This window comes from Aurantimonas sp. (genome assembly GCF_964217435.1).
GTDB lineage: Bacteria > Pseudomonadota > Alphaproteobacteria > Rhizobiales > Rhizobiaceae > Aurantimonas > Aurantimonas coralicida.
In genome coordinates, this window is the sequence record NZ_CAXPJM010000010.1 from 1 (window position 1) to 57,527 (window position 57,527).

47 protein-coding genes, 1 tRNA gene, 1 pseudogene and 1 riboswitch (1 of these 50 running past the window's edge) are annotated in these 57,527 nt (G+C 65.6%); of the genes and pseudogenes, 18 read left to right on the plus strand and 31 right to left on the minus strand.

Annotation, left to right across the window (positions count from 1 at the left end; all coding sequences use genetic code 11):
* The first annotated feature begins 126 nt into the window (after positions 1-126).
* Together ACEQX1_RS04870 and ACEQX1_RS04875 are read left to right on the plus strand one after the other, a co-directional pair.
* Positions 127-738 carry a hypothetical protein gene (locus ACEQX1_RS04870; protein WP_370196565.1) on the plus strand — a complete coding sequence of 204 codons (612 nt, stop codon included), beginning with the start codon at positions 127-129 and terminating at the stop codon, positions 736-738.
* 800 nt (positions 739-1,538) lie between these two features.
* A complete protein-coding gene (locus ACEQX1_RS04875; protein WP_188076497.1) occupies positions 1,539-1,826 on the plus strand; it encodes a hypothetical protein in 288 nt (95 codons plus the stop codon).
* 16 nt (positions 1,827-1,842) lie between these two features.
* Here the strand turns inward: ACEQX1_RS04875 and ACEQX1_RS04880 are convergent, their stop codons facing one another.
* The gene (locus ACEQX1_RS04880; RefSeq protein WP_370196566.1) at positions 1,843-2,679 is read right to left on the minus strand and encodes an ImmA/IrrE family metallo-endopeptidase; all 837 of its coding nucleotides are present in this window, start codon (positions 2,677-2,679) and stop codon (positions 1,843-1,845) included.
* Positions 2,680-2,715: 36 nt separating this feature from the next.
* On the minus strand, positions 2,716-3,036 hold the full coding sequence (locus ACEQX1_RS04885; protein WP_040325318.1) for a helix-turn-helix domain-containing protein: 321 nt from the start codon (positions 3,034-3,036) through the stop codon (positions 2,716-2,718).
* Positions 3,037-3,244: 208 nt separating this feature from the next.
* On the opposite strand from ACEQX1_RS04885, the gene ACEQX1_RS04890 reads away from it, so the two are divergent.
* Genes ACEQX1_RS04890 through ACEQX1_RS04910 form a run of 5 tightly spaced genes read left to right on the plus strand, consistent with a single transcriptional unit; the run spans position 3,245 to position 8,920 of the window.
* Positions 3,245-4,375: a hypothetical protein gene (locus ACEQX1_RS04890; protein WP_370196567.1), complete on the plus strand. Its 1,131-nt coding sequence runs from the start codon at positions 3,245-3,247 to the stop codon at positions 4,373-4,375.
* A 2-nt stretch (positions 4,376-4,377) separates the two neighbouring features.
* The gene (locus ACEQX1_RS04895) at positions 4,378-6,618 is read left to right on the plus strand and encodes a ThiF family adenylyltransferase (protein WP_372521422.1); all 2,241 of its coding nucleotides are present in this window, start codon (positions 4,378-4,380) and stop codon (positions 6,616-6,618) included.
* On the plus strand, positions 6,611-7,786 hold the full coding sequence (locus tag ACEQX1_RS04900) for a patatin-like phospholipase family protein (RefSeq protein WP_370196569.1): 1,176 nt from the start codon (positions 6,611-6,613) through the stop codon (positions 7,784-7,786). The genes ACEQX1_RS04895 and ACEQX1_RS04900 overlap by 8 nt, the downstream gene beginning before the upstream one ends.
* Positions 7,786-8,697 (plus strand): hypothetical protein, encoded by a 912-nt coding sequence (locus ACEQX1_RS04905; protein WP_370196570.1) that lies wholly within the window; start codon positions 7,786-7,788, stop codon positions 8,695-8,697. Before ACEQX1_RS04900 ends, ACEQX1_RS04905 begins: the two co-directional genes overlap by 1 nt.
* A 22-nt stretch (positions 8,698-8,719) precedes the next feature.
* Positions 8,720-8,920: a hypothetical protein gene (locus ACEQX1_RS04910; RefSeq protein WP_370196571.1), complete on the plus strand. Its 201-nt coding sequence runs from the start codon at positions 8,720-8,722 to the stop codon at positions 8,918-8,920.
* 414 nt (positions 8,921-9,334) lie between these two features.
* Here the strand turns inward: ACEQX1_RS04910 and ACEQX1_RS04915 are convergent, their stop codons facing one another.
* Both ACEQX1_RS04915 and ACEQX1_RS04920 read right to left on the minus strand, forming a co-directional pair.
* A complete protein-coding gene (locus tag ACEQX1_RS04915) occupies positions 9,335-10,282 on the minus strand; it encodes a helix-turn-helix domain-containing protein (protein ID WP_370196572.1) in 948 nt (315 codons plus the stop codon).
* Between the two features lie 477 nt (positions 10,283-10,759).
* Positions 10,760-11,815: pseudogene (locus tag ACEQX1_RS04920) on the minus strand (IS66 family transposase); the annotation flags it as partial.
* A 534-nt stretch (positions 11,816-12,349) separates the two neighbouring features.
* Here ACEQX1_RS04920 and ACEQX1_RS04925 point away from each other — a divergent pair.
* Positions 12,350-12,883 (plus strand): hypothetical protein, encoded by a 534-nt coding sequence (locus ACEQX1_RS04925; protein WP_188076490.1) that lies wholly within the window; start codon positions 12,350-12,352, stop codon positions 12,881-12,883.
* An 841-nt stretch (positions 12,884-13,724) separates the two neighbouring features.
* Here ACEQX1_RS04925 and ACEQX1_RS04930 read toward each other — a convergent pair.
* From ACEQX1_RS04930 to ACEQX1_RS04945, 4 genes are all read right to left on the minus strand, one after another.
* The gene (locus tag ACEQX1_RS04930; RefSeq protein WP_188076489.1) at positions 13,725-15,248 is read right to left on the minus strand and encodes a DUF6538 domain-containing protein; all 1,524 of its coding nucleotides are present in this window, start codon (positions 15,246-15,248) and stop codon (positions 13,725-13,727) included.
* An 85-nt stretch (positions 15,249-15,333) separates the two neighbouring features.
* A tRNA-Ser gene (locus tag ACEQX1_RS04935) sits at positions 15,334-15,423 on the minus strand.
* Positions 15,424-15,865: 442 nt separating this feature from the next.
* The gene (locus ACEQX1_RS04940) at positions 15,866-16,945 is read right to left on the minus strand and encodes a hypothetical protein (protein WP_370196177.1); all 1,080 of its coding nucleotides are present in this window, start codon (positions 16,943-16,945) and stop codon (positions 15,866-15,868) included.
* Positions 16,942-18,165: a glycosyltransferase family 4 protein gene (locus tag ACEQX1_RS04945; RefSeq protein ID WP_370196573.1), complete on the minus strand. Its 1,224-nt coding sequence runs from the start codon at positions 18,163-18,165 to the stop codon at positions 16,942-16,944. Before ACEQX1_RS04945 ends, ACEQX1_RS04940 begins: the two co-directional genes overlap by 4 nt.
* 311 nt (positions 18,166-18,476) lie before the next feature.
* Between ACEQX1_RS04945 and ACEQX1_RS04950 the strand changes: the two genes are divergently transcribed.
* From ACEQX1_RS04950 to ACEQX1_RS04960, 3 genes are read left to right on the plus strand one after another with little or no spacing between them, the layout of a single operon-like run.
* Positions 18,477-20,420 carry an ABC transporter substrate-binding protein gene (locus tag ACEQX1_RS04950; protein ID WP_370196175.1) on the plus strand — a complete coding sequence of 648 codons (1,944 nt, stop codon included), beginning with the start codon at positions 18,477-18,479 and terminating at the stop codon, positions 20,418-20,420.
* The gene (locus ACEQX1_RS04955) at positions 20,417-21,415 is read left to right on the plus strand and encodes an ABC transporter permease (protein WP_024351820.1); all 999 of its coding nucleotides are present in this window, start codon (positions 20,417-20,419) and stop codon (positions 21,413-21,415) included. The genes ACEQX1_RS04950 and ACEQX1_RS04955 overlap by 4 nt, the downstream gene beginning before the upstream one ends.
* Complete coding sequence (locus ACEQX1_RS04960; protein WP_370196174.1) at positions 21,412-22,572, plus strand: ABC transporter permease; 1,161 nt, start codon at positions 21,412-21,414, stop codon at positions 22,570-22,572. Before ACEQX1_RS04955 ends, ACEQX1_RS04960 begins: the two co-directional genes overlap by 4 nt.
* Before the next feature lie 33 nt (positions 22,573-22,605).
* Here ACEQX1_RS04960 and ACEQX1_RS04965 read toward each other — a convergent pair whose 3' ends face one another.
* From ACEQX1_RS04965 to ACEQX1_RS05000, 8 genes are all read right to left on the minus strand, one after another.
* Positions 22,606-23,844 carry an adenylate/guanylate cyclase domain-containing protein gene (locus ACEQX1_RS04965; RefSeq protein ID WP_370196173.1) on the minus strand — a complete coding sequence of 413 codons (1,239 nt, stop codon included), beginning with the start codon at positions 23,842-23,844 and terminating at the stop codon, positions 22,606-22,608.
* Positions 23,822-24,700, minus strand: coding sequence for an MBL fold metallo-hydrolase (locus ACEQX1_RS04970; protein ID WP_370196172.1), 879 nt, complete (start codon positions 24,698-24,700; stop codon positions 23,822-23,824). Before ACEQX1_RS04970 ends, ACEQX1_RS04965 begins: the two co-directional genes overlap by 23 nt.
* On the minus strand, positions 24,697-25,152 hold the full coding sequence (locus tag ACEQX1_RS04975; RefSeq protein WP_029703611.1) for a cyclic nucleotide-binding domain-containing protein: 456 nt from the start codon (positions 25,150-25,152) through the stop codon (positions 24,697-24,699). The genes ACEQX1_RS04970 and ACEQX1_RS04975 overlap by 4 nt, the downstream gene beginning before the upstream one ends.
* A 34-nt stretch (positions 25,153-25,186) precedes the next feature.
* The gene (locus ACEQX1_RS04980; protein WP_370196170.1) at positions 25,187-27,928 is read right to left on the minus strand and encodes an ABC transporter transmembrane domain-containing protein; all 2,742 of its coding nucleotides are present in this window, start codon (positions 27,926-27,928) and stop codon (positions 25,187-25,189) included.
* Between the two features lies 1 nt (position 27,929).
* A complete protein-coding gene (locus ACEQX1_RS04985; RefSeq protein ID WP_370196597.1) occupies positions 27,930-29,780 on the minus strand; it encodes a dipeptide ABC transporter ATP-binding protein in 1,851 nt (616 codons plus the stop codon).
* A 237-nt stretch (positions 29,781-30,017) separates the two neighbouring features.
* Entirely contained in the window at positions 30,018-31,160 is a 1,143-nt protein-coding gene (locus ACEQX1_RS04990) for a glycosyltransferase family protein (RefSeq protein WP_370196169.1), read from the minus strand.
* Positions 31,160-32,320: a glycosyltransferase family 4 protein gene (locus tag ACEQX1_RS04995; protein ID WP_370196168.1), complete on the minus strand. Its 1,161-nt coding sequence runs from the start codon at positions 32,318-32,320 to the stop codon at positions 31,160-31,162. The genes ACEQX1_RS04990 and ACEQX1_RS04995 overlap by 1 nt, the downstream gene beginning before the upstream one ends.
* A complete protein-coding gene (locus ACEQX1_RS05000; RefSeq protein WP_370196167.1) occupies positions 32,317-33,582 on the minus strand; it encodes a glycosyltransferase family protein in 1,266 nt (421 codons plus the stop codon). Before ACEQX1_RS05000 ends, ACEQX1_RS04995 begins: the two co-directional genes overlap by 4 nt.
* Positions 33,583-33,761: 179 nt before the next feature.
* On the opposite strand from ACEQX1_RS05000, the gene ACEQX1_RS05005 reads away from it, so the two are divergent.
* A complete protein-coding gene (locus ACEQX1_RS05005) occupies positions 33,762-35,117 on the plus strand; it encodes an adenylate/guanylate cyclase domain-containing protein (protein WP_370196166.1) in 1,356 nt (451 codons plus the stop codon).
* A gap of 4 nt (positions 35,118-35,121) precedes the next feature.
* On the opposite strand, the gene ACEQX1_RS05010 is transcribed toward ACEQX1_RS05005, so the two are convergent.
* The 11 genes from ACEQX1_RS05010 to ACEQX1_RS05060 form a co-directional block, all read right to left on the minus strand.
* Positions 35,122-35,967, minus strand: coding sequence for an N-acetyltransferase family protein (locus ACEQX1_RS05010; RefSeq protein ID WP_370196574.1), 846 nt, complete (start codon positions 35,965-35,967; stop codon positions 35,122-35,124).
* A complete protein-coding gene (locus ACEQX1_RS05015) occupies positions 35,964-36,746 on the minus strand; it encodes a polysaccharide deacetylase family protein (RefSeq protein ID WP_370195375.1) in 783 nt (260 codons plus the stop codon). The genes ACEQX1_RS05010 and ACEQX1_RS05015 overlap by 4 nt, the downstream gene beginning before the upstream one ends.
* Positions 36,747-36,821: 75 nt before the next feature.
* On the minus strand, positions 36,822-36,998 hold the full coding sequence (locus ACEQX1_RS05020; protein WP_370195374.1) for a hypothetical protein: 177 nt from the start codon (positions 36,996-36,998) through the stop codon (positions 36,822-36,824).
* Positions 36,999-37,106: 108 nt separating this feature from the next.
* A complete protein-coding gene (gene thiC, locus ACEQX1_RS05025) occupies positions 37,107-38,915 on the minus strand; it encodes a phosphomethylpyrimidine synthase ThiC (RefSeq protein WP_370195373.1) in 1,809 nt (602 codons plus the stop codon).
* 121 nt (positions 38,916-39,036) lie between these two features.
* A riboswitch (TPP riboswitch) is annotated at positions 39,037-39,164 on the minus strand.
* Between the two features lie 314 nt (positions 39,165-39,478).
* Positions 39,479-39,868, minus strand: coding sequence for a septal ring lytic transglycosylase RlpA family protein (locus ACEQX1_RS05030; protein ID WP_050767383.1), 390 nt, complete (start codon positions 39,866-39,868; stop codon positions 39,479-39,481).
* A 221-nt stretch (positions 39,869-40,089) separates the two neighbouring features.
* Positions 40,090-41,547 carry an alkaline phosphatase D family protein gene (locus tag ACEQX1_RS05035; protein WP_370195372.1) on the minus strand — a complete coding sequence of 486 codons (1,458 nt, stop codon included), beginning with the start codon at positions 41,545-41,547 and terminating at the stop codon, positions 40,090-40,092.
* Positions 41,548-41,724: 177 nt separating this feature from the next.
* Positions 41,725-42,567, minus strand: coding sequence for a cell wall hydrolase (locus tag ACEQX1_RS05040; RefSeq protein WP_370195371.1), 843 nt, complete (start codon positions 42,565-42,567; stop codon positions 41,725-41,727).
* A gap of 112 nt (positions 42,568-42,679) precedes the next feature.
* Complete coding sequence (locus ACEQX1_RS05045; protein WP_009207956.1) at positions 42,680-43,459, minus strand: succinate dehydrogenase iron-sulfur subunit; 780 nt, start codon at positions 43,457-43,459, stop codon at positions 42,680-42,682.
* 162 nt (positions 43,460-43,621) lie between these two features.
* Positions 43,622-44,902, minus strand: a complete 1,281-nt coding sequence (locus tag ACEQX1_RS05050) for a TRAP transporter large permease (RefSeq protein ID WP_024351837.1) — start codon at positions 44,900-44,902, stop codon at positions 43,622-43,624.
* A 94-nt stretch (positions 44,903-44,996) separates the two neighbouring features.
* Entirely contained in the window at positions 44,997-45,578 is a 582-nt protein-coding gene (locus ACEQX1_RS05055; RefSeq protein WP_024351838.1) for a TRAP transporter small permease, read from the minus strand.
* 72 nt (positions 45,579-45,650) lie between these two features.
* On the minus strand, positions 45,651-46,628 hold the full coding sequence (locus ACEQX1_RS05060) for a sialic acid TRAP transporter substrate-binding protein SiaP (protein ID WP_187391655.1): 978 nt from the start codon (positions 46,626-46,628) through the stop codon (positions 45,651-45,653).
* 184 nt (positions 46,629-46,812) lie between these two features.
* Between ACEQX1_RS05060 and ACEQX1_RS05065 the strand changes: the two genes are divergently transcribed.
* Complete coding sequence (locus ACEQX1_RS05065; protein WP_277025664.1) at positions 46,813-48,327, plus strand: UxaA family hydrolase; 1,515 nt, start codon at positions 46,813-46,815, stop codon at positions 48,325-48,327.
* Between the two features lie 93 nt (positions 48,328-48,420).
* Here ACEQX1_RS05065 and ACEQX1_RS05070 read toward each other — a convergent pair whose 3' ends face one another.
* From ACEQX1_RS05070 to ACEQX1_RS05085, 4 genes are all read right to left on the minus strand, one after another.
* Complete coding sequence (locus tag ACEQX1_RS05070) at positions 48,421-50,052, minus strand: serine hydrolase (RefSeq protein ID WP_370196196.1); 1,632 nt, start codon at positions 50,050-50,052, stop codon at positions 48,421-48,423.
* A gap of 105 nt (positions 50,053-50,157) precedes the next feature.
* Complete coding sequence (locus ACEQX1_RS05075; RefSeq protein ID WP_009207950.1) at positions 50,158-51,063, minus strand: sugar kinase; 906 nt, start codon at positions 51,061-51,063, stop codon at positions 50,158-50,160.
* Entirely contained in the window at positions 51,060-52,274 is a 1,215-nt protein-coding gene (uxuA, locus tag ACEQX1_RS05080; RefSeq protein ID WP_370196575.1) for a mannonate dehydratase, read from the minus strand. The genes ACEQX1_RS05075 and uxuA overlap by 4 nt, the downstream gene beginning before the upstream one ends.
* 70 nt (positions 52,275-52,344) lie before the next feature.
* Positions 52,345-53,049 carry a GntR family transcriptional regulator gene (locus ACEQX1_RS05085; protein ID WP_029703623.1) on the minus strand — a complete coding sequence of 235 codons (705 nt, stop codon included), beginning with the start codon at positions 53,047-53,049 and terminating at the stop codon, positions 52,345-52,347.
* A 79-nt stretch (positions 53,050-53,128) separates the two neighbouring features.
* Between ACEQX1_RS05085 and uxaC the strand changes: the two genes are divergently transcribed.
* The 5 genes from uxaC to ACEQX1_RS05110 all read left to right on the plus strand — a co-directional run.
* A complete protein-coding gene (gene uxaC / locus ACEQX1_RS05090) occupies positions 53,129-54,535 on the plus strand; it encodes a glucuronate isomerase (RefSeq protein ID WP_370196194.1) in 1,407 nt (468 codons plus the stop codon).
* A gap of 38 nt (positions 54,536-54,573) precedes the next feature.
* Positions 54,574-55,563, plus strand: a complete 990-nt coding sequence (locus tag ACEQX1_RS05095; RefSeq protein ID WP_277025673.1) for a TRAP transporter substrate-binding protein — start codon at positions 54,574-54,576, stop codon at positions 55,561-55,563.
* Between the two features lie 136 nt (positions 55,564-55,699).
* Positions 55,700-56,215: a TRAP transporter small permease gene (locus tag ACEQX1_RS05100; protein WP_024351846.1), complete on the plus strand. Its 516-nt coding sequence runs from the start codon at positions 55,700-55,702 to the stop codon at positions 56,213-56,215.
* Between the two features lie 8 nt (positions 56,216-56,223).
* Positions 56,224-57,504: a TRAP transporter large permease gene (locus tag ACEQX1_RS05105; RefSeq protein ID WP_187391648.1), complete on the plus strand. Its 1,281-nt coding sequence runs from the start codon at positions 56,224-56,226 to the stop codon at positions 57,502-57,504.
* Between the two features lie 2 nt (positions 57,505-57,506).
* Positions 57,507-57,527 carry the 5' end (the start) of a mannitol dehydrogenase family protein gene (locus tag ACEQX1_RS05110; RefSeq protein ID WP_370196193.1) on the plus strand. 1,461 nt of this gene lie beyond the right edge of the window, so the window shows 21 of its 1,482 coding nt (coding positions 1-21); its start codon is at positions 57,507-57,509; its stop codon lies beyond the right edge, outside the window.

A 57,527-nucleotide genomic window follows, 5' to 3' on the forward strand; every position in this document is an offset into this window, starting at 1 on the left:
GCGCCGGCCTCCTGCTCCTTCAGCATTCCAATGATCTGTTCCTCTGTGAACCGTGATGGTCGCATCGTCCGTCTCCGTGATCGACGGACTCTACCCAAATCTGGAGGAAGTTCAGGGTCTCAGGTCATGCTGAATGCATTCATCGTGTCCATGACCGCCGACGCAGCGTTTCGCAACATCATGCTGGCTGGGGGAAGCGCAGACAAGGCTGTCTACAATGCTGCACTCGACTTGCGTCGCAGCGAGGCTTTCGTAGCAAACTTTCGAGCTTGTCTTCTTTCATTGCGCCCGAGCGGGGCATTCGCATTCGAAAAGCTCGAATCGTTCCCGCGACCGACCCGCCTGCTGCGCTACAAGCTAAAGAAGATCGACCATCCAATCCTGAGATTGCCACTCTTTTCTGAATCCAGTAGCGGCTTGGTACTGTCCGACGAGCAATGGGCAGCCATAGAACCCCACGTGCAGAAGGCGCGCTTTCTGCACCATAAGCATAGTATGGCGACGCGGAACGATGTGGATTCCGGTGCGTGGGTCATTCGCAACGAGGTGAGTTGGGATCGACTTTCGAGCGACCTCAACCGCTCGCCGAGCAATACGGCCCAACGTTTCACTGCTTTTCTCGCGAGCCCATCCTTCCAGCAGGCTACGTTAGCCCTCCTTCGGCTGGACGGATTACATAAGGACGGCGAGCAGCTCGACGTGCCGATGTTCGTCCGGACACCACGATCGAAGCGCTAGCTTAGAGGCGTGCGGTGACGTAGCCCGACAAATAGTTTGCGTTTGGCCCGATCCACAAGGTCCGGAAACGCGAACTTCCGCCGCGATTTGCGACACATAGATCGCTTCCCGCGACACAACAGGATGATTTTCGCATAGCCTGCTTCCGGATAACCGGCGTCACCACGCTCTGAGGATCTGATTCATCCGCCTTCACCTTTCAGTTAGTGGAAGGTCTAATCTCACTGTCATGACGCTGATCGCCGCCTGATATTCGTCGCTCTGCTCGCCGCGTTCGCGGCGGGTTCGGCTGCACATGCCGCAGGTTCGGCGAAGATGACCGCCGACATGATCGCTGTCGACGTTGCATCCATGGACACGGCGGGCTGCGAAACCTGAGATGATTCTGAAGCCGGCGATATGGGCATCGCATGCGATTTCCTTTGCGGCTCGGGTAGTTTCGCGGCTATTCTCGGACCGCAGGCGGATCGGCTCGTTCAGCCGACCGGCGGGTTCATCGACCCCGTGGTAGCCGATAACCGTTGCGGACTGACGGGTCCTCCTGCGAAGCAGCCCCCTCGAACTCTCATCTGATCGGACGTCCGGCACGCTCTCGCCTCCGGCCGTCTTTCCATGCTTTCCGGTGCGTTGGCGCCGGAGCAGGGCTGTAGCCGATGCCGGTCTTATCCGGCGTTCCGGCAGGCGACCACCCGATCAGTGAGTGTTGAACAATGGCCCTACCTCCGGACCGAGCACTTCGTGCGCTTCGATGTCTGCTACTCCGAGCCGAGCGGACTTTCTTCACCAAACCCGACGCCGAGATGGACAACTGGGACAATGACTTCCTCGACCTGGTCGAGGAAGCGAATCTCAGCTTCCAAGGAACGGCGGATGGCGAGATCGCCTTCGGCGCGCTCAAGGGCTTCCTCGACGTCCGCTATGGCGCACGCGACGGATCCGCCTGTGCAGAGTTCTCGTGGGAGGGACAAGACGAGAATGACCCCGCCTGCGGTCGCGGATGGGCAGCACTCGGCACCGCCGGACGCCTCGTCGGGCACTTCTACATCCACAACGGCGACGATTCAGGGTTCGTTTGCGAACGTGGGTGAATTCTTCAACAGCCTGCTAGGACGATCGGAAACGATCGACCATGTCCTCTACCGCATCGACGGTGAGCGAAATGTTTGACCGCTGTGGGCAATGGAGCAGCGTATACGTCGTGTCGTATGCGCTGGCACTTACCGTGCACTCCACGCAAGCTTCAGGGAGCCACACGCCGGCTCGATGGCTTACGGAATGCTTCCCCCCAGGCGCCAACTTCATAGCCGTCAGTGTCCCCGACGGGACCGCTACAGGGACGACATTTTTCGTTTTGAAGTAAAGGCCTGATCGGAATGCCGCGTCGGTAGACCTGGACGTCAAAATGTAGCCGTCACGGGACGTCACCAGGCATGACCGTGAAGAAGTGTATTCCATCCACCGGTGGCAACATGCGAGTAGCGATACTCCGTATAGCTGCGCGACCTTCGCCAGATCGTTCCAGTCCGGCTGACTATTTGCATCGATCCGCTCTCGGAAATGGTCGAGCGGCATCAGGAGGGTTGCTGCGAAAAGATTGGCCTGCCGCTCGACTTCCCGATACTCAGCACCCTGACCAAACATGTCTTCGGTGGAGCACTCGATCCCATCGGGGAAATCGAGGCGATGCAGGAGGTAATGTCCGAATTCGTGGGCGATCGTGAAGCGCTGCCTGCCCTCGGTCGTCGTGTCGTTGTAGAAAATTCCCCAGCCCGACCGACCGCGGGGCGCAGGCTTCAACATCCCCTCGAAACCTTCGATGTCACCGCCCCTGACCGCAGTGACTGCGTCATCCGGAAACCGTTGCGCTGAATATTCCCGAGCCAGCTTCTCGACGTCTATAGGATAGCAGTCGGCGTCGAATGCCCTGAGAACTTTGGTCAAGTCGAAAGCCCATCGTTCCGGCGTCATGGCATCTCGTCAGTCGTCCCAGAGGTCGATCATCTTCCTGATTTTGGACTTCGCATCGTTGTCCAGCGACCGGTACTTCCTGAAGAATGCGCGATCAGTGGCATCTTCCTCCGAGACCGATGATTCGTCCACCGCCATCAGGAACTCGACAGTCGTGTCCAGCGCTTCCGCTATCCGCGCCAGCTTCTCGGCCGATGGCTTTGTCTCCGGGCGATTCTCGATTTCCCAAATATAGCTCCGGCTCGACCCGCTCGCTTCTGCCAGCGCTTCCAAGGTCATCTTCTTCGCCTTCCGTAACCGCCGAACACGTTCGTTCAGAGCTTCCGGCATCGCACACCCCCAGAATCAGACGTTGACCGTCCATTGCACTAAGTTCGGTATATCGGAAATTATGGGGTTGCACAGCGATAGTCGATAGTCCATATCACGTTCGGTGAGCCGAATTTTATTTTATGGTTAACCGACTCTTGTCGTTATGAGGGCACCTCACTCAAGAGCAACGGCAAACCGGTCACGACGAGATACAGGGAAGAGATCGATGCCAGCCTACTTCACCGTCTACCCCCTCGGGAACGCCGATACGAACCTGACCCGTTTTGCGAACAACGACCTCATGGTCGTTGACTACGCCAACCGGCGAGATCCGAACGATCGCTACGATAAGCGGATCGATCTGGCCGAAGCCCTCAAGGGTGAACTCGAGGACGCGGATCGCGATAGTTTCCGCGTCGCCGTCTTCACCCACTTGGATGAGGATCACGTCGACGGCGCCGGCGACTTCTTCTGGTTCGAGCATACCAGCGCCAAACAGTCCTCGGACCGGGTCAAGATGGACGAGCTGTGGGTTCCGGCAGCTGCACTGACGGAGAAGAAGCTCCAGGACGATGCGCGTAGCATCTGGAAGGAGGCGCGATACCGCCTGAAGAATGGTGAGGGCATCAAGGTCTTCTCACGTCCTCAGGCACTTGCCGGTCTTCTCGCTGAATGGGGACTCACGGTCGAGGACCGGGAGGACTGTTTCGTCGATGCCGGCCAGACGGTGCCGGGCTTCGATCTCGATGGCGGCGAGCAAGCCGAGTTTTTCGTTCACAGTCCTTTCGCCTGGCGTCAGGACGACGGTCTCGTAGACCGGAACCAGAACGCAATCGTCATGCAGATGACTCTCCGGGATGGAGGGGAAGACAGCCACATCCTCCTCGGTGCCGACATCGAGCACGAAACCCTGTCGGAGATTGTCAGGACGTCACGGAAGTACGGGAACTCTGACCGTCTGGAATGGGACGTCCTCAAGCTGTTCCATCACTGCTCTTACCTCGCCCTGTCCAGCGAGAAAGGCGACGATGTCACCGAACCGGTCGAGGACGTGAAGTGGCTCTTCGAAGAGCTTGCTCGTCAGAAGGAGATCATCATTTCCCCGAGTTGGCCGATTCCCGCAAAGGGCAGCGCCGAGGACGATGACAAGCAGCCACCGCATCGCCAGGCCGCGAATTACTACAAGCGGATCATCAAGGACTCCGATGGCCAGTTCATCGTGACGATGGAATCGCCCACCACCGCGAAGCCGAAGCCGACCAAGCTGAAGGTGACGTCGACGGGCGTCTCTGTTGTCCTGGCTGGCGCTCCGACGTCCTCAGGGGCTGCCACTTCTGAATCGTCTCGGGCGGGCTGAATATGTGGCGCCCAAAGAGCAGTGAAGAGGTCGACCGCACGTCGCTTGAGGCACCATTGGCAATCGCGTTCGCAAAGTACGTCGAGGAAACTTGCGCCGACTTCGCTCAGCTGCGGGAATGTCGGCGCTATGCGAAGTCAGGCCGCGAGATTGTCTCTCTCGATTTGAAGATCGGCGTCCCGCAGCGTCCCATTTACCCGATCCTTCCAACCGAGGCGATATCGGTCGCCTTTTTCCCTGACAACGAGGGCGCGCCATGGGTCTTCGTTGCCCGGGAGGATTTCCCCGACACGCCCCATCAGAACCTGATGCCTGAAGGCCAGCCGAGCGCGCTCTGCATCGACGATCGGCCGTGGCAGGATGCCCGGGCCAATTACACCCCATCAGAACTCATGGGACGTATTGTCATGTGGTTCGACAAGGCTTGTCAGGGAGAACTGCACGGCACCGATCAGCCTTACGATCCGGTGTTCCTCTATGACAGCGCTCACGAAGTGATCGTGACTTCGCAGGCCGAGCAGACAATGGCTGACGGCGAGCGGCTGGATATCTGGACGACCGATGACAGCCGAAAATACCTAATCGTGGTGCCATTCGATCGAGAACGTGCCGCATCGGTGTCTACGGCCGGCCTGCAGGTTGTCTATGCCGAGGTCAGGCCCGACAAGATGTCGAGGATCAGACGAGCGCCGCAGAACCTTCGCCGGCTCGTTGAAATGCTCAAAGAACGAGATCTGGACCTCCTGCCCGCACTCCAGTCGGCCGTGGAGGATTGGTTGGCCCTTGCTCGAGAAGACAGGGACAAGGCCTGGAGCTTCTGTATTCTTCTGCATATGCCCCAGATCCACCCCCGTACAGGGGAGATTGGCAGCACCAACCTCTCGGCCTTCATGTGCAGCAGCAGTGGTGGTGAAATTGGCCAGGCGCTTGGAATTCTGGATGCCAATGACAGCGATCAAGCGGGCGAGGTTAAGTATGTGCGTCTCTTCGCGGCGAAGCCGCAGGCGGAGGGGCTGGATACGATCGGAGTCTCGGTGGCTCCCGTTCACCTTCAGCTGAATGCGGCAAGAGCTAAGCTCATGTCGGGGCGAGAGGAAACGGCTATTCGCCGCGTTGCGATGATCGGAGCCGGATCGCTTGGCTCCAGCCTTGCCGAGATGCTCGTCCGCGAGGGACAGTTCCAATGGACGATCATCGATGACGATTTCTTTCTCCCGCACAATGTCAGCAGGCACACGCTGCTTGCTAACGATCTCGGCCGTTCCAAAGTCAACCGACTTGCCAGCCGTCTTCATTCGATCCGTGGCGATGCCGATCTGATCCCAATCCACGAGAACGTCCTTCGGGGCGGACCTGACGGGAAGGCGGCCGGGGCGCTGGACAGTGCGGACTTGATCGTTGACGCCTCCGCTTCCGTGACGGTTTCGCGCTGGCTCGCGGACCGCCCTAGCACACCGCGGGTCCTCAGTACCTTCTTCACGCCGGCGGGACGATCGGCAGTTCTGATGTGTGAATCTGCGGATAGGAAAGTGACACTCAGGGATGTCGAGGCCGTGTATCTGCGCGAAGTGCTCACCAATCCGCTTCTCCACGACCACCACCAGTCTGGGCAGCAAATGCGCTTTACCGGCGCATGCCGTGCCCTGACCAACCGGATTCCTACATCCTCTGTCGCCGTGCTGAGTGGCTTGATCGCAGGATCTGTGCCGGACGCCTCGAGCGCCGAAGACCCCGTTCTGAAAATCTGGACGATGCGGGACAACGGTGCGATCGACTGCCTTCCAGTTCCTGTCGCTACCATTCGTGCAGAAGCCGCAGACTGGACCGTCTTGTTCGTTCACTCCCTACTCGATGAACTCGTGGAAAAGCGGAAGATCGCGTTGCCGAACGAGACCGGCGGATCGCTGATGGGCATGATCGATTACGAGGCGCGCATCATTTCGGTCGTACATGCGCTACCAGCGCCGAAAGACAGCGTGGGAACGCCGACGAGTTTCGAGCGGGGCAAGCGAAATCTTCGTCGGCGGATTGACGACGCCCAGACTCGCTCCGGGGGGCAGGTCCGATACGTCGGCGAGTGGCATTCACATCCGGCCGGGCACTCGGCAGCGCCGAGTTCGGTGGACATGAAGCAGATCGAGGATTTGTCGGTCGCGCTGGAGATCGACGGTCTGCCTGCCGTCTCCCTGATCATTGGAGAGACTGATATCGGCTTCCTCATTCGAGAAGCTCATCATGGATGATGCGGCGAGGAGCGTCTCACCGAGGATCGGTCTTGCCCTTTCAGGCGGTGGTATCCGTGCCGCCGTCTTTCATCTCGGGGTTCTTCGGCAGCTAGCCGAAGGCAATCTCCTGGAAGACGTGACCCAGATATCGACGGTGTCTGGAGGAAGTCTCGTGACCGGCGCGATCTTCGCGCATGCAGGCGGGCGATGGCCCTCATCCGCCGATTTCCTGGGTAAGGTCTATCCTTCGATCCGAGAGATGCTAACGACGACAGACCTGTTCAGCCTCAAGGCCTTAGGTGTCAGAGGCGTTCTGCGCGAGAATTTCCGACTCGTTTCCGGAAGAGCCGGGATTCTCTCGCGCCTGCTCCACCAACGCTGGCGGATTCGGATGAAGTTCTCGGATCTGCCGAAATCGCCTCTCTGGCACATCAATACGACCTGTATCGAAACGGGCAAGAACTGGCGGTTCAGCCAAGAGGCGATGGGCGACTGGCAGTTTGGTCGTCGTTATTCCCCGGAGGTGGCGGTCGCCGACGCTATCGCCGCTTCCGCGGCCGTGCCGTACGTGATTGGCGCGATGCCGCTGACGATTTCCCCGCAGGGTTGGTGGCAGACGGATCCGGCGACGAAAGAGCCAATCCAGAAGGTCAAGCCAAGATTTCAAAAAGTCCATCTCTGGGACGGCGGCGCCTACGAAAACATGGCTCTCGAAGCGCTCTATAAGCCCGCTGGAGGACTGCAAAACTTCGATGCTCTGATCTGCAGCGACGCGTCCGGGCCTCTCGGCGAGCCGGAAACGGTTGCCACGTCGCTGCTCGCGGGACGGTTGGCCTCGCCCCGCCTTTTTGACATTGCGAGCGACCAAATCCGGGCGCTGCGCTCTCGCGTGCTGATGAAGTCCATCGAGAGCAACGAAATCGAGGGCTATCTACTCCGGATCGGCGTCCCGGCGCGCAAATTCGGCCTCAGGTTGCCCGAGACGGACGACTACCTCACCGACGCTGCCTGCGATTCGTGCCTCACCTATCCCACGACGCTGACGCAGATCGAGACTGACGATTTCGATCGCATAGCGCGACATGGGTCCGAAGCGGTGCATCTGACGATAGGCACCCATTCGACAAACCCATACCTGAAATCGAGAGCAGCGCGGCGGCCTGGGCGGGACGGTGGGGAGACGTAATGACCATTCAAATCGATATTCACGACGTTGGTCACGGCGCGTGTGCTGTCATCACCTGTGCCGACGGCTACCGGATCATGATCGATTGCGGAAGCGACGACAGATGGTCTCCATCCGACCATCATCCGTGGAATTCCATCGGCGCACTCGCCATCACCAATCTTGATGAAGATCATGTTGCCGACTTCGGCAACGTGGTCAGGGCTGTCGAGCCAGGACTGATCACCGCAAATCCGTGGGTGGATTCGCTCACGCTTCAGGGCATAAAGCTCAGATGCGGCGGCATGGGTCGCGGGATCACGGCGTTCAACCAGATGCTTGCGTGCCGGCGACCAGGCACATGGGCGCATCTCGATCTTTATCGCGGCCGCCCCTCTTTCATTGATTGGTCTGTTGGGTGGAATAGTCCCGCCGCTTTTCCCAACAGCACAAACAATCTCAGTCTATTAAATGTCTTCACTCACGGCCGATTCCGCATTGTTTTCGGCGGCGATCTGGAAACGGCCGGCTGGAGGAACCTCCTGGCGTACTCGGCCATCGCGACGGAATTGAAGAATTCGAGCATTCTGGTCGCCGCGCACCACGGTCGAGAGAACGGGCAGAGCGACGAGGCAATGAGAATCATGGCGCCCGACGCGGTCGTTTTCTCGGACTCGGCGATCCAACACGGTACTCAGGAGAGCGCAGATGATTGGTACCGCTCCAGAGTCCCTGGGATTCAAGCTCTCCAGCCTTTCGGGCTGCCGCCTGATCGACGTCATGTTTTCACCACCCGTCGTGACGGGAGCATGCGAATCATAGCGGACGAAGACGGTAGCTACAGCCTCACGACCAAGTCGGCCCAATTCCGCAGGCTACCGGATGTAATCGATGTCGATCCGCGGCGATACCTGATGGCAAAATCTGGCTAGCAATTCACAAAGGGAGATACGAATGCTCGGCATCGTCAATTTTATATCGAACCTGCCTTACCGCTACAGGGCACTTAACGAGGCTGACGACGAGATCAGCTTCATCGAGCGATTCGTCGTTTGGTCGACGCCTTATGCCTGCTTTATGACAGGGGTTCTGCTACCGATTGGTTTGATCGGATCCGCCGTGATTCGGCCGGATATTCAGGTTCGTCAGTATTGAAGATCGTCACCGAAATTTCGCCTCCTTCTTTGCGGTCTGCGGTCCAGCAGGATTGGTAGGTCTAGTGACGTTGGCTGCGCTACTGTTCATCATGTTGGTCCGATTTCCAGATCAGCATGATTATTAAGGATTTCTTCGCCGAAGTGTAGCTCAAATTATCTGGAAGAAATTTGACTACTAGGGAACAGGAAAAGCGCTGGCGACATACCTTTCCCCTGCGCCGCAAATCTCATCATACAGCGCGATTAAAGGCGCGAACAACATGAGGGACGCTGTCGCCGAGCTACACCAACTGCGGGAATGCAATTGCCGGCTGGCGGGGTAACTCGCGTCTGAACTCAGGAACACACGCGTGTGACAGGCTTCGTCGACGGCCGGCATCCGCGCAAGACCTTGGCCCAGCGTAGAGGTCGCTCACCACTCGAAGACAATTCGACCAACCCTGTAGCCGAGGGCTACGGGTTGACGACGGTCTCCTCGCATCTGAAGGGGATCGGCCCAGCAGGCAGGCGGATCCCACTCGCCTTGATTGCGGACAAGAAAGCCGTCGTCGATCATGACCTCCTTGCGGGTCGCGCTGACGCCGGAACGGTCAATTATGAATACAGCGTTCTCCTGGTGACCGACGAAGGACCGAGCAACCACCGCGAATAGCCCGTTGGACACCGTGTGCCTAAGATTTAATTCTTCTGGAATAGCGAACAACGTTTTGGACAGTGATAGGGCTCCGGTCGCCGTGCGATCCAGGAGTGGAAGCGCCCACGGGCGACCGTTGCAATGCATCCAAGGCAGGTCTGGGTTCCATTCGGGTTCGCCTACCGGCCGGAAGATTTGCATGGGCGGCGGCGCGCTCCCTGCAAATTCCTCGATGCTCACAGCGACCTCCGATTGGCGATCGAACATCAGTTCCGCTAGATTGGCGTTGAACGCGGCTCCGTAAGTCACGATCCGGTCGACGGTAATCGAACGCGTCCCGTTCTCGTGCGCAGCGTATGTTGGAAAGCTCCAGCCGAACTTTCGAGCGGCCGCATTTGCATTTCGGAAGCCAGCGAAAGCTCTCGCACGCCGTAGTTTAATTGCTGTTTCGTCGCTGCTCTGCCAACCAGAGCGTTTGGTGAAGCCTTTGGTAGCGGCCAACGTGGCGGCTATGACTAGAGCATTCCGCTCAAGGGCGCTCTCAGCTTGGCCGAACTCCACGAAATTTCTCGACACAGCGAAATTTTGTCTCACCTGATCGAGGATGCTCGCTGATATTGTTCGAGTCCCGGCCTCGGCGGCACGGTAGGTGGACAATGGAATGCTGAACTTAGTGCAAGCCTCTTTTGAGGAGAGATGCCCGCTCGCAAGTCGCGCGGCGCGCAAGCGCAGACTTGTCTTCTCTGAATCTCGAAGTGGCAAGATGGCCCAACAACCTTTCTCGATGGACCGATCGCGCGGTAACGCGACACCTCATTAGTCCACCGACGCAGACGATGACTTGCTGCAGGTATCCCAATCGTAAATTCGGTCGATATGCGTTGCGTGCCTGCTGAGACACGCTACGCATATCGAGCGGCGTTACGGGCTAGTTCTTTCTTAGGTAAGCCGCACGCTTGGTCGCATCCGTCAGCGTGGTGGAAATTGAGGTGCAACGGAAGCGGCGCCGTGCAAACTGTCAAACGGCTGCGATGGAAATCCGTATGGTTTCTGGCTTGCTGCCTGTGGCCATAAGTTCGACCATAGGCTCGGTCTGCATGTAACGATTCTGCGTCTGCCATTCGTCGTTGGCGTTCAGGAAGACGGCGCCGATCAGGCAGTTAGTCAGTAATTGCCCACCCCCGCGATTTCCGGCCTCAGCCGTCAGACGCTGACGGTTTTGAGGATGGTCTGGAAAGTGTTGGTGCCGGCGCGCAGCCTTGCGGTATCGACGACCGTGCGAATGTCGGCTTCGCCCTCGGTCGCCCACATTGCGCGGTAGCCATTGGTCACTTTGCGCTGGATAACAGCGGGTCTGAGCGTCCGTTCGCAGCCGTTGTTGGTGGGCTCCACCAGTCCGGGATAGGCGGCGAAGGTCAGGAGCTGATCGCGGGCGCGCCGGAATTTCTTCTGAAGATCACGAGCCAGATCGCATGTGGTTCGCGCCGATAGAATGGCAGCAAGACTTCGCTCCAGGGTCCGGCGCTTGGTGGCGATCATCGAGGCCGCAAAGCTTTCGATCCCATCGGCCAGGGCAAAGGCTCGTTTGAGCCAGAGCCGAAGTCGCGACGGCAGCATGTCGTCACTCGTCTGGTCGGCATAGGCGACATCCCGGGCCAGATGGGCGAGGCAGGTTTGCTGCACTGCGCCATGCCCCTGCTGGGCCGAATAGCGATCGGAGCACCAGACTTCTGGTCGATGCCCTTGCATCAGCTCGCGCACGACGACGGCGCCCCGGGTCGCAGCGGCGCGATGCACCACAGCTTCGTTCGATCGGAACACCCATTGATAGGCGTTCGAGCCCTCGATGCGCACACCTGTTTCGTCGGAGGCAACGACCTTCGCCCGGCGCAGGGCAGCGATGGCCGTGTCGCGCTCGGGCACGAAGGCTGTCTGTGACCGCCGCAGCATGTTCATCCGGCCGCCTTGGCTGATCGTGAGCCCAATGAGATCGGTAAGCGCCCTCTGCAGCCGTTCATAGGACAAAGCCTGGAAGGTCTTGAGATAGGTCGCCACGGCATGAATGCGCGGTCCGAAGGGCGTGCCGTTCGCCGCGTCCGGCACCTTTGCTGCGACCAGCACCCCACAGGACGGGCATCGCACAGAAAGGCGCCGGTGGCGCTCGACCAAAGGATGGATCTCGGGAAGCTCGATCGTCTCGTATTCGCTTGCCGTCTCGGCGGGCAAGTCGTCAGAGAGTTTCGCCTGGCAACAGGGGCACTGGGAGCACGAAAGCGCAGATAGGCCGATATATTCGATGAGCTGAAATTCGGCTTATGTAGCTGGCCGCGCCTGTGATCTGCGCGGTTGCGCCCAGAGCTATGAAAGACCTTTGTGATGACGGTTGAGAACGGCGGCGTATCGGTGGCGGTTGCTGAAGCCTGTCCGAACCTCCGGAGGAGTGATACGCCTGTGACGACTGATACCACCGTTTCCGCATTTCGACATCGCGAGGCGATCGAGGATCCCCTGACTTCGGTTCTGCGCGAGGGCGCCTGCCGGTTGCTCGCATAAGCGATCGAGGCGGACGTCGAAGTATTCCTGACTGGGGTGCAGGAGGCGCGGCTTTCTAACGGCCGAGCTCGTTTTTAGCGTCCACCGTGGGCTACAGCATCCGGCACTTGTTTCGTGCCCTAGTTGTCAGCTCTGCCTTGGGTCCGGCCCGTTGCCCCCCAGTCGCGCCCTTCCCGACGACAAAAGCACGCATCGGCTGTAAACTTTCCACGGTGGCGATTCGGCAGCGGATTATCGACGATGACCTTTTTCAGTGAACTTCTTTACGGTGTACGGGATACGAGCCTGATAGAGGCATCGAGCGTAAAGGATTTCTTCCTTCAGGTATTTCCTGAGCACGGGTATCCTCTAGATGATGAATTCTCAATTCTTCTCGAAGAATCCGATGAACTTTTTGATCGCGCCAAGCTCACGGTCCGCGAAAACTCGACCGGCTACCAAGTTGTGGATCCCAGCGGAATGTCGCTGTCGGCCTCCTTTTTGACTCCGGATGCCGCCCGCATGCACGGTGATGCGATCAGAATTTTGATAGCGCTCGACCATCTCGCGGAGACTGTAACGGTGCGCATGAACGATGAAGAAGCCACGGCTTTTACCGAACTCCTCGGCATAGAAGAGGGCCGGCACTGGATCTCCCAACGTAAGTCGGCAGACATCCAGTTCGTCATCCGCCCTCCAGCGCAGCCGCCACAGTCGCCGGCCGATATCCACCGTCAATCACTTGTGACAAAGAAAGCCGTGCAACTGCGCCCTAGACGACCGTCAGATCGCTGACGCAACCTTTTAAAATGCCGTCGGAATGAGCGGGCGCTCTTTTGGGACTCAGGCAGCCTCTTTGCCAAGGGTGACGGCGTCCGAACTCCACCCGACTTCATCACTTACGACGGTGCGCCAGCCTCGCACCGCAAACCGTCGCCTCATCATGTTCCTCGAGCACCCATACTCCGCCGCGATACGATAAAAGCCCCACGTCGACACTTCCTTGGGTGTTCGCGTCTCGAATCCTCCGCGAAGGACCCCTCGCGATACTATTTCCGTCATTTGAACGCCTTCCGACAAGACGGGGCCTGCTTCTCATCCCGTCTTGGGTCCAGTCGTCAATGTCGCCCGACAGCGGTGGCCGCAGCGTCCATTGCCACCCAACGCCCAGAGGCAGAGATGGCGACCGGATACTTCGAGATGCCGGAGCGGTTGCCGGTGCGCCGGTTCAGCCTGGTGGTTTCGGGCCGATACTGACATGGTCAACTGGAAGTCCCGTGCTGTCTATCACGATGCTGAACCCGACTAGATCTAACAGACAACAGTGAAGGCGGAGCTCGCCTGCTAGCGTCCGCGTCGACGTCGCATCAGTTCTAGGCTGGGGCATGCATCATGGTGGCTCAATGTCTGACCTACGTCAGCGGCTTGTCAAATAAATTTTGTGCCGAATACGCAAGGACGCGAGAAGTGGATGTTTCAGATCGTCAGATCACGGTCACTAGACCAAAGTGCGAAAGGTAGAGTTTGCGGCGTCGCGCTTCCTTCTTCCGCTCGCTGGCGTAATAAAGGCCTGCGTCGCGACCGGCGCCGAGTTGATGGAACGTTGCGGTTATCAGGCCAGCTTGGCCGTTTTTGACTACGATGTCTTCGAGCCTTCCGTCCAGGTGGGGATGAGGTCGATCGCCGTCTTCAGGATCGTCGTCGGAAACTCGCCGTAGTGCTCGCCTTCCGTTCGGGGGGCATGGCCTTGCAGATAATCTCGAATCTCAGCGTCCATCCCAACGCGTCGGGCCATGGTTTTGAACCTATGGCGGAAACCATGGTTCGGCGCGACTTGGGGATCGGTGACCCCTAGCTCACGGATCCAACTTGCGAGGTTCTCGCCCATCTTCTTGTAGGGCGTCAGCGCCGCTTTCGTTGATTTGCCACGAGTGGTGAAGAACAGCGTCGACCGCTGGCAGCGCTGCACGAATTCGACGAAGCCCTGCTCGAGGAGGTGATCGTGCAGCGGAACGATGCGAACTTTGTAGTTCTTCACGCTTCCCGCCTCAGGTGTGATCGTCAGGCTCCAAATGCCGTCGACTAGGGCCACGTCAGCTTTCCGCAACTGCGTCAGTTCGTTGACTCGCGCGCCGGTGTAGAGCGCCAGCCAGGGGATCCATCGTCTCGCGTCGACGTGACACGGCGCAAGCCTTGGTGGCGGCGCCCGAAGCGTGCCGTCGAGGACGAGTTGCACTTCTCGATCCGTCAGCCCCGGTCCCCGCAGCGTGCGCCGCTTCGGGACCCGAACGCTGAATCCATCGATCGGATTACTCGCGAGCTTCCGCTCGCCCACGTAGTAGCGGAACAGTGCCTTTGCCGAGGCAAGATACACGTCTTTGATCGTCCGCTGGGATTTGCCGTCCGCGCGCAGCCATTCGATCCAGGTGCCGACATGAGCGTCGGTGATCCGCGCGAGGTCGTTGGTTCCGCTGTGCGCGGTTAGTGTCCGCAAGGCCGGCAGCCAGCGCTTGCGTGTTGCTGCGGACAGGGCAACCGTCTGCGCATACGTCTCGAACGCGTCATCGAGCTTCAGCATCGACCTCGATCCGGCCGGACGCTGGTACTTCGCTTCCATCGAATCGGCTGCGAAGTCGTTATCGAGAACACGCCTGACGCGGACCGAAATCGCATCGAGGATCGCCTTGGCGATCCTCAGATCAACAGCACCGCGCATCTCGGGCACGATCCGAATGCCTCGCTGCGCGAAATAGTCATCGATCTGACCACCGCACAGGCGTTTGAACTCGCCGTGCGAATTTGGATCATCCGGCTTCTCGATGAAGCGGCTGATGACGGCCGCCAGCGCTTCGTCCCAGAAGGGCGACCAGGGTCCGGTCTCGATCTCTTTGCAATAGACGTCGTAGAATTCCGCGCTGTACGCGTTCATCTGCTCGAAGGTCGGACGAACAAGTCCTTGACGTAGGTTCGACCATCGATCGGTGAGGTCCGCCATCGCCTTCGAAAAGCGCACGCGCGCCTCGCCAACATCCTTCGTCCGCAGCGACTGCTTCTCGAGCCTCCGCCCGACAAGGCTGACGAGATCGCGTGGGACGCGAACGCGCAGATAGAAAACCCCGCTATTTGGATGCTTCCAAGGTCGAGCCATACGCAACACCATGTGTACCACCTCTGTGTACCACGCGGCGATTGCGAAACCCTTACGCGATAAAGCGTAAGTCTAAATCAATGGCTTAGAAGCTGGATGGCGGAGAGGGGGGGATTCGAACCCCCGATACGCTTGCACGTATGCCGCATTTCGAGTGCGGTGCATTCGACCACTCTGCCACCTCTCCGGCCGTTGCCCCGTCGGTCGGGACCATCCTGTTCGAAGGTGTCGCGCCGGGTAGGGACGACGGGCGTCCGGACGGTGCGGGCTTCAAATCAACCGAGGCATTGGTCGGCGCCTTGCGAGCGCGCCGGTCTCTTATCAAAGCCGGGGCCGCGTGCACAAGGGCCCCGCCACACGATTTTCATCTCGGCGGCCCATTCAGGGCACGTGAGCAGCTTCGTGGTCCATTACTGAGACTGCGCGCGAAAGAACGCCGTCGTCCTCGCGCTGCTCCGCGATGGCCGGTCGCGCTCGCCGGCTCGCGGCGCAATTGCCCTGACCGGTCTCCAAGGCCGCTGCGCATTTCTCGCGTGCAGGGCACATCCTGCGGCGTCCGCTGCGGACGACACGTCGGCCACTCCGCGGGAACGGCGTGCCGCGGGTGAGCCGCGCTCGGCCTTCAGCCGTCAGGTGCGGGTCGCGGCCACCGGTTCCAGGGCGAACAGGTCCGGCAGTTTCGGCCAGACGACGCCCGGGCGTGGCGCGAGCAGCGTGAGCAGCGCCGCGAGGCGCTCCCACGCGGCCGCGTCATGCTGCAGGTGATGAGTCAGGAGGCCGATCGGCTGCCCCCCCGAGGGCGGCCACCCAACGGACCCAGGACCACCGGCAAGCGTACCGATCGGCTCCGCGGCAGGCGTGCCCCGGCGTTCTGGGGCAGAGGGACTAGCGGCAGATGTTCCACCCGCCATGGGGTCAGCACCGCCGGCAGGTGTGTGCGCCGGCGTCTCCGCTGGCATGCCCCGGCGCATCCGCGCCGCGGACGCGATATTTGCCGATGTTTCACCCGTCACGGGGTCAGCGCCACTGGCAGGCGTGCGGGCCGGCGCCTCCATTGGCGTGTCCGGGCGCATCGGCGCGGCGGACGGATTACTGGCCGATGCTCCCCCCTCGCCCATCAACCGTGCGGCGATCTGCGCGGCCAGCAGCCTGTCGAGGGTTGCGGCGTCCTGCGCCCGGCCCGCACGCCAGTCCATCAGGTCGAGATGGGTGTGGACGCGATGCCGGGATGCCGGCTTGGCGAAAATGGAGAGGCCCGGCAGGCCGGCGTCGCCGAGCCGGGCGGCCATGCCGGGGCCGATGCGGTTCCAGGGCGGCACGAAGACCGGCAGGAAGCGGCCCTCGGCGAGCCCGGCGAGCCGGTCGCGGCCCCGCCGGATCTCCTCCAGCATGGCCACCACCGGGCGATGATCGCCGAATTCGGCGCGCTTCTCGCCGGCCGGCGCGTGGTTGGCGTGGCACCAGCCGTGCAGGAACAGGCGGATGTCGTTGTCCGGCGTCATGCCATCGAGGAGATCTGGCCGGGCCCCGTCGGGGATCACCGCCAGCCCCAGCGGCACACCGGTCTCCCGGCGCTGCGCCAGAAGGCGCCCGAGCTCCGGCGTTGCGCCCCGGGCGTCGTCGTCGCGCCACCAGAAGGCGAGCTCGACACCGGCGGCGTCCGCCGCGTCCAGCTGCCGGCGCGCCAGGGGGAAGTCGGCAGGGCTCACGCGGCGTTCCGGGCGGGCGTCGCTTTCAGGAGCGCGGCCACCCGGTCGATGCCGGGCTTCGGCGAGAAGCGTTCGCGCACCCGGCGCTCGCCGGCCGCCGCCAGCCGCGCGGCCAGATCCGGATCGTCCATCAGCCGCGCCATGGCCTCGCCTAGCGCCTTTGGGTCGCGCGGCGCGACGAGCAGGCCGGTGCGTTCGTCCTCGACCAGTTCCGGGATCGCCGAGACCTTCGTGGAGACCACCGGCAGGCGGTGCGCCTGCGCCTCCATCAGGACGTTCGGCAGGCCGTCGCGGTCGCCGCTGCGGGCAATGCGCGAGGGCAGGACAAACAGGTCCGAACGCGCCAGCAGCCCGAAGACATGCTCGCGCTCGCGGCTGCCGTGCCAGGTGATGCGGTCGCCGATCCCGGCCTTGTCGGCCTGCTGCTGCAGCCTGGCGGTCATCGCGCCGCCGCCGACATGATCGAAGGTCCAGTCGCGATCCTTCAGCCGGGCAAGCGCGCGGATCAGATCGCCGAACCCCTTCTTCTCCACCGTGCGCCCGACCGACACGATGCGGAACGGGCGCTCGCCGCGCGCGGCCCGCTCCGGCGGCTCGATGCCGGACAGGTCGAGCCCGTGATAGACCAGCTCGACGCGCCCGGGTTCGGGGGCCAGCGACTGCAGATAGTCGAGATTGACCTGCGTGCAGGTCACCCCGAAGGCGGCCGAGCCCAGCTTCTCGGTCAGCTCCCAGGCCTGCGAGGTCCAGATGTCCTTGGCGTGGGCGGAGAACGACCAGCCGATCCCGCGGATCGTCGCGGCATAGCGCGTCACCGAGGCCGGCGTATGCAGATAATGGGTGTGCAGCCAGTTGATGTCGTCGGGCAGCTCATGGGCGAGGACGCAGGCCTGGCCGAAGCGCCGGTGGCGGTTGGCGGTCGGGTCGCGCGTCAGATCGGCCTCGAACATCGCCCGCGCCGCCTGATAGCCCGGCTGGCGCTCGGCAAAGGCGCGGCCGGCCCGCACCCGCGCCGGATCGTCCTTCAGATATTCCGGCAGATAGAGGATCTCGGCATTGATCCGCCGATGCACCGGATGCACCCGCTTCTCGGCCGGCTGGCGCAGCGACACGATGAGCTGGGCGACGCCGCGATCCTCGAGCCCGGCGATCTCCTGGGCGATGAAGGTCTCCGACAGCCGCGGATAGCCCTTGACGATCGTGGCGATGCGTCCTGCCATGGTGGTCGGTCCTTGCGACAGCGTCCGGCACTGGCCGAGGATGACCGGCAGGTGCCCGTTCCCCGCCGGAAGGCGGGCCGGATGCCGGCCATCTAGTCACATGGCCGGCGGCTCGCAACCCGTGCGAGGCCGGGCCGGGTCGCAGCATCCTTGCGATGCCGTGGGGGCGCGGTGAGATGCCCACGCTTTCCCGCCGCAACTGGTTTGACAAGCCGGCGGGCGCACAGCTTACTGACGCAGCAGACAAGGGCCCGTCCATGCATCGATCCACACGGCAGCAGCGAGCATTTCGGCAGGGAGCGCTCGCCGGCATGGCCCTCCTCTGGACGGCGATCCTCTGGGCGCCGGCTCTGGCCGAGCAGGCCATCGCGGACCCATCCGGCCCGGCCTTCGGCGAACCCGCCGCGCTGCAGGCGGCGGTGAGCGCCGGGGACCTGCCGCCGGTGTCTGAGCGCTTGCCCGAGCGCCCGCTGGTCATGCCCGTCGATGCGACCTGCCCGGCCGACCGGCTCGGCGGCACGCTGCGGATGATCGGCGGCAGCGCCAAGGACACCCGCACCCTGTCGGTCTTCGGCTATGCCCGCCTCGTCGGCTATGACGAGGACTACGCCTTCGTCCCCGACATTGCCGAGCGCTTCGAGGTCGAGGAGGGGCGTATCTTCACCTTCCATCTACGGCCCGGCATGAAATGGTCCGACGGCGCGCCGTTCACTGCCGACGATTTCCGCTATTTCTGGGAGGACATGGCGCAGAACCCGCAGATCGCGCGGTTCGGCATTCCGGGCGAGCTGCTGGTGGAGGGCAAGCCACCCCGCGTCACCTTTCCGGGGCCCTACGAAATTCGCTACGAATGGGCCAGGCCGAACCCGAACTTCCTGGCGACCCAGGCCGCCGCCCTGCCCTTCGAGCTCTACCGCCCGTCCCATTACCTGAAGCAGTTCCACGAGGCCTATGCGGACCCGGAGGAACTGGCGGCGCGGGTCGAGGCGGAAGGCCAGCGCAACTGGGCGGCGCTGCATTTCAAGATGGACCGCGGCCACCGCAACGACAATCCGGACCTGCCGACGCTGCAGCCGTGGAAGCTCGCCACCGAGCCGCCCTCCGAACGGCTGATGTTCACCCGCAACCCCTATTTCCACCGTGTCGACGCGCAGGGGCGCCAGCTGCCCTATATCGACACCGTCGCCCTGACGATCGCCAATGCCGACCTGATCCCGGCCAAGGTGGCCAATGGCGAGGCCGACCTGCAGGCCGCCTATCTCAGCTTTCCCAACTATCCGTTCCTGAAGCGGGCCGAAGCGCGCGGCGGCTTCGAGGTCCGCCGCTGGGAATCCGGCCGCGGTTCCCACGTCACGCTCTACCCCAATCTGAACGTGAAGGACCCGGCCTGGCGCCGGCTGGTCCAGGACGCCAATTTCCGGCGGGCGCTGTCCCTGGCGATCAACCGCGACGACATCAACAAGGCGATCTTCTACGGCCTTGCCGTGCCCGGCGGAAACACCGTCCTGCCCCGCTCGACCCTGTTCGACCCGGAACTGCCGACGATGTGGGCCGGCTACGATCCGGACGCGGCCAATGCGCTGCTCGACGAATTGGGTCTGGAACGCGAGAGCCGCAACGGCCTGCGCCTGTTGCCCGACGGGCGCCAGATGCGCATCGTCGTCGAGACCGCCGGCGAAAGCCGCGAGCAGAGCGACGTCCTGCAGCTGATCCACGATGACTGGCGCCGGCTCGGCATCGATCTCCTGATCCGCGAATCCCAGCGCGAGGTCTTCCGCAACCGCATCAAGGCGGGCTCGACGCTGATGTCGGTCTGGACCGGTCTCGACAATGGCGTGCCGACGCCGGCCACCGACCCGGCCGAACTCGCCCCCTCCACGGCCGAACAGCTGCAATGGCCGTCCTTCGGCATGCAGACCGAGACCGGCGGCGAAGGCGGCGAGGCGATCGGCGGCAGCGAGGCGCTGGCGCCGCTGCGCGAACTTGCCGAGCTGCGCAAGCGCTGGATGCGGACCGACGACGACGCCGAGCGCGCCGACATCTGGGGCCGGATGCTGCGGATTTCCGCCGATCAGGTCTATACGATCGGCATCGTCGCCGGCGTCGACCAGATCGTCGCCGTGGCGGACACGCTCAACAACGTGCCCGAGCGCGGCGTCTACAATTACGAGCCCGGCGCCTATTTCGGCATCTACCATCCGGACGGGTTCTGGTTCGATTGCGGCGCGTCCGCCCTGGCAGGAAAACACGGATGATCCGCTATCTTGCCGGCCGCCTCGTCACCATGGCCTGGACGCTGCTGGCGATCAGCGTGCTGGTCTTCGTCATCATCCAGCTGCCGCCCGGCGACTACCTGACCAGCTACATCGCCGAGATTCGCGCCCAAGGCGAGAACGTCACCGTCGACAAGATCGCCTTCCTGCGCGAGCAATACGGCTTGGACAAGCCCTTGTGGGAGCAGTATCTCGTCTGGGTGACCGGGCTGATGCAGGGCGATCTGGGCTATTCCTTCGAATACAACCAGCCCGTCGCCGACATCGTCGGCGAGCGCATGCCGCTGACGCTGCTGCTCAACGTGGCGACGGTCATCTTCGTCTATCTGGTCGCCTTTCCGATCGGCATCTATTCCGCCACCCATCAATACAGCTGGGGCGACCATGGCCTGAGCTTCCTCGGCTTTCTCGGCCTCGCCACGCCGAACTTCCTGCTGGCGCTGATCCTGCTCTATCTCGCCAATGTCTGGTTCGGCACCTCGATCGGCGGGCTGATGGACCCCCGTTTCATCGACGCGCCCTGGTCGCTGGAGAAGGCGGGCTCCGTGCTGTCGCATCTGTGGGTGCCGGTGCTGGTCATCGGCACGGCCGGCACTGCGGGCATGATCCGCCGCCTGCGCGCCAATCTCCTGGACGAGTTGAACCGCCAATATGTCGTCACCGCCCGGGCCAAGGGCCTGCCGGAACACCGGGTGCTACTGAAATACCCGCTGCGGATGGCGCTCAATCCGTTCATCGCCGACCTCGGCAGCCTCTTGCCGCAGATCGTCTCCGGTTCGGTGATCATCTCGGCGGTCATGTCGCTGCCCACCACCGGGCCAATGCTCCTGTCCTCGCTGCGCAGTCAGGACATGTTCCTCGCCGGCTCCTTCCTGATGTTCCTGGCCCTTTTGACGGTGGTCGGCATGTTCGTCTCCGACGTGCTGCTGGCCATTCTCGATCCGCGCATCCGGCTCGGAAAGACCACCATCCGATGAGCGAGACGCCGCATTTTGTCTCGCGCGAGCCCTTCGATTCCGAAGCCACGGTCGCGGCTGGCTCGACCGTGTCGCTGGCCTATATGGAGGCCTCCCAGACGCGGCTGATCTGGTGGCGCTTCCTGCGCCACCGCGTCGCCGTGGTGTCGCTGGCGTTCCTCGTCGTCAGCTATCTCTCGATCCTCGTGGTCGAGTTCCTGGCGCCCTACGACATGCAGAGCCGGCACACCGACTTCATCTTCGCCCCGCCCCAGGCCGTGCATCTGTTCCACGAGGGCAGCTTCGTCGGGCCCTTCGTCTATCCGCTCGATTTCAACCTCGATCTCGACACCCTGCAGCGCGAATACACGCCCGACACCAGCCAGCCGCTGCCGCTGCGCTTCTTCTGCCAGGGCGACCCCTACGAATTCTGGGGGCTGGTCTCCGGCGACCGGCACCTGGTCTGCCCGCCGGAGGGCGGCAGCCTGTTCCTGCTCGGCACCGACCGGCTCGGCCGCGACATGCTCTCGCGCATTCTCAGCGGCGCCCGCATCTCGCTCACCGTCGGCCTCGTCGGGGTGACCCTCAGCTTCATCCTCGGCATCACGATTGGCGGCCTCGCCGGCTATTTCGGCGGCTGGATCGATTCCGTCGTGCAGCGGGTGACCGAGATCCTGCGCTCGCTGCCCGAACTGCCGCTGTGGCTGGCCCTGTCGGCCGCCCTGCCGGTTACCTGGAGCCCGCTGCTGATCTATTTCGGCATCACGCTGATCCTCGCCCTGCTCGACTGGCCGGGTCTCGCCCGCGCCGTGCGCTCCAAGCTCTTCGCCCTGCGCGAGGAGGATTTCGTCGTCGCGGCCGAAATGCTCGGCGCCCGTCCGCGCCGGATCATCTTCCGCCATCTGCTGCCGAACTTCATGAGCCATCTCATCGCCTCGGCGTCGCTGTCGATCCCGACGATGATCCTGGCGGAGACGGCCTTGTCCTTCCTGGGTCTCGGCCTCAGGCCACCGATCACCAGCTGGGGTGTCCTGTTGTCGGAAGCCCAGAACATCGAGGCGGTGGCGCTCTATCCTTGGCTGCTCCTGCCGATGGTGCCGGTCATCCTGACGGTGCTGGCCTTCAGCTTCGTCGGCGACGGGCTGCGCGACGCCGTCGATCCGCACCACCACCACTGACCCGCGCCGCACCCGACGCGGCTCCAGCAGCGCTCAGGAGACGGCGCGCACCGGCGCGTCGGCGGCTGCGGCAGCGTTCCGGCGCGGCGTGAACAGTTCCATCCGGCGCTCCACGCCGTTCAGCGCATGGGCCCCGACCGAGATCCAGTCGTCCGGCGACAGGGCTGCGACCTCGGCGCTGGCGAGCACGTTGGTCTCCACCGTCTTGGTCAGCTTCTCGATGCGCTCGACCTCGGTCACCGTCGAGCCGATCACCGTGAAGGCCAGCCTTTCGGGCACGCCGATATTGCCGAAGACGACGCTGCCGACATTCAGGCCGACGCCGAATTCGATGAGATCGAGACCGCGCTCACGGCGCGCCGCGTTGGTCGCGTCGCGCAGGGCGAAGGATTGGGCCACGGCCTGCTGCACCTCGGCCGTGATGCCGGGCCCGTCGATCGGGCCGTCGCCGAGCGGGAAGATCACCAGCACCGCATCGCCGATGAAGGCCAGCACCTCGCCGCCCGCTTCGATCGCCGGCCGGGTCGCGCATTCGAAATAGTCGTTGAGGAGCTTCAGGAAGGCGTCGCTGTCGAGCGTACCGGTCAGCCGTGTGGAATCGCGCAAATCCGAATACCAGACCAGCGCCTTCGTCGTAGCGCCGTCGCCGAGCCGGATATTGCCGTCGAGAACGCTCCGGCCGGCCTTTCGCCCCAGATAGGTCTCGACGATGTTGGTCATGATCTGGGACTGGATGATCGTCTTGCAGACCAGCGCGAAGGTGAGCTGGATTTCCTGCAGGATGTCGAGATCCTCGTCGGTGAAGCCACTCGCCCGGTCGCTCGCCCAGATCACGATGACGCCCCGCGCCTGCAACTCGCTATAGGCGCCCGGTTGCGAGAATTCGGTCTTCAGGGCGATGTAGTCGGTGTAGCCGGCCGCCGCGAGTTCCTCGAGAATGGCGAAATCCAGGAGCTTGCCGGGCCCCGAGAGGCGCCGCCGCAGCACCGGAATGTCGGCCTCCACCATGTAGCGCAGCGGACTGCGCTGCCACGCGTCGGTATTGGCGTCCTGGTGGTGGAAATGCTCGATCCCGACATCCTCGTCGCGATGCCACTTGACCATCTCGGCGCGAAACAGCGGATGCAGGGTTGGCCAGTTCAGCCGCGCCCGCGCGATCGGCACGCCGATGCCGGTGAGCCGCAGACAGAGATCGCGAAAGATCGTCTGGATGTCGCTCTTGCCCAGCGACTGCTTCAGCAGCCAGTCGTCAACCTGCTTGGCCAGTCCCATCGTCGTGACTTTCCGTTACCGTTCCGTCCTCGCCGATCGCCAGCGTCAGGCCGGTCGCACCGATGCGCGCGCCGGCGAAACGCGCCTGCGCCTCCTCGGCGAGCTTTGCCAGCGAAGCATCGGTCCGCAGGACGTCGTGGTGGAAGATGACCAGCCTGTCGATGCCGCCGGCCTGACACAGGCGAACCCCCTCCTGCCAGGTGGAGTGGCCGAAGCCGCGGTACTTCGCCATGTCCTCGTCGCTATAGGTGGAATCGTAGATCATCACCTCGGCCCCGGCGACGAAGGCGGCAACCGCCTCGTCACGCGTGCCCGGCTCGTGCTCGGTATCGGTGATGTAGCAGATCGAGCGGCCCTCGAAGTCGACCCGGTAGCCGACCGCCCCGTTCGGATGGTTGAGGCGAACCGTGCGCACGATGATGCCGTCGCCGAGGTCGAGGACCGCGGGCGGACGGAAGTCGCGATAGTCGATATGGGCGGCGAACTGCTTCGGCGTCACCGGGAAATAGGGCGGCCGCATGAACCGCTCGACCATGTCCCGGCAGGTCGTGTCGTCGAGGAAATGGCCGGCATGGATGCGCACCGCCGCGTGGTCCTTGTAGAGCGGGATCACGAAGGGCAGGCCGATGATGTGGTCGAAATGGCAATGGGTGAGCAGGATGTCGATCTCGCCGACCTGCTCCTCGTAAAGCTTGCGCCCGCAGCCCACGATGCCGGTGCCTGCGTCGAAGACCAGCACCCGGTCGCCGCAACGCACCTCGACGCAGCTGGTGTCGCTGCCGTAGCGGGTATTGGCCGCCGCCGGTGCCGGTATGCTGCCGCGTGCGCCCCAGACGGTGAGCTCGAACCGGCTCAATCTGCGGCGTCCGGAGCGATGGCGGCCCGGTTGCGCGCCGCCACCAGTTCCTGGTTCATGTGGGTCAGGCGCTCGGCCAGTCCGCGCATCACCTCGGCGGCGATCTCCGGAAACTGGCGCAGCAATTGCAGGAAGCACTCCTTGCGCACCCGCAGGGCCGAGACGTCGCTCTTCGCCGTGACGGTCGCGGTGCGCGGCGTGTCGCACAGGATGGCGATCTCGCCGACCACGTCGCCGGGTCCGAGCGTCGCCACCACGAAGTCGCCGTCTTCCGTCTCGATCGAGACATCGGCCTCGCCGGCGACGAGCACATAGGCGGAATCGCCACGCTCGCCCTGCCGGCACATGACCTGCCCCTGGCGATAGGCGATCGAATCCGAGGTGAAGGCGATGAGCTTCAGCCGGCTGGGTTCCATGCCGGCGAAGATCGGGACCGAACGAAGCAGGTCCATTTCAGATTTGAGCAGTGTCACGTCGTCCTCTCGGTCATCCGGCCACTTCGGTGTCGTCGCGCGCAGCATCCGACCCGTGCGGACGCGTTTCGGCCCCCGTCGAGTTCGTGATCATGCGCCCGTCCTTGAATTCCAGTCTCCGGTCGAAGAGCTCCGCATGTTCGGCGTGGCTCAGGACCCAGAAGATCGTCTGCCGTTCGATGCCGAGTGCCGCACGGGATGCGAGGACACGCACAATAGTCTCCCGCTGGCTCTCCCCGTCAAGTGACGACAGCGGCCGGTTGAGAACCAGGAGATCGGCGCGCTTGAGCAGCGCTCGGGCGAGAGCCAGCTTCTGCTGCTGGCCCGACGACAGCCGCTTGGCGCCGCTGCCAACGTCGAAATCCAGTCCGATCTCGAACACCGTCTGCGACAGGCCGGTCTCGCGCAGGGTCGCCACCAGCACCTCGTTGATGCGCGCCGAGGCTTCGGCATAGCGGTCGACGACGCGGCCGAAGAGGATGTTGTCCTGGAAACTGGCGGCCGGGTTGATCGCCCCCGGCACATGCATCGACACAGCCTGGGCAAGCTCGGGGTCCATGCGCTCCAGAAGCCGCGCACGGGCCGACAGGACCGCCGCCTTGATATCGTCGTCGAGCAGTCCGAGCCGATGGCGGGGCTCGATATAGCCGAAGGCCAGCTCCTGGAAGGCGCGCCGGTCGCGTCGACGCTCGCTGGTGCTGCCGTCGGTCGCGGCGCGCCGCAGCGCCGCCTTGTAGCCGTCGACCTCTTCCGGCGTCATCAGGTCGACATTGTCCATCAACGGACTGTCCGGCGCCAGATCGCCGAAGATCTCGATCACCGTCTCGGCGATCTGCCGGCCCATCTCGTGCAGTAGGTCGTCGAGCCCCGCCTCCTCCAGGACGGCGACCATCTGCGGCCGGGCGGCCAGCGGCATCTCCTCGGCGGCTTCCGGCAGGGCGATGCCGAAGACGATGTTCTCCAGGACCGTCGCATAGTCGGAATAGCGGGCCGGATCGAAGGATTCGAAATAGACCTCGTCGCCGCCTTCCGCGAGCCGTTCGCGGAAGCGCCCGCGGGCCTTCAGGACATGGGCGCAGGTCTCCTCGGGCAGGTCCGCCGGCACCCGGTTGCGCAGCCCGAGCCGGGCGATGTCGATGCGGAAATCGGCGACGTCCAGCACCTGCGCAAGGCGGCCGTGCAGTTCGTGCGGCCCGGTGATGCCGGCCGCCGCGTAGTCGATCCAGTCCCCATCGACGTCGAGGTCGCTGTTGCCCGACGCCCGGGCTTCGAGCTGGCGCGCCTCGCTGGCGGCGCGGTCCCCGCCCGCCGGCACCAGCGGTGCATGGCGCAGTCCGTAGACCAGCGCGTCGCGGATCGACATTTGCGGGAAATACAGCCCCGAGGTGGCATAGGCGATGCGGCGCCCGACAAAGGCGTCGGGCAACCCGTCCAGCGCATGGCCGTCGATGCTGATGCGGCCCGACGCGGCGTCGGCCAGCCGCACCAGGGCCTCGGCAAGATATTCGGCCCCGCCGCCGATCGGCCCCGAGGCCGCGATCGCTTCGCCCGGCGCCAGCCGCAGGCTGGTGGGCTCGAGGAGGTCGTTGCCGGAATCGTCGGCGATGCGCAGCCCCGAGATGGCGATCTCCCGCTCGATCCGCGGCGGCGTCTCGTAGGATAGCTTCTGGACGTCGGGCGAGATCAGGTTGCCCATCACGAACTGCTCGCGGATCTGGGCGTATTTCGACTGCACGTCGACCCGGAACTGGTCCCAGGCGATCAGCTCCTTCAGCGGCCCAGGCAGCTCCTTGTAGGCGGCGATGACCGCCACGAGCTGGCCGATGTCGAGCCGCCCGGCGATCACCAGATAGCCGCCGGCCAGATAGAAGATGAAGGGAGTGATCTGGGCGAGCAGGTTGTTGATGAAATTGACGAAGAACTTCCAGCGGAAGAAGTCGTAGCGGATCGACAGGATGCGGCCGAGCCGGCTGCCGAGCTCGGCGCGCTCCCAGTTGGAGGTGTCGTTGGTGCGGATCGAGGGGATGCTCTCGACGATCTCGCCGATCCGGCCCGACAGGAGCCGGGCGGTGATCTGCCTTGCCCGGGCGAGCCTGACCAGCCGCCGGCGCATCTGCGGGATCAGGATGAGCTGCAGGAGCACGACGCCGCCGGCCACCGCGCCGAGCCAGACATTCTGCAGGAAGATGAAGAAGAGACCGGTGCCGGCCTGGCTGAGCAGCAGGGCGGGGTCGGCGAAGGCGCTGCCGCCGAAGCCGCCCACCGGCTCGGTCTCGTCCTTGATCATGGAGGAGATCTCGGGGCCGCGCACCTGCTTGAAACGGGCGGTCGGGAACCGCAGCACCAGGTCGACGAGCTGGAACCGCAGTCGCCGCAGAAGCTGCTCGCCGAGCCGCCCCTTGTAGTTCGACAGATAGAATTTGAAGAGCCCGTTGACGATCACGAAGAACAGGAAGGTCAGGCTGAGCCACAGGAGCACGCCGAGCCGGTCGAGCTCGACGCCGTCGAACAGCGCCAGTTCGCCGCCGCCCAGAAAGCCCGGCAGCGGCAGCGAGACCGCGAACAGCGTCTCGGTCTGGCCCGGCGCCCAGTCGCCCTGGATCGGCCCGTTGACGATCCGCTTCGGCAGGTCGAGCGTCAGATACAGGAATGGCAGCGAGACCAGGAGGACGGCGAACAGCCAGATCTGCTGGGGCCGCGAATGGCGCCAGACATAGCGGAAGATGCTCTCGTCGAGTTCGTCCGCTGCCGCCATGTCAGCGCCGCTCCGTCGCCGGCGATGGCGCTGGCCGTCCGGCGAGGAAGTCGAGATTGGCGGCCCGCACGAAATGTCCCGGCCGGGCCTCCAGCAGCGGCCGGGCGACGCCGGGCTCGGCCGTGAACGGCGCCGGCCAGTTGCGCTGGCCGATCTCGCCCACCGGCGGCAGATGGGCGAAATCCAGCGGCCGCTGCGGATCGGCGTGCGGCACCGCCTGCATCAGCATCTGCGTATAGGGATGCAAGGCGTCCTCGAAGAACGCCGCGCGCGGCGCCAGTTCCACGATCTCGCCATCGCACATCACCGCAATGCGGTCGGCGACATAGTTCACCACCGCCAGATTGTGCGAGATGAACAGATAGGTCAGGCCGCACAGGCGCTGCAGATCCCTGAGCAGATTGAGGATCTGCGCCTGCACCGACACGTCGAGCGCGGCCACCGGCTCGTCGCAGATCAGGAATTCCGGCTCCAGCGCCAGGGCGCGGGCAATGCCGATCCGCTGGCGCTGGCCACCGGAAAAGCTGTGCGGATAGCGGCCGGCATGCTGCGGCTCCAGCCCGACGGCGGCCAGCAGCCGCTCGACGCGCACGCGGCGCTCCGCCCGGTCGCAAACCGCGTGGATCTCGAACGGTTCGGCGAGGATCGCCCCGACCGTCATGCGCGGATCGAGGGACGAGAACGGGTCCTGGAAGACATATTGCAGCCGGTTGCGGACGGCGAAGAGCTGGCTGCGGTCGGCCGTGACGAGGTCGAGAGGCCCGTCGGGCGTGTCGAACAGCATGGCGCCCCTGTCGACCTGCACCGCCTGCATGATCGCGCGGGCAAGCGTCGTCTTGCCGGAGCCGGATTCGCCGACGAGGCCGAGGCACTCACCGCGGCGGATGGTCAGCGAGACGTCCTTCAGCGCATGGATGCTGGGCGCCGGCGCGCTGGAAAAAAGCCGCCGGTCGCCGCGCCGGGAAAAGCTCTTGGCGACCCCTTTCAGCTCCAGCAGCGGCGCGCCGACAGCGCCCGATGGCTCGCGCCGCATCAGCGCGCCGGCGTCCACCTTGATCTCGCGGATCGGCTTCAGCCGGGGCGATTCCGTCTGGTCGAGATCGGGCACCGCCTTCATCAGCGAGATCAGATAGGGGTGCTGCGGATCGGCGAAGATCGTCCCGGACGACCCGGACTCCACCACCTTGCCGTGGTGCATCACCACGACGTCCTCGGCCAGGTTGGCGACGACGCCGAGGTCGTGGGTGATCAGCAGGACGGCCATGCCGAGCTCGCCCTGCATCTCGCGCAGCAGCTTGATGATCTGCGCCTGCAGCGTCACGTCGAGCGCCGTCGTCGGCTCGTCGGCGATCAGCAGCGCCGGCTTGCAGATCAGCGCCATGGCGATCATCGCCCGCTGGCGCAGCCCGCCAGACAGCTCGAACGGATAGGATTTCAGCGCCCGCTCGGGCTCGGGAAACCTGACCAGCCGCAAGGTCTCGATGGTCCGCTCGCGCGCCTCGGCGCCGGAGGCGCGACCGTGCACCTCCAGCACCTCGCCGATCTGGTCGCCGAGCGTGTGCAGCGGCGAGAAGGAGGTCATCGGTTCCTGGAAGACGATCGAGATCGACTGCCCGCGCACCGCCCGGAAGCGGGGGCTGCGCGGCGACATGGCGGCGAGGTCGACCGGGCCCTGCAACGGATCGTCGAAATGGATGCTGCCGCCGGTGATCACCGCGCTCTTCGGCAGCAGGCCGAGAATGGCCTGGGACGTCACGGTCTTGCCGGAGCCCGATTCCCCGACCAGCGCCACGGTGCGCCCCGCGCCGACGCTGAGGGACAGGCCGCTGACGGCCTTCACCGTCCCGGCCATCGACTGGAATTCGATGGACAGGTTCTCGATCGCAAGCAATGGCCGCGCGGCGACCGATGCGGGCCGGTCCGGCGTGTCTATCGGCCGGTCCAGCACCGAGGCACCGCTTCCCCCTGGCATCCGCTCATTCCACCTCTTCGGCTCCGCGGCATGGTCCTTCGCGCACGGGCGTTGCGATTGCAGCACGGAACCGCGCGGCAAGTCATGCAGATTTTGCGATCCTTTGCCCGCCTCGGCTCACTCGCCCGCACCGCCGGCCATGGCGGCGATCGTCGCTGCGGCGTTCGCCGCGCCCTCCAGATCGATCGTGGGGCGCGCCCCCGCCTCGCACTGCCAGGCCTCGGTCACCGCCGCAGCCATGGTCTCGGCCGACAGGCGCGAGGTCGGCACCACCGACAGGAGCCCCATCTTCCCCATGCGCTCGGAGCGGAACCATTGCTCGGTCTCCTCGCCCTCGTCATAGGGCACGACGACGGCCCGCGCTTCGGCGCGCAGGAGGTTCATCACCGTGTTGTAGCCGGCCTGCGAGATCGACAGGGCGCAGCCGTCGAGCCGCTCCTGGAAGTTGGTCTCGAAGCGCTTCACGATGGTCGTCTCGTCGGCCAGCGCCGCCAATGCCTGGAACTCGTCCTCGGCCATGCGCGGCCCGGTCAGGAAACGCCAGACCCGGTCGGCGAGCGGCGTATGCGGCCGCGCCGCCATGACCGTGCGCATCAAAGCGCCGGCGGCCGCGCCGCCGCCGGCCGACACGATCACCTCGCCGTTGCCCGGCGCTGCGCCGCGCTCGGCCGGCTCCGTGACATAGCCGGTATAGCGGATGAGATCGTCGATCTCGCCGGCATGGGGGTAGGTCTCGGCGAAGGTGAAGAGCGACGGATCGGAATGGACGAGCACGGCGTCGAGATGCTCGCGCGCCAGCGCGGCGCCCTTGGCGGCCCGCTCGGCATGCTTGGTCTCCACCAGGATGTCGCGCACCGAGGTCACGCATTTGACCCGCGGCTTGTCGCGCGACGCCCGTTCCAGCAGCGGCACCAGCTCGAAATTGAAGCGCCAGCGTCCGAAGGGGAACATCTCCAGGAGCACGACGTCCGGCTGGACCTTCTCATAGAGCGCCAGCAGCGCGTCGCGCCGAGCCGCACGCCATGCGTCGGTGATCGGCTCGCCCTCGGCATCGTAGAGCGTCTTGAAATTGGCGCCGTCGATATGGGTCGGCGGCAATTGCACCACCTCGGCGTTGGCGAAGGGCATTTCCGCGACCGGCATGCCGCCGAGCGCCACCGTCACCTCCATGCCGCGCCGGGCCATGGCATTGGTGAGGAGTTCGCCGCGCCGCAGATGGCCGACGCCCAGCAGATGCTGGACATGAAAGAGAACGCGCATCAGGCCGTCTCCGCCTTTCCTGTTGGTGTGGGCCGTCCGAGCGTGTCGGACAGCGCGGCGTCTAGCGCCGCGGAGGCTGCTTCCAGCGAATGATGCCGCTCCGCCCGCCTGGATGCCGCTGTGCCCATGCGGGTCCGCAGCCCCGGATCGAGCAGCCGGCGCACCGCGGCGGCGAAGGCCTCCGCATCGCCTTCCGGCGTGAGCAGTCCCGTGATTCCATCCTCGACGATGCCGGAGACACCGCCGCTGTTGCCCGCCACCGCCGGAAGCCCCGCCGCCTGCGCCTCGAGCAGTGCCATGCTCCAGGATTCCTTGATCGCCGGCCAGACGGCGAGATCGGCCGCGGCGAAGAGGTCGGGTATCTCATGGGGCGTCGCGGCACCATGGAACGCCACCCGGCAGGACAGGCCGGCGAAGGCGGCGCGCACCTGCGGCTCGGCCGGGCCGGCACCGACGATGAGGACGTCAAAGGCCGCGCCGTCGAGCCTGCCCAGAGCCTCCGCCAGCAGGCGATAGGAGGCCAGCTTCTGGTCCTCGCGCATCATCGCCGCGGCGATCAGCCAGGGCCGCTCCGGCCACAGGCCATGTCGTGCGGCCAGGGCTGCGCGGGTGTCGGTGCGCCGCCCGGCCGCTGCCCGCCAAGGCTGCGTATCGACGAAGGGCGGCAGCGCCCGGTAGGCGGTCTCGGCCCCGAGCCAGGGCATGACGCCTGCCTTGTCCGCCGGGTTGAGGCCGATGACGAGGTCGGCGCGCGACAGGGCCACGAGGCTGGCGTCGAACCCCTGCGCCCAGCGTCCGCCGCGCTGCTTGCCCGCGACCGAGGCTTCGGCGACGACATAGGGAATGCCGAGCGCCGTGGCGACGCGCGGTCCCAGCCAGTCCGGCGCCTTGTGGTAGAGATGGTAGGTGAACCAGAGGTCGATCCGGGGCTTCGCCATCCTGCCTTGCCGCAGCAGCCGCTCGGCCAGCCGTCCCCCAATCGTCTGCAGGCGCGCCTGCCGCGCCGGGTCGCCGCGGTCGTGGCTGCGAAAGCGCGACGGCACCACGACGCCGTGGCCGGCCAGCCGAAGGGCCTCGATCAGGCCACGCGCCACGGTGCGGTCGCCGGATGGCCGCGGATCATCGGGAGATTTCATCGGCGCGTAGAACGCGATGTTCATGCAGTGCCGGTCTTGGGCAGGGTCCGGGCAGGCGCCCATTTGTCGCCATCGGAGACGCCGCGGCTGGCGCTGCCCGAATGGCGCCCGGCCGCGATGTAGCCGTCGGCCAGCTCGCAGATCGTCTTCAGGCCGTCGAGAATGCCGTCCACCGCCACCGAGCGCGGTCGCGCCTGTCCCGGCAGCGCGCGGATGGCATCGGCCATGGCGCCGGGATTGTCGATCTCGTCGTCCAGCAGCATGGCGATCAGGCCGAGCTCCTGGGCCTGCGAGGCACGGATATACTGCTCCAGCCGAGGCTGGCGGCGCGGCACGACCACGGCCGGCTTGTCGAAGGAGAGGATCTCGCAGAACGTGTTGTAGCCGCCCATCGCGACCATGCCGGCGGCCCGCTCGATCAACGGCTCGATACTGGCGGCGAAGGTGATCAGGTCGACGCTGTCGAGGCGAGCCGCGCGCCGCTGGAAATCCGTCTGGTAGCCGGTCTCCATGAAGGGACCGAGAACGATCTTGGCCCGCACGCCGATCGACGGATCGGTCTCGTAGGCCCGCAGCACCCAGTCCACCAGCTGGGCGCCGTCGCCGCCGCCGCCGGTGGTGACCAGCACATAGGGTCGCTCGCCGATCCGGATGCGATCCGGCAGCGCGCCCGAGGGCTCGTCCGCGCGCTGCAGATAGCCGGTGAAGGTCGCCTTGCGCCGCACCGCGTCCGAGACGCCGATATCGGCCAGCGGATCGCAGATTTCCGGCAGCCCGTAGATCCAGATGTCGTCGTAATAATTCTCGACGGCGCCGAAGGCCTCCTTGCGGGTCCATTCCTCGATCAGCCGCGACGGCTCGTCCATGATGTCGCGCAGCCCCAGCACCAGCCGGGCGCCGGTGGTCTTGAGGTGATGCAGCGTCGCCTCGACCTCGCCGCGCATGCCGAGCGGCTCCTTGTCGACGATGAAGATGTCGGGATCGAAGATTTCGGCGGTCGAGCGGATGATCGCGCTGCGGATCTCGGTCAGATCCTCCAGCGACAGGCCCGGATTGGACGGGGCGTAGGTGTCGGCGCCGAGCTTGACGACGCCGGGCACGCGAATGAAATCGACCTGGGGCGGAAAACTGAACGAGCCGACGATGGGCGAGCCTGCTACGATGAGGATCGAGATGTCGGGCCGGTGCGCCACTAGGGCCTGCGCGATCACCCGGCAGCGGCGCAGATGGCCGAGACCGTAGGTGTCGTGACTGTAGATGAGAACGCGCGGAGGCCGGGCTTTCATCAGATACTCCTGCCGCTCCGACCCTGCTCGACCGGGACACACTGGCCATTTTCCGGCCCCGACGCAAGCGCGCGTGTCCCCGGGGAAACCGCGCCCGTCTACCGCCGCGACGGATCGACCGCAATGACCACAGCCGGGGACGGAGCGTTCATGAGGGCCACTTACCGGGCGAAACCGACGTGAGCAACCGAAACAAGCTGCTGGCGCCCTTCGCCCGTCGCGAATCCAGCCGCGCCATTCCCGAGCGCGTGCGCGAGGTCGTGGATCGCTTCGAAATCCGCAGCGAACGGTTGATCGGCTGGGTCCAGCTCGGCATCGGCCTGTTCATCACCGCACTCTATCTGGTGTCGCCGCGTCCGGTGGACAGCGAGATGCAGCATCCGGTGCCGATCAGCCTCGCGGTCTATCTCTGCTTCACCGCCCTGCGCCTGTTCCTGTCCTACCGGATCCGCCTGCCGGCCTGGTTTCTCGGCCTGTCGGTCCTCGTCGACATCGCGCTGCTCTACGGTCTCGTCTGGTATTTCCACGTCCAGTACGGCCAGGGCGCCAGCTTCTCCCTGAAGGCGCCGACGGTGATGTATGTCTTCGTCTTCATCGCCATTCGCGCCTTCCGCTTCGATCCGGCCTGGGTGCTGGCGACCGGCGCTGCCGCGGCGCTCGGCTGGGTCGGGCTGACGCTCTATGCCATCGATGCCGAGGGCACCGACGCCATCACCCGCAGCTTCGTTGCCTATATCCACGGCGACGGCATCCTGGTCGGCGCCGAGATCGACAAGATCGTCGCGATCCTCGTCCTCACCACCGTCCTGGCGCTTGCCCTCGTGCGGGCCAAGCGGCTCCTGGCGGCGGCGACGCTGGAGCATATCGAGCGCGAGGAGATCCGCCGCTTCCTGCCGGCCGATGTGGAGCGCGCCATCGTCACGTCGGCGGAATCGGTGGTGGCCGGCGACGCCGAGGAGCGCGAGGCGGCCATTGTCATCCTCGACATTCGCGGCTTCACCGGCTTCATGGCCCGGCACGACGCCCGGCAGGTGGTCGAGGTGCTGGTCGGACTGCACGCCCGCATCGTGCCGGTGATCGAGCGCCATGGCGGCATCGTCGACAAATATCTCGGCGACGGCCTCTTGGCGACCTTCGGGGCGACAAGGCCGTCGCGGACAGCCGCCGCCGAGGCCCTTGCGGCCCTCTGCGAAATCCTCACTCTGTCCCGGGAGTGGGCGCAGGAGATGGAGATGCGCTTCGGTCCGATCGGCCTGCGCGTCAACGGCGCGGCGACCGCCGGAACCGTCGTCTTCACCGCGCTCGGCGACGAGCACCGGCTCGAATACACCGTGATCGGCGATCCGGTGAACCTCGCCGCCAAGCTGGAGAAGCACAACAAGGTCGAGCAGACCCTTGGCCTGACCACCCAGGCCAGCCTCGACATGGCGCAGGCGCAGGGATTTCGCCCGCCCGCCGCCGCCAGCCTGACCCGCCTCGATCGCCGGCAGGTACAGGGAGTGGACGCCCCGCTCGACCTCGTCGCCTTCGCCTGAGTGCTCAGGGCAGCTTCTGGTCGAGGAGGATCACCTCCGAATGCAGATGGTCGACATCGCGGGGCGCGACATCCGCCGGGCGATACCAGCGCGGCAGCCTGATCGTTTCCACCGTGCCTTGGTCGTCGCCCGGCGTCATGAAGCGCGTGTCGATGGCGAGGACGCCGCGCTCGCCGGTCACGATGCTGTCGGCAATACCCTGCGCATGCGCCGACAGGAACGCCGGATCGCTGGCATGCAGGATCTCGTGATAGGCGATCGCCTCGCCCTTCAACTTGCGCTGCCAGACCAGCCAGGTGTCACTGATGATAGCGTGGTGCAGGTCGAAGCCGGCATGGGCGTCGAGGACAACCCGCTGCGCGGGATCGAGCCGCTCGCGGATCGCCGCCGCATCCCGCAGCACCGGCAGGCGCCCCGGCGCCCCGCTCGGCCGGAACAGGCTGCGGCTGTCGTCGAGCACCGAAAAGCCCAGCGCCCGGATCTTGCGGCCAGTGGCTCGGCGGGCCGTCATGGTCTGGTAGGTGACGCCGGGCTGGGCCATGCCCGAGCGCAGCAGATCGTCGCCGGTGCCGTCGCCGCGATAATCGGCGAGAAGATACCAGGAGGAGAGATCGCAGAAGCGCCGCAACTGGCCGCCGATCACGCGGTCGCTGTAGATCGTGCCCATGAAGCCGACGACATGCCCGTCATCCTCCACCAGCCAGCCGCGCTCGACCCCCTCCGGCCGCCAGGGATAGTCGAGCAGCCGGGCCCAGCGCTCGCGCGGAATCTTCGCGTTCATGCGGGTGTGCAGGAGTTCGACCACCGCGGCGATGTCGCCGGCGCGCGCCGGCCGCACGGTCGCGCTCATCGGACCAGTTCGTCCGTCGGTGCGCCGGCGAACAACGCCCCCGCATCGCGCCATTGGATCGCCGGATGGGCGGCGAAAAGGGCCAGCAATTCGTCGAGAAACGCCCAGGTCTCGGCGTCGTGGACGAGATGGTGGGTGAGGATGCCGAAGGGCTCGGCTGGATCGCTGCGGCCGAGCCGCCGGTCGGCGAGGCGCTCGGCGGCCAGCCGGACCAGCTTGTCGTGCCCGGCGAAACGGGCGCCGCCCTTCCAGGTGAGAAGATCGAGATGGGCGTTCACATGCCGGCAGGCCGCCTGTGGCGACACGGTCTGGCGCGGCCCGAACACCGAGATGCCGGCATAGCCCATGGCCGGCAATGCCTCGGCCACCGCCGGCTCGATCCGGTTCCAGGGCGGCACCATCACCGGCACGAAACGGTCGCCGAACGCCGCTGCCAGACGCCTGCGCCCCTCGTCGAACTCCACCAGCACCTCGGCCAGAGGCCGGTCGCCGCCGCATTCCACGGCGCGCCCGCCGGTCGCGGCCTGGTTCCTGTGCGCGTGGCCATGCTGGAGAACGGTGAGGAGCGGATCGCCGCGATGGGCGATCAGGCTGTCCGCCAGCCCAGCGGGAATGACCGCCAGCGCCAGCGGTGCCGCATGGCGGTGCGCAGCGGCAATTAGCGCCTCGAGCGCTGGCGTCGCGGCCATCGCGTCGTCGTCCCGCCACCACATGTCGATCCGCCGGCCGGCATCGTGCCAGGCGTCGAGTTCGCTCAGAAGATCGTCAGCGTTGCGCATGGCGCGGCTTTAGCGGCGATCGGGCGCGCGGGCAATTGCGGCGCGGCACGACCGATCGGCCGGAGCAGGAGACGGTCAGTCTCTTTCTTCGTCTTCCTCGGCGTCCTGTTCGTCGTCCGGAATATCGGTGCCGATCAGCCGCTCGTCGGGCTCTTTGCCGGCAAAGGAGTTGTCGGTGCGCTGCAGCGCATTGTCGAGGACGCCGCCATCGGCGGGCTTTTGATCGTGTCTGGGAGCCTTCGGATCGGCCATTGCGCGTCCTCCTGATGCAGTCGAACGCCTAACCACCAAAATGCCCCCCCCGTTCCACTTGGGGGGCATAGGAGGCGGCAGCGCGCCGCCGCCTCCGCTTCGCTGGCCCTACTCGGCCGGCACGTCGCCGGCAGGCATGTAGAGATCGCCGCCCTCGCGATATTTCTGCGCCATCTTCTCCATGCCCTCCTTCTGCGCCTCGGCGCGGATGTCGTGGGAGATCTTCATGGAGCAGAATTTCGGGCCGCACATGGAGCAGAAATGCGCCACCTTGTGCGCCTCCTTGGGCAGCGTCTGGTCGTGGAAGGAGCGCGCCGTCTCCGGGTCGAGGGAGAGGTTGAACTGGTCCTCCCAGCGAAACTCGAAGCGCGCCCGGCTCAGGGCGTCGTCGCGCAGCTGCGCCGCCGGATGGCCCTTGGCGAGATCTGCGGCATGGGCCGCGATCTTGTAGGTGACGACGCCGACCTTCACGTCGTCGCGGTCCGGCAGGCCCAGATGCTCCTTCGGCGTAACGTAGCAGAGCATCGCCGTGCCGAACCAGCCGATCATCGCCGCACCGATGCCCGATGTGATGTGGTCGTAGCCCGGCGCGATATCGGTGACCAAGGGTCCGAGCGTGTAGAACGGCGCCTCGCCGCAGACCCGCATCTGGCGGTCGACATTCTCCTTCACCTTGTGCATCGGCACATGGCCCGGCCCCTCGATCATCACCTGGCAGCCCTTGGCCCAGGCGATCTTCGTGAGCTCGCCCAGCGTGTCGAGCTCGGCGAACTGTGCCGCGTCGTTGGCATCGGCGATCGAGCCGGGGCGCAGGCCGTCGCCCATGGAGAAGGACACGTCATAGGCCCGGCAGATATCAGCGATCTCCTCGAAATGCTCGTAGAGAAAGCTCTCGCGGTGGTGGTGCAGGCACCACTTCGCCATGATCGAGCCGCCGCGCGACACGATGCCCGTCGTCCGGTCCACCGTCAGCGGAATATGCGACAGCCGCACCCCGGCATGGATGGTGAAATAGTCGACCCCCTGCTCGGCCTGCTCGATCAGCGTGTCGCGGAACACCTCCCAGGTCAGGTCCTCGGCGATGCCGTTCACCTTCTCCAGCGCCTGGTAGATCGGCACCGTGCCGATCGGCACCGGCGCATTGCGGATGATCCAGTCGCGGATGTTGTGGATGTTGCGGCCGGTGGACAGGTCCATCACCGTGTCGGCGCCCCAGCGGATCGCCCAGACCATCTTCTCCACTTCCTCGGCCATCGAGGAGGTGACGGCGGAATTGCCGATATTGGCGTTGATCTTGACCAGGAAGTTGCGGCCGATCGCCATCGGCTCGACTTCCGGATGGTTGATGTTGGCCGGGATGATCGCACGCCCGGAGGCGACCTCGTCGCGCACCCATTCCGGGGTGATGAAATCCGGGATCGCCGCCGAATACGGCTCGCCGTCGCGCTCCAGCGCGCGCTTGGCCTCGGCCCGGCCGAGATTCTCGCGGATCGCGACGAACTCCATCTCGGCGGTGACGATGCCGGCGCGGGCATATTCGTACTGGGTCACGGCGCGCCCGCCCGTCGCCCGGCGCGGGGCGTTGCGAACCGGAAATTCCGGCGTCAGCTTCTCAGCCGGCAGATTGCCGTTGTCCTCGGGCTGCACCGCGCGGCCCTCGTAGAACTCGGTGTCGCCGCGGGCCGCGATCCAGCTCTCGCGGATGCGCGGCAGGCCCTTGGCGATGTCGGTCTCGATCTGGCTGTCGGTATAGGGGCCAGACGGATCATAGACGATGACGTCGGGCTCGCCCGCGGTCGGGTGCACGGTGATTGCGCGCATCGGCACGCGGATATCGGGAAAGGCCGTTCCGGCCAGGTAGATCTTGCGGGAGGCCGGCAGCGGGCCGGCGGTGACGGTGGGTGTCACGGCATTCATCTTGGTTCTCCAGTCGCGCTCGCGTCGGAGATCCAGTTCTGCTTTCGGTGATCGAAAACTCTCGTCGGCCTGTCGGATCGCCCCTGTCGTCGGGGGATTGGCCCGCATTGCGGGCCGGAGAGGTCGGCGGCTTTCCCATCCCTACGCCAGTATGAACTGGATCAGGTTCGTAGGGTCGCCGCGCGCTTCGCCGATGATCGGCGGCCGTCGGCCTCTCAGTTCCTTGCCGGAACTCCCCTTGGACGAGCGGACGGTAGCAGCCCCCGTGGGGGTGTCAACAGCGGTTGCAGCCGTCGTCGGACAAGACCGGCGCGACGACGCGAAGAGACCGAGAGCGGGAAGACGGGAAGCAGGATTGGCTGCGCCGATCGGGACATCGCGGCGGCAACGCAAGCGATGCGCCGCGGGCCGGGACGGCCGGGAGGTGGTCAGGGGCAAAGCCCAAGCCAGAGGCCCGCGATGGGTGTCGCGGGCGGTCCGCGGCGCGAGCGGCGCCGTCGGACGAGATGTGTGTCACATGCGGGCGGCCAGCGCCCCGTCATGCGGCCGGCAGAGCCGAGACCCTAGAGGATGTCGAGGCTGACCTTGGCGGTGCCCGAATGGATCATGCCGATCTTCGAGGCCGCGGCGCGCGACAGGTCGATGATCCGGCCGCCATGATACGGGCCGCGGTCGTTGATGCGCACGACGACGGACTTGCCGTTGCGACGGTTGGTGACGCGCACCTTGGTGCCGAAGGGCAGCGTCTTGTGAGCCGCCGTCATAGAATTCATGTTGAAGCTTTCGCCGTTCGCCGTGCGGCGACCATGAAAGCGCTTTCCGTAATAAGAGGCGGAACCCGAGGCCGCGGACTTCGTTTCGGCTACGACCGGAGTGATTGCGGCGGAGTACGAACCGACCATCGTTCCGGCGAAAAGCGCGGCCGCGAGAGCGGCCTTCGGCAGAAACTTCATTCTTGGCATGTCCTTGAGATGCGACGTTTGCGACGCCGCCTCCTTCGTCAATTCCTGTGACGAGAAAAAGGACGGACTCTGGCAGCAATAGGGTCTTTCTACGACAGCGGAACTTTTCGGGCCCTGGCGTATCGTCCTGAACCCAAACGAAGAATTTCCGTCCGAGCCCTGTGCTGAATGCGACAGCGATGTCGCATTCGCGCCGATGCCGCCTCAACCGGTCAGACCGCGAGCGGCGGGGTGCGGCCGCTGTCCTCCAGTTCCCATTCGGCCTGCCAGTCCATGCCGTCCTGCGACAGGACAAGGTAGTTGCGCTCGCTCGTATAGGTCGCGCTGCGGGACGGCAGCGGCCGCAAGCGGATCTTCCGGCCGCGCAGCGGGCTCTCGCCGACCCGCGCGAGAAGGCCGAGCGCAAACGGATAGGCCGGCCCGGGCGCGGGGTGGGAAATGCCGGACGCGACGAGCTGGTGCATCACACTCCCGTTCAGAAGCCGCATCTCGCCGCGCGTCGCCAGGTGGATTTCGCCGGAAACGACCACGAGCCCGCCGACGGCTCGCTCGGCGCGATCGGCCAGGCATTGCAGGCAGCGGATCCATTCGCGCCGATGCGCCCGGCTCTGCCACTGGTCGCGCAGATCGTCCGACAGCTTGGCGACCCGCGGCACGATGCCGGCGACGAGCTCGGCCCAGCTCAGCCGCGGCCCGAGCACCGGCACGCTGGACATGAGCACGATCCGGTCCGGCTCCGGCGTCGACTCCAAGGCCGTCTCGAAGCTCTTCCATCCGACCGGCCCCATCACCCGGTCGGGACGGCGTTCGCTGCGCAGGTCCGGCGCGAGGATCGTCAGGCCCGGATAGCGCACCGCGACGCCCAGGCTGCGCGCCTGCCGGTCCAGCGCGATCGCCGGCAGATCCGCCTCGTCCGCCGCCAGCTGGAAGATCAGGAACATCTCGCGCGCCGCCTCGAACAGGCCGCGCCCGACGGGACTGTCCAGAAGCGCTGCCGGATGGCTGCCCCAGCCGTCGATGATGTCATGGTCGTCCCACATCGACACGGACGGCACATGGGCCGACATCGCCCCCATGGCGGGCCGGGCGAAGCTGATCAGATAGCGCTCGAAATAGAAGCGCCGGATCGCCGCCCGGGCCGCGTCGGTCAGCGGCACGGTGCCGCGCTCGTCGGGCTTCAGCCTGGTCCAGCGCTGCACATCCGGATGACAGGCGAGGACGTCGTCGGCATAGAGCTGGTCGCCGCCCTGCAGCATCAGGGAAAAGGGCGCGCGGCCGTGCTCGGCGGTGAGCCGGGTCCACATGGCGTCGCGCTCGGCGATGTCGCGCGTGAGATCCCCATTCTCCTGGCCGTTGCAGGAGACATAGGCGATGCGCGCCGCGCCGCCCTCGGGGCTGACGACGGCATAGTCGGTCTCGTCGATGCGGTAGGAGCTGGTGGTGCCGGCCGGCAGCGAGAAATCGTAGCGCCAGACCGTGCGGCCGAACCTCGTGGCCAGCGCTATCGGCTGCGTCGCCTCGCCCGCGGCGAACAGGTCGGGCGCCGCGGCCGCTTCGTCCAGGACAAGGATCGCAGCGAGATGGTCGCGCCGGCCATCGCCGCCGCGTGCATAGAGGATCGGGCCGATCCGGTCCGGAAGCGGATCGGCGGCGGAAACGGTCTCGGTCATCGGCTCCTGCCGGCTTGGCTGTGACCGATGCCCGTCCCGGCTTCGGTCTCGCCCCGCCATATAGGAAGCCATGGCTGCCATGCCGACCGCAATGCTGCCATCACGCGGGCCGGACGATCGGACGCCGGCGGAATCGACAGGGCTTGCGGCCTCCGCAGAGCCCCGCGCCGGCCGAACTCAGTCGGTGGTGGTCTGGACGCCGGGCAACGCCTGCATGCGGGCGTCGAGCGTGGCCGTATCGGCGGCATCCGGGGTCGGCGCGGCGGCGTCCGCCGCACGAACGCGTCCGCCCTTGCCGCTGTCGGCGCGGGCCGGTTGTTCGGTCAGCCCCTGCCAGAGCGTGAGGAAGGGATTGGCCTCGTTACCGGTAGTCTTGCGCGGCGCCATGGCGGTGGCCGTCGCGAGACCGGCCGGGGCGGACGTGTCCGGTTCCGGGCTCGGCGCGACGGCGGCGGTGCGGACCTCGTCGATGGCCGCGGCGGCACCCTGCTTGCGGACCTCCGCCTGGGACGCCATGCGGAAGCCGGCGCTGCGCTGGTCGCGGGAGATCTTCTGGTAGAAGGCGTTGCCGCCGGCAATCACCTTGTAGTGCATGTTGCCGTAGCCGAAGCTCAGGCCCGCCGTGTGGAAGAACTTGGCGTCACCCACCTGGGCATGGCGCTTGCCGGACAGCACCTCATGGGCGGTCTGCATCGCCAGTTCCTTGCCGGCCCCCATGTCGCGGGTCATCACGCCGGGCGCGAACTGCTTGGGCTGGGCGACCACGTCGCAGACGGAATCGGGATAGCTCGGCGAGCCGACGCGGTTCATCACCACGGTGCCGACGGCGAGCATGCCCTCGCGGCTGGAGCGGTTGGATTCGAAGAACATCGCCCGGGCGAGGCATTCCTGGCTCGGACCGTAGCTGAGGGGTGACACCACCTCCTCGATCTCCGGTGCGCCGACACAGCCGGACAGGACGGCAGCGGACAGAAGGGTGGCAAGGGCCGGCAGACGGCCGCGGATCGACAACGTGCTCATGGCGCTGTCGTGGTCACGAAATGTGTCGGCAAACGGGGCGGCGTGTCCGGGAATGACACCGGCAAGCGATTCCGCCGGCCGGTGTTGCCGAATCGCCGCGCCTGCCGCCGGGTCAGACCCGGCGTTCGATCATCATCTTGCGGATCTCGGCGATCGCCTTGGCCGGGTTCAGTCCCTTCGGGCAGGACTGGGTGCAGTTCATGATGGTGTGGCAGCGATAGAGCTTGAACGGATCTTCCAGATCGTCGAGCCGCTCGCCGGTCGCCTCGTCGCGGGAATCGATCAGCCAGCGATAGGCCTGCAGCAACACGGCCGGGCCGAGATAGCGGTCGCCATTCCACCAATAGGATGGGCACGAGGTCTGGCAGCAGAAGCACAGGATGCACTCGTAGAGACCGTCGAGCTTCTCGCGGTCCTCATGGCTCTGGCGCCATTCGCGCTCGGGCTCGGGCGTGTCGGTTTTCAGCCACGGCTCGATCGAGCGCAGCTGGGTATAGGGCACCGTCAGATCCGGGATCAGATCCTTGATCACCGGCATGTGCGGCAGCGGATAGACCTTCACGGCGCCGCGGATCTCGTCCATGCCCTTGGTGCAGGCCAGCGTGTTGGAGCCGTCGATGTTCATGGCGCAGGAGCCGCAGATGCCCTCGCGGCAGGAGCGGCGCAGCGACAGGGTCGAATCGACCTTGTTCTTGATCCACAACAGCGCGTCGAGAACCATCGGGCCGCAATCGTCGGTGTCGACGTAATAGGTGTCGGTCCGCGGGTTTTCCTCGTCGTCCGGCGACCAGCGATAGATCTTGAACTCGCGCACATTCGTCGCGCCCGCCGGCTTGTCCCACACCTTGCCGGGATTGATGGTGGAGTTCTTCGGGAGGGCAAGTTCGACCATGAGGATGTATCCGGTGCCTTTCTGGAATCGTTCGCAACATAAAGCGTGCGCTGCAAAACACCAGAGACGAAACGGCGCGGAAAGGCTTCAAATCGTTTGAAGTCCGGCCGTTTTCCGGTGTCTGCGACGTTGTCTCGCGGCCGTTGCCGGGTGACGCCTGCCTCAGCGATAGATCAGCGTCGGCAGCCACATGGTCAGAGCCGGGATGAAGGTGATCAGGAACAGCACCACGAAGAGCGGCACCAGGAAGGGCGCCGTCGCCGACATGCAGCGCTCGAACGGAATGCCCGACACCCGCGACAGGACGTAGAGCACCATGCCGATCGGCGGGGTCAACAGGCCGATCATCAGGTTGAGCACCATGATCACCCCGAAATGCACCGGATCGACGCCCATCTGCATGGCGATCGGCAGCAGCACCGGCGTCAGGATGGTGATCGCCGCCACGGTCTCCATGAAGCAGCCGACGATCAGCAGGATCAGGTTGATCAAAAGCAGGACGACCCACGGATTGTCGGAGATCGTCAGGATCAGCGCGGCGAACTGCTCCGGCGCCCGGTTGGAGGTCAGGATCCAGGCGAAGATCGAGGCCGCGGCGACGATGAACAGGACGACGGCAGTGGTCTCGATCGTGTCGAAGGAGACCCGCAGGAACCGCTTCAGCGTCAGCGTGCGATAGACCACGAGGCCGAGGATCAGCGCCCAGGCACAGGCCGCGATCGCCGCTTCCGTCGGCGTGAAGGCGCCGGTCAGGATGCCGCCGACGATGATCACCGGCGTCATCAGCGACAGGAAGGCGCGCTTGAAGGTGAAGCCGAGGATCGACAGCTTGAAAGGCTGGTCGACCGGATAATTGCGGCGGCGGGCATAGATCGCGATCATCGCCATCAGCGAGACGGCCATCAGCAGGCCCGGAATGAAGCCGGCGGCGAAGAGCTGGCCGATCGAGGCGCCGGCGACGACGCCGTAGATCACCATCGGCAGGGAGGGCGGAATGATCGGCCCGATGGTCGATGACGCGGCGGTGATGCCGACCGCAAAGCCCGGCTCGTAATTGGCGTCGCGCATCGCCTTGATCTCGATGGCGCCGAGGCCGCCGGCATCGGCCACCGCCGCGCCCGACATGCCGGCGAAGATCACCGAGGCGCCGACATTCACATGGCCGAGGCCGCCGCGCATCCAGCCGAAGATCGCCTTGGCGAAGTCGAAGATCCGCTCGGTGATGCCGGCGGCATTCATCAGGTTGCCGGCGAGAATGAAGAAGGGGATGGCCAACAACGGGAAGGAATCGACGCCGTTGATCATGCGATGAATGACCACGACGTCGGGGACCCTGCCCTCGACCAGGATGAAGATCGCCGAGGAGCCCGCCAGCGCGATGGCGACCGGCACGCCGAGGATGATCATCCCCAGAAGCAGCACGAACAGCATCGTCAGCAGCATGGAAACCCCGAACAACAGGTAAGGCCGCGACCGGCCGGGCGCACCGGCCCGGCATCGCATGCGAAGGAATGGGAGGCAGCGGCGCGCCTGGGCATCAAAGGCCGGTGCCCGTCAGCGCGAAGCGTTCCGGGTCGATCAGCCGGCTGGTGCCACTGCGCCAATGGCGGATCAGGGCGATGAGCGCATAGACGGTCATCAGCGCGAAACAGACCGAAACGCCCCAGTAGACGGAGGATTTCGGCACGTCGATCGAGACCATCTTCTGGTGCGTGCGGCCGGCGAGCTGGACGCAGAACCAGCCCATGGCGCCGTAGAAGACCAGCGTGATGACATCGACGGTGATCTGCGCCACGAAGCGGCCCCGCCGCGGCAGATAGCGGTAGAACAGCTCGACCGCGATGTGGCTTTCCTTGCGGGCCGCCATGATCGCGCCGATGAAGGTGACCGCGATCAGCAGGAAGCGCGCGATCTCCTCAGTCCAGCCGAGGGAATTGTTGAGCACGTAGCGCGTGAAGAACTGCAGGAAGACCACGAAGGCCAGGAGCCAGAAGACGCCGAAGACCACGCCGTCGCTCCAGCGCAGATCGGACAGATCGACGGGCTGGTCGGCGAAGGGGTTCGGCTCCAGCGGCTGCACGCCCGCTTCCGGGCCGGGTTCGATTTCAGGTGACGCCATGACCGCATCCGGAACGAGGAGACAGGCCGGGCGCGCTGAGCGCGCCCGGCGAGACTTCCGAGGGAAAGGAGACTATTCGATCGCCTGGAGGCGGTCGTAGGTCTCCTGGTCCCAGGTGGCGTCGGGGCCGTTATGCAGCTTCATCGTCGCCTCGCGGAACGGCGTGATGTCGACCTCGTGGACATTGACGCCCTGCTCGCGGAACCACTCGGCGAGCTTGGCCTCGTTCTCGCGCACCTGCGTGGTGGCGCAGTCGGCGGTTTCCTTGAGCACGTCGGAGAGCGCCGTCCGGTCGGCCTCGTCCATCTGGTCCCAGGTCGGGCCGCCGACGATGGTCAGGAGCGCATCGTTGATATGGGCGGTCAGCGAGATGTCCGTCTGCACCTCGTAGAACTTCTTGGCCTGGATGGTCGGCAGCGGGTTCTCCTGGCCGTCCACCGTGCCCTGCTGCAGCGCCAGATAGACCTCAGCGAAGGCGATCGGCGTCGGATTGGCGTTCACCGCCTTCGGGAACATCATGTAGAGCGGGGCATTCGGCACCCGGATCTTCATGCCCTCCATGTCGGCCGGCGTGTTGATCGGCTTGTTCGCCGTCACGTGCCGCTGGCCGTAATAGGTGGTGGCGACGACGTGGTTGCCGGTCGCCTCGTTGTAGCCGGCGGCCAGCTCCTTGAAGAGATCGGAGTTGCGGAACGCGTCCCAGTGGTCGTAGCCGCGGAACATGAAGGGCGCGCCGCCGATGGCGATCGGGCCGTAGGCGCGGCCGGCGAAGAGCTGGCCGGTATAGATCACGTCGACGGTGCCGAGGCCGAGGCCTTCGTTGATGTCGACTTCCTTGCCGAGCGAGGACGCCGGGAACACCTCGAAGGAATAGCGATCCTCCGTCGCCGCCTTCAGCTTGTCCGACGCCTCCACCGCGCAGGTATGGTACGGCTCGCTGGACTCGTAGACATGGGCGAATTTCAGCGCCGTCTGGGCGAAGGCCGGCTGCGCGGTGAGCGCAATGGCAGTCGCGGCCGAAAGAGCCAGTACATGCTGTGTGTATTTCATCTTGTTCCTCCCCAATGTATACACTGTTTTCAGGCGATCATATTGATTGCATCCCACAGCGCAATGGCCCCATCGTCGTTCTTGACGATCGCTGCCGCAAGGGCGGCGACGCAAAATGAGGCGGGCAGCGGCGCGGCGAGGTATCCGGTCGGTGCGATCGGTCGAGACAGAGGATAGTTCAGACATGTCGACGAATACGGTGCGCCTCGACCCTTCGGACAACGTGGTCACGGCGCTGAAGGCGCTGGAAACCGGCGCCGCGGTCGAGGAGACGACGACGCTCGGACTGGTCCCGCGCGGCCACAAGATCGCCACCCGGGCCATTCCCGCCGGAACGCCGGTGATCAAATATGCGCAGATCATCGGCTACGCCGCCGAGGACATCGCGCCCGGCAGCCACGTCCACACCCAGAATGTCGAGTTCCGCGGCACGGCCCACAATTACGATTTCTCGACCGACCTGCGGCCGGTCGCCATGGTGCCCGAGGACCAGCGCGACACCTTCATGGGCTATCGCCGCAAGGACGGCCGGGTCGGCACCCGCAACACCATCGCGGTGATCACCTCCGTCAACTGCTCAGCCACGGCGGCCCGCAAGATCGCCGAGGCCTTCGGGCCGGAGGAGCTGGCGGCCTATCCCAATGTCGACGGCGTCACCGCCTTCGTCCACGGCACCGGCTGCGGCATGGGCGGCGATGGCGAGGGCTTCGAGGCGCTGCAGCGGATCATGTGGGGCTATGCCCGCCATCCCAACGTCGCCGGCGTGCTGATGGTCGGCCTCGGCTGCGAGGTGAACCAGATCGACTGGCTGCTGGAAGCCTTCGGGATCGAGAAGGGCCCGATGTTCCACGCCATGAACATCCAGGACGTGGCGGGCCTGCGCCGCACGGTCGAGATCGGCGTCGAGCGGGTTCGCGCCATGCTGCCCATCGCCAACGAGGCGCGTCGCGAGCCCTGCCCGGCGTCCGAACTGATGGTCGCGCTCCAGTGCGGCGGCTCCGACGCCTGGTCGGGCATCACCGCCAATCCGGCGCTCGGCTATGCCTGCGACCTGCTGGTCGCCCAGGGCGGCACCGGTGTCCTCGCCGAAACGCCGGAGATCTACGGCGCCGAGCATCTGCTGACCCGCCGCGCCAAGGACGAGAAGACCGGCCGCAAGCTGGTCAAGCTGATTGAGTGGTGGGAGGATTATACCGCCCGCAACAAGGGCTCGATGGACAACAACCCGTCGCCCGGCAACAAGAAGGGCGGCCTGACCACCATCCTGGAAAAGTCGCTGGGCGCCGCGGCCAAGGGCGGCACGTCGCCGCTCAACGGCGTCTTTCGTTACGGGGAACCGGTCAATACGCGCGGCTTCGTCTTCATGGATTCGCCCGGCTACGACCCCGCCTCGGTGACCGGCCAGATCGCCTCGGGCTGCAACCTCGTCGCCTTCACCACCGGTCGCGGCTCGGCCGCAGGCTTCAAGCCCTCGCCGTCGATCAAGATCGCCACCAACACCGAGATGTATCGCAAATTGTCCGAGGACATGGACGTCGACTGCGGCCGGATCGTCTCGGAGGGGCTGTCGATAGAGGCCGCCGGCCGCGAGATCTACGAATTGCTGCTGCGCGTCGCCTCCGGCGAGATGTCGAAGTCCGAGGCACAGGGGCTCGGTGACTATGAATTCGTGCCCTGGCAGATCGGCGCGACCATGTAGTCAGGATCGGGTACGGGCGGCCGCTACGGCGCCGGCGCCCGTGCGCGATCCTCGATCCGCGGCGCAGAGCATGTGCGCCGCGGATCCACCGGCTCAGTCCCGGACGAAAATCCCCAGACCCGCCCGGTCGTAATAATCCAGCGTGATGTCCGCGACCCGGCCATCGTCTCCCGTGCGGAACCGCGCGAGCGATGGCCCGGTGGCGTTCTCGCCGATCGCCTCGAAGGTGAAGACGTCGCCGTCATATGCGGTGAGGGCAAAGCGCGTCGGCGCTTGTGCCGGGCCGAGGATCATCGACAGGGCGCCCTCCTCCGCCTCGACGCGGAGCGGGCCGTAATAGCTGTTCGCGTAGCGGCCGGCATAGGTCTCGAGATCGCGCGGCGCGGTGGCATTGGCGGGCGCCGGCGGCACCTCCGCCGCCTCAAGCTCGGCGGCCCGCTGCTGCGCGAAGATGCCGCCGATGAAGCCCAGCCAGTCGACGGTCTGCGCGCCGTTCTGAACGATATCCATGAAGCTCGCGCAGATCGCTTCCGGCACGCCGATCGGCTCGCCATTGGTCAGGACGACGATGCCGAGTTCCTCGCCGGGAAGCAGCGAGATCGCCGTCGCGGTGCCGAGGTTGAAGGCGCCGGAATGGCCGAGCGTCACCCGGCCAAGATCGTCGGTGCCGACGTTCCAGCCCAGCCCGTAGAAGCCGGCGCGGATCGACGGATCGGCCGGCAGGCGATTGGGCATATGCGGCTGATGGGTCGTCGCCAGGGCGCTTTCATCGATCAGGGTCGCGCCCTCGAAACGCCCCTTGCCGAGCTGCAGGCGCAGGAAGCGGGCCATATCCGAGACCGAGGCGCTGGCGCCGCCGGCCGGCGCCTCGGCGTCCGCCACGCGTTCGTAGCGCGCCTCCCAGCGCCCCTCGTCCGGCGCGCCGGCCCGCACATGGATCTTCGCCCGGTTGTCATGGCCGGCATAGTCCGCGTTGCGATAGCTCGTGCGGGTCATGCCAAGTGGCTGGAACAGCCGCTCCGTGGCAAGCGCCTCGAAGGGTTGGCCGGCGGCCTTCGCGGCGGCGACCGCACCGGCGGTATAGCCGAGATTGGAGTAGTGATAGGTCGAGCGGAACGGGTCCAGGGGCTGCTGGTCGATCCGCGACAGGATCGTCTCCCGGTCGAAGCCGAGATCCTCGAGAAGGTCGCCCGCCCCCGTCGCCAGCCCCGAACGATGCGACATTAGATCGACGAAGGTCGCATGTTCGCTGACATAGGGATCGGACAGGGCGAAGGAGGGATCGTAGCCGCGCACCCGCTGGTCCCAGGCCAACAGGCCGTCGCCGACGAGCCCCGCGACGAGGGTCGAGGCGATGGGCTTCGACAACGAGGCGAGCAGGAAGACCGTGTCGGCATCCACCGGCTCCGGCTCGCCGACTTCGCGCAGGCCGAAGCCCTTGGCGAAGAGAACCTCGTCCCGGTAGACGACCGCGACCGCGACGCCCGGCACGCCGGTCGTCTCCATCAGGCCCTCGACGACCCCGTCGAGCCGATCGACGGCCCGGTCCACCTGTTGCCGGTCCAGAAGCGGTGGCACCGGCATGACGGGCGCCGGCAGGAGATTGGCGGGCGAAGGCGACGCGGCATCCTGCGCCATCGCGGGTGCTGCCGGGGCTCCCAGAAACAGGCTGAGGGCCAATACCGGCAGGGCCGGCGTTCCGACCAGATGGACAAGGCGGATCATCGCAAGGCTCCCTTCACCCGCACCGGACGACGGAGCGGGTGAAGCAACCTTACGATGCGGCAGATGCGACAGGAACCCCGCACTCCCGGCAGGGTTTCGGCCGCGTTAACGGATCAGGGCGCCGTAATGGCGAACGACTTCGCCGGCCAGCTCGTGCCCGCGCTCGGCCGCCTGCCGCGGTTCGGCGCCGTCGAGGCGCGCGGCGAGATAGCCGGCATTGAAGCTGTCGCCCGCCCCCGTCGTGTCGATGACGTCGGCGACCTTGCGCGCGGCCACGGTCTCGAAGCCGCCCTCCGTCGCGACCAGCGCTGGGTCGGAGCCGTCCTTGACCACGACTTCGCCGGTGCCGCAGGCGAGATACCGCCTGGCGGTCGCCTCGGGCGACGCGTCACCGAAGGCGGCGACCTCGTCCGGGAAGCTCGGCAGGCAGAGGCTGGCGACGGCGGCGCCCGCCTCCATCGCCGCCCGCATCACATCCGGCTCGGGCCACAGGCGCGGCCGGATATTCGGGTCGAAGGCGACCAGCTTGCCGGCGGCGCGGGCCGCGCCGAGCATGTCGAGCAGGCGCTGGCGATCGTCCGGCGACAGGATCGCCAGGGTGATGCCAGAGAAATAGAAGGCGTCGCCGCTCGCCGCGGCCGCGTCCAGCTGCGCCGGGTCGGCCGCCAGCAGTTTGGCCGCGGCGCTGTCGCGCCAGTAGGAGAAGCTGCGTTCGGCGCCATCCAGATGGATCATGTAGAGGCCCGGCATCCGCTCAGGAATGCGGCGGACGAGATCGGTCGCAAGCCCGGCCTCGGTGAAGAAGGCCAGCATCTCGTCCGATGTCGTGTCGGTGCCCAGCGCCGTGTGGTAGGCGACGTCCCAGCCCTCGCCGAGCCCGCGCCGCAGATACCAGGCGGTGTTGAAGGTGTCGCCGGCAAAGCCCTTGCGATAGAGGCCCTCGCCGGCCGAGGACAACTCCACCATGCATTCGCCGATGGAGACGATGCGCCTGCGGGTCGCCGCACTCATGCCGGCACCCGATGGGCGGCCGCATCGCCGTCAAGGGCCGCCACCGCGGCCATGACGCCGCGCAGTTCCGCCAGGCCGCGCATGCGGCCGATGACCGGATAGCCCGGATGGGTGCCGCGACCGATGTCGGACAGAAGCTCGTGGCCGTGATCGGGTCGCATCGGGATTTCCGCGTCGGCCCGGCCCTCGGCCCGGCGGCGGCGTTCCTCGGCCATCAGAACCCGCACCAGCGCCACCATGTCGGTGTCGCCGGCCAGATGATCGGCCTCCTCGAAGGAGCCGTCGGCGTCCTTGGCGACGTTTCTGAGATGGGCGAAATGGATCTTGTCGGCAAAACGCGCGGCGATGGCCGGCACGTCGTTGGCCGGATTGGCGCCGAGCGAGCCCGAGCAGAGCGTCAGGCCGTTGGCCGGCGACGGCACGGCATCGAGCACGAAGGCGATGTCCTCGGCGTTCGAGACCACCCGCGGCAGGCCGAAGAGCGGTCGCGGCGGATCGTCGGGATGGACGCAAAGCCGCATGCTGGCCTCTTCGGCCACCGGCACCACCGCTTCGAGGAAGCGGCGGTAATTGGCCCGCACGTCGTCGCGGGTGATGCCGGCATAGCGGCCGAGGATCTCGCGCAGGCCGGCGACGTCGTAGCGCGCATAGGCGCCCGGCAGGCCGGCATTGATGGCAGTCAGCAGCCGCTCGCGATCGGCCGGCGTCGAGGCCTCGAACCAGGCTTTCGCCCGCGCCAGCGTCTGCGGCGCGACGTCGTCGGCCGCGCCCTCGCGCTCCAGCATGAAGACGTCGAAGGCGACATATTCGTGCATGTTGAAGCGCAGGCTGGTGCCGCCGCCCACCACCGGCGCGGCCAGTTCGGTCCGCGTCCAGTCGAGGAGCGGCATGAAATTGTAGCAGACGGTGTGGATGCCGCAGGCGGCGAGATTGCGCAGCGACTGGCGATAGGTCTCGAACAGCGGCTCCAGATCGCCGTCGCCCAGCTTGATGCGCTCATGCACCGGCAGGCTTTCCACGACCCGCCATTCCAGGCCGAGCGCCGGATCGTCGGCGATCAGCGCCTTTCGCGCGGTGATCGCCTCGACCGTCCAGACCTCGCCATAGGGGATCTCGTGCAGGGCATTGACGATGCCCCGGGCGCCGGTCTGGCGGATTTCCGATAGCTGGATGCGATCCTGCGGCCCGAACCAGCGCCACGTTTCCTGCATGTTGCGTCCCCACCCCGGTCGCGTGTCGGGCGCCCTGCGACGCCCCTGTCCTGGCTGACGGCGCGCCGGCTCAGCCCGCGTCGCTGTCGTCGAAATACTGGTCGAACTCGACCCTCAGGCGGACCAGATGGTCGTTGATCCGACCGAGATGCGTGCGCATCGCAAGGTCGGCCGCCTCGCCGTCCCGGGCCTTGATGGCCTCGAAGATCGCCACGTGGTCCTCGTAGACCGCCGGCTGGCCGAAGGCCAGTGACAGGAAGCGCAACCGGTCCATCTGCGCCTTCTGCTCGTCGATGAGCTGCCAGGCAAAGCCGCATCCGGCGCCCTGCGCGATCAGGCGGTGAAATTCGTCGTCTTCCAGATGGAAGGTGTGGCGATCGTCCTTCAGCTGCGCCGCCCGCTGCAGTTCCAGATTGGCCTCCAGCCGGCCGACCAGTTCGCCGACGTCGCGTTGGCAGGCCTCGCGCACCACCGCGACCTCCAGCGCCTCGCGGATGAAGCGAGCATTGCGGACCTCCTGCACCGAGATCTTCACCACCTCGGTCCGGCGCTGCGGCTGCACGCGCAGATAGCCGGTACGGGCGAGCCGGCCGAAGGCCTCGCGCACCGGCTGGCGCGACACGCCGAGATGCCGGGCGACCTCAGCCTCCGAAATGCCGACGCCGGGCAGAAGGCGAAGCTCCAGGATGGCCGTGCGCAATTGCGTGTAGACGCTGTCGGCCATCGTGCCCCGGGGCTGGGTCGTGGCGTCCGGGGAAAGGGCTTCGAGAGACATGGCGGACCTTTGTTGACGACGTTCGGATACTAGGATACCAGTTTGTTCGCAAGCAATGAAATTCGTGGGTGAGGAACGGATGGCGCTACTGGACGAGGATCGGCTGTTCCCGGCGACGCCGAGGGTGCGCGACATCGCCCGTGCGCTCTACCAGACGGTCGCCGACCTGCCGATTATCAGCCCGCACGGCCATACCGATCCGCGCTGGTACGCCGAGAACCAGCCCTTCCCGGACCCCGCCCAGCTCTTCGTCACGCCCGACCACTACATCTTCCGCATGCTGGTCTCGCAGGGGATCAGCCTGGAGGAGCTCGGTGTGCCCGACGCCAACGGCGTCGCGACCGAGACCGACGGCCGCGCCATCTGGCACCGCTTCGCCAGCCATTATCACCTGTTCCGCGGCACCCCGACGCGGCTGTGGCTCGACCATTCCTTCCAGACCCTGTTCGACATCGAGCGGCGCCTGTCGGCCGAGACCGCCGACTTCTACTACGACCGCATCTCCGAGCGCCTCGCGCAGGATTCCTACCGGCCGCGGGCGCTGTTCGAGCGCTTCAACATCGAGGCGATCGCCACCACCGAGAGCGCGCTGGACGATCTCGCCCATCACCGCACGATCCGCGACAGCGGCTGGGGCGGACGGGTGATCACCACCTACCGTCCGGACGCCGTCATCGACCCCGACTTCCCGGGATTTGCCGCCAATCTCGTGCGTCTCGGCGAGATCACCGGCTGCGACGTCGCCAGCTATGCCGGCTATCTCGACGCCCACCGCGCCCGCCGCGCCTATTTCCGCGAATTCGGAGCGACCGCGACCGATCACGGCCATCCGACGGCGCGCACCGCCGACCTGCCCCGCGCCGAGGCCGAGGCGCTGTTTGCCCGCGTCACCGACGGATCGGCCTCGGCCGACGACCGCGAGACCTTCCGCGCCCAGATGCTGACCGAGATGGCGAGGCTGTCGGTCGAGGACGGCATGGTCATGCAGATCCATGCCGGCTCCTTCCGCAGCCATTCGGATCGGATCGCCGCCGGCTTCGGCCGCGACAAGGGTTTCGACATCCCGCAGCCGACCAATTACGTCACCGCGCTCAAGCCGCTGCTCGACGCGGTCGGGCTGGAGCCCGGCCTGACGATCATCCTCTTCACCCTCGACGAGACCGTCTATTCGCGCGAACTGGCGCCGCTGGCCGGCGTCTATCCGTGCCTGAAGCTCGGCCCGCCCTGGTGGTTCTTCGATGCGCCGGAAGGGATGAAGCGGTTCCGCGAGCAGGTCACCGAGACCGCCGGCTTCTACAACACCGTCGGCTTCAACGACGACACCCGCGCCTTCTGCTCGATCCCCGCCCGGCACGACGTCGCGCGGCGGGTGGACTGCGCCTATCTGGCCGATCTCGTGGTCACCGGACGCCTCGTGGAGGACGAAGCGTTCGAGGTTGCCGACGATCTTGCCTATCGCCTGGCCAAGGAGGCCTACAGGCTTTGACCGGCGGCTGACGCCGCCATTTCTGGGAGGAAGCAGGCATGAGCATATTCAGGAAAGTCACCGCGACGATCGCGCTGGCGACGATGCTGGCGGGGGCCGCCACGGTCGCCTCGGCGCAGGAGACCCTGCTGCGTTCGTCGGACACCCATCCCGACGGCTATCCGACCGTCGAGGCGGTCAAGTACATGGGCGAGCTCATCAAGGAGCGCACCGACGGCCGCATCGGCGTCGAGGTCTATCACTCGGCCCAGCTCGGCGAGGAGAAGGACACGATCGAGCAGACCCAGTTCGGCGTCATCGACCTGAACCGCGTCTCCATGGGACCTTTCAACAACATCGTGGAAGAGACCCAGGTCGTCTCGCTGCCCTACATCTTCCGGTCCATCGACCACATGCACAAGGTTATGGACGGCCCGATCGGCGAAGAGATCCTGGCGGCCTTCGAGCCCCATGACCTGATCGGCCTCGCTTATTACGACGGCGGCGCCCGCTCCTTCTACAACAGCGAGAAGCCCATCAAGTCGATGGAGGACCTGAAGGGCCTGAAGTTCCGGGTCATGCAGTCCGACATCTTCGTCGACATGGTCAATGCGCTCGGCGGCAACGCCACCCCGATGCCCTATGGCGAGGTCTATTCCTCGATCCAGACCGGCGTCATCGAGGGCGCCGAGAACAACTGGCCGAGCTTCGAATCCTCCAAGCATTTCGAGGTCGCCAAGCACTACACGCTCGACGAGCACCTGATCGTGCCGGAAGTCCTCGTCATGTCCAAGAAGAGCTGGGAGAAGCTCTCGCCGGAGGACCAGGAGATCGTCCGCGCCGCCGCCAAGGAGAGCGTCACCAAGATGCGCGAGCTGTGGCAGGCCCGCGAGGCGGAATCGGAGAAGATGGTCCGCGAGGCCGGCGTCGAGGTCGTCAAGGACATCGACAAGCAGCCCTTCATCGACGCGATGAAGCCGGTCTACGAGAAATACGTGACCAACGACAAGCTGAAGGACCTCGTCGCCCGCATCCAGGCGACCGAGTAGCAGCCTTCGCGGGGACCGGCGGCGCAATGCCGCCGCCGGTCCCGATCCTGTCTTCGCTGCGTCCCGCCGAAACGGCAGCGGGCGAGCGTCCCGCCGGCTCGCCCCGGCCGTTCCCGTCGCAGGTTGACCCCGCTCCATGCGTCACTTTCTCCTGACGATCGAACCGTTCGTGCGCCGGCTGGCGCGGACCGCGCTCTGGGGCGCGGGCATCGGTCTCGTCACCATGACCCTGATCATCTTCTGGCAGGTCTTCGCCCGCTACGTGCTGAACGACAGCCCGAGCTGGACCGAATCCACCTCCGTGCAGCTCATGGGCTGGTTCATCTTCCTGGGCGCCAGCGTCGGCATCCACGAGGGCTACCATCTCGGCTTCGACGTCCTCGTCTATGTCGTGCCGGACAACGGCAAGAAAGCCCTGCGCACCATCTCGGACCTCGCCGTCCTCGGCTTCTCGCTGGCGATGATGGTCTACGGCACCGAGCTGATGGCCGGCACCTGGAACACCACTATCCCGACCCTCGGCCTTCCCGGCGGCACCACCTTCATGCCGCTGATCGTCGGGGCCGTCCTGTCCATCCTCTTCACGGCCAACCGCATCCTGCGCCGCTTCAGCGGGCTCGAGAATGCCAACGCCTTCGCGATTTCGGACTGAGCCCGACCATGGATCTCTTCATCCTCTTCGGAAGCTTCGTCTTCCTCCTCCTGATCGGCACGCCGATCGCCTTCTGCCTCGGCATCGCGTCGCTGGCGACGGTGATCTACATGGGCATCCCGCCGCTGATCGTCTTCCAGCGGCTCAATTCCGGCCTCAGCGTCTACGCGCTGCTCGCCATTCCCTTCTTCATCTATGCCGGCGACCTGATGGTGCGCGGCGGCATCGCCTCGCGGCTGGTGGCCTTCGCCGGCTCGCTGGTCGGCCATGCCCGCGGCGGCCTCGGTCAGGTCAATGTCGCCGCCTCGACCCTGTTCGGTGGCGTCTCCGGCTCGGCCGTCGCCGATGCCTCGGCGATCGGCGGCCTGATGGTCCCGCAGATGGAAAAGCGCGGCTACAGCGCCGACTACGCGGTCAACATCACCGTCGTCTCGTCGATCATCGCGCTTCTGATGCCGCCGTCCCACAACATGATCATCTATTCGATCTCGGCCGGCGGCTCGATCTCCATCGCCGACCTGTTCACCGCCGGCATCGTTCCTGGCGTCCTCCTGGCGGGCGTCCTGATGTTCGTCGCCTGGCGCGTCGCCATCAGGCAAGGCTATCCGACCGAGACCTTCCAGGGCTTTCGCACCGTCGGCGTCCTGTTCCTGACCGCCATTCCGGGGCTTCTGCTGATCGCCATCATCTTCGGCGGCGTGCGCTCGGGCATCTTCACCGCCACCGAGAGCTCCTGCGTGGCCGTGGTCTACGCGGTGCTCGCCACCATCGTGTGCTACCGCACGCTGAGCTTCGCCTCCTTCGTCGAGGCGACGCTGGGCGCCGTGCGCACCACCGCCATGGTGCTGCTGATCATCGGCGCTGCCGCCGCCTTCGGCTGGCTCTTGGCCTATCTGCGCGTGCCAGCCGAGCTCGTCGCCTTCATGAAGAGCGTCTCCGACAACCCGATCGTCATCCTTTTGATGGTCAACATCATGCTGCTCGGCCTCGGCACCTTCATGGACATGTCGCCGCTGATCATCATCACGACGCCGATCTTCCTGCCGGTCGTGACCGCCTATGGGGTCGACCCGGTGCAGTTCGGTGTGATCATGGTGCTCAATCTCGGCATCGGCTTGTGTACCCCGCCGGTCGGCGCCGTCCTCTTCGTCGGCTGCGCCATCGGCCGGATCTCGGTCTGGCAGGCGATGCGCACCATCTGGCCCTTCTACGGCGCCGCGCTCCTCGTGCTCGGCCTCGTGACCTACGTCCCGGCGGTGTCGCTCTGGCTGCCGTCGCTGTTCAAGTGAGCATGATGCAAAGACTGTCGCTT

Coding starts and splice junctions, on each gene's coding strand:
- ACEQX1_RS04870 (WP_370196565.1), top strand. CDS start 127: ATGCTGAATGCATTCATCGTGTCCATGACCGCCGACGCAGCGTTTCGC.
- ACEQX1_RS04875 (WP_188076497.1), top strand. CDS start 1,539: ATGGACAACTGGGACAATGACTTCCTCGACCTGGTCGAGGAAGCGAAT.
- ACEQX1_RS04885 (WP_040325318.1), bottom strand. CDS start 3,036: ATGCCGGAAGCTCTGAACGAACGTGTTCGGCGGTTACGGAAGGCGAAG.
- ACEQX1_RS04890 (WP_370196567.1), top strand. CDS start 3,245: ATGCCAGCCTACTTCACCGTCTACCCCCTCGGGAACGCCGATACGAAC.
- ACEQX1_RS04895 (WP_372521422.1), top strand. CDS start 4,378: ATGTGGCGCCCAAAGAGCAGTGAAGAGGTCGACCGCACGTCGCTTGAG.
- ACEQX1_RS04900 (WP_370196569.1), top strand. CDS start 6,611: ATGGATGATGCGGCGAGGAGCGTCTCACCGAGGATCGGTCTTGCCCTT.
- ACEQX1_RS04905 (WP_370196570.1), top strand. CDS start 7,786: ATGACCATTCAAATCGATATTCACGACGTTGGTCACGGCGCGTGTGCT.
- ACEQX1_RS04910 (WP_370196571.1), top strand. CDS start 8,720: ATGCTCGGCATCGTCAATTTTATATCGAACCTGCCTTACCGCTACAGG.
- ACEQX1_RS04925 (WP_188076490.1), top strand. CDS start 12,350: ATGACCTTTTTCAGTGAACTTCTTTACGGTGTACGGGATACGAGCCTG.
- ACEQX1_RS04930 (WP_188076489.1), bottom strand. CDS start 15,248: ATGGTGTTGCGTATGGCTCGACCTTGGAAGCATCCAAATAGCGGGGTT.
- ACEQX1_RS04945 (WP_370196573.1), bottom strand. CDS start 18,165: ATGGCAGGACGCATCGCCACGATCGTCAAGGGCTATCCGCGGCTGTCG.
- ACEQX1_RS04950 (WP_370196175.1), top strand. CDS start 18,477: ATGGCCCTCCTCTGGACGGCGATCCTCTGGGCGCCGGCTCTGGCCGAG.
- ACEQX1_RS04955 (WP_024351820.1), top strand. CDS start 20,417: ATGATCCGCTATCTTGCCGGCCGCCTCGTCACCATGGCCTGGACGCTG.
- ACEQX1_RS04960 (WP_370196174.1), top strand. CDS start 21,412: ATGAGCGAGACGCCGCATTTTGTCTCGCGCGAGCCCTTCGATTCCGAA.
- ACEQX1_RS04965 (WP_370196173.1), bottom strand. CDS start 23,844: ATGGGACTGGCCAAGCAGGTTGACGACTGGCTGCTGAAGCAGTCGCTG.
- ACEQX1_RS04975 (WP_029703611.1), bottom strand. CDS start 25,152: ATGGACCTGCTTCGTTCGGTCCCGATCTTCGCCGGCATGGAACCCAGC.
- ACEQX1_RS04980 (WP_370196170.1), bottom strand. CDS start 27,928: ATGGCGGCAGCGGACGAACTCGACGAGAGCATCTTCCGCTATGTCTGG.
- ACEQX1_RS04985 (WP_370196597.1), bottom strand. CDS start 29,780: ATGGCCGGGACGGTGAAGGCCGTCAGCGGCCTGTCCCTCAGCGTCGGC.
- ACEQX1_RS04990 (WP_370196169.1), bottom strand. CDS start 31,160: ATGCGCGTTCTCTTTCATGTCCAGCATCTGCTGGGCGTCGGCCATCTG.
- ACEQX1_RS04995 (WP_370196168.1), bottom strand. CDS start 32,320: ATGAACATCGCGTTCTACGCGCCGATGAAATCTCCCGATGATCCGCGG.
- ACEQX1_RS05000 (WP_370196167.1), bottom strand. CDS start 33,582: ATGAAAGCCCGGCCTCCGCGCGTTCTCATCTACAGTCACGACACCTAC.
- ACEQX1_RS05010 (WP_370196574.1), bottom strand. CDS start 35,967: ATGAGCGCGACCGTGCGGCCGGCGCGCGCCGGCGACATCGCCGCGGTG.
- ACEQX1_RS05015 (WP_370195375.1), bottom strand. CDS start 36,746: ATGCGCAACGCTGACGATCTTCTGAGCGAACTCGACGCCTGGCACGAT.
- ACEQX1_RS05020 (WP_370195374.1), bottom strand. CDS start 36,998: ATGGCCGATCCGAAGGCTCCCAGACACGATCAAAAGCCCGCCGATGGC.
- thiC (WP_370195373.1), bottom strand. CDS start 38,915: ATGAATGCCGTGACACCCACCGTCACCGCCGGCCCGCTGCCGGCCTCC.
- ACEQX1_RS05030 (WP_050767383.1), bottom strand. CDS start 39,868: ATGAAGTTTCTGCCGAAGGCCGCTCTCGCGGCCGCGCTTTTCGCCGGA.
- ACEQX1_RS05035 (WP_370195372.1), bottom strand. CDS start 41,547: ATGACCGAGACCGTTTCCGCCGCCGATCCGCTTCCGGACCGGATCGGC.
- ACEQX1_RS05040 (WP_370195371.1), bottom strand. CDS start 42,567: ATGAGCACGTTGTCGATCCGCGGCCGTCTGCCGGCCCTTGCCACCCTT.
- ACEQX1_RS05045 (WP_009207956.1), bottom strand. CDS start 43,459: ATGGTCGAACTTGCCCTCCCGAAGAACTCCACCATCAATCCCGGCAAG.
- ACEQX1_RS05050 (WP_024351837.1), bottom strand. CDS start 44,902: ATGCTGCTGACGATGCTGTTCGTGCTGCTTCTGGGGATGATCATCCTC.
- ACEQX1_RS05055 (WP_024351838.1), bottom strand. CDS start 45,578: ATGGCGTCACCTGAAATCGAACCCGGCCCGGAAGCGGGCGTGCAGCCG.
- ACEQX1_RS05060 (WP_187391655.1), bottom strand. CDS start 46,628: ATGAAATACACACAGCATGTACTGGCTCTTTCGGCCGCGACTGCCATT.
- ACEQX1_RS05065 (WP_277025664.1), top strand. CDS start 46,813: ATGTCGACGAATACGGTGCGCCTCGACCCTTCGGACAACGTGGTCACG.
- ACEQX1_RS05070 (WP_370196196.1), bottom strand. CDS start 50,052: ATGATCCGCCTTGTCCATCTGGTCGGAACGCCGGCCCTGCCGGTATTG.
- ACEQX1_RS05075 (WP_009207950.1), bottom strand. CDS start 51,063: ATGAGTGCGGCGACCCGCAGGCGCATCGTCTCCATCGGCGAATGCATG.
- uxuA (WP_370196575.1), bottom strand. CDS start 52,274: ATGCAGGAAACGTGGCGCTGGTTCGGGCCGCAGGATCGCATCCAGCTA.
- ACEQX1_RS05085 (WP_029703623.1), bottom strand. CDS start 53,049: ATGTCTCTCGAAGCCCTTTCCCCGGACGCCACGACCCAGCCCCGGGGC.
- uxaC (WP_370196194.1), top strand. CDS start 53,129: ATGGCGCTACTGGACGAGGATCGGCTGTTCCCGGCGACGCCGAGGGTG.
- ACEQX1_RS05095 (WP_277025673.1), top strand. CDS start 54,574: ATGAGCATATTCAGGAAAGTCACCGCGACGATCGCGCTGGCGACGATG.
- ACEQX1_RS05100 (WP_024351846.1), top strand. CDS start 55,700: ATGCGTCACTTTCTCCTGACGATCGAACCGTTCGTGCGCCGGCTGGCG.
- ACEQX1_RS05105 (WP_187391648.1), top strand. CDS start 56,224: ATGGATCTCTTCATCCTCTTCGGAAGCTTCGTCTTCCTCCTCCTGATC.